The sequence below is a fragment of the Micromonospora sp. DT201 genome, from assembly GCF_049841575.1.
Lineage (GTDB): Bacteria > Actinomycetota > Actinomycetes > Mycobacteriales > Micromonosporaceae > Micromonospora.
The window spans coordinates 1-56,507 of sequence record NZ_JBNCKP010000010.1; the positions used below are offsets into that span (position 1 = coordinate 1).

Annotated in this window: 56 protein-coding genes, 1 tRNA gene and 4 pseudogenes; 25 read left to right on the top strand and 36 right to left on the bottom strand. The window is 68.5% G+C overall.

What is annotated here, in order from left to right; all coding sequences use genetic code 11:
* The 5 genes and pseudogenes from ACLQ28_RS17925 to ACLQ28_RS17945 form a co-directional block, all read right to left on the bottom strand.
* The coding region (locus ACLQ28_RS17925; protein ID WP_425687416.1) for a type I polyketide synthase at positions 1-1,836 on the bottom strand (1,836 nt) is incomplete at its 3' end.
* Between the two features lie 250 nt (positions 1,837-2,086).
* Positions 2,087-2,782, bottom strand: coding sequence for a demethylmenaquinone methyltransferase (locus tag ACLQ28_RS17930; protein WP_425687417.1), 696 nt, complete (start codon positions 2,780-2,782; stop codon positions 2,087-2,089).
* Between the two features lie 483 nt (positions 2,783-3,265).
* Positions 3,266-3,436: pseudogene (locus tag ACLQ28_RS17935) on the bottom strand (transposase); the annotation flags it as partial.
* 5 nt (positions 3,437-3,441) lie between these two features.
* Entirely contained in the window at positions 3,442-3,576 is a 135-nt protein-coding gene (locus ACLQ28_RS17940; RefSeq protein ID WP_425687418.1) for a hypothetical protein, read from the bottom strand.
* A complete protein-coding gene (locus tag ACLQ28_RS17945) occupies positions 3,549-3,758 on the bottom strand; it encodes a hypothetical protein (protein WP_425687419.1) in 210 nt (69 codons plus the stop codon). The genes ACLQ28_RS17940 and ACLQ28_RS17945 overlap by 28 nt, the downstream gene beginning before the upstream one ends.
* 202 nt (positions 3,759-3,960) lie before the next feature.
* Between ACLQ28_RS17945 and ACLQ28_RS17950 the strand changes: the two genes are divergently transcribed.
* Both ACLQ28_RS17950 and ACLQ28_RS17955 read left to right on the top strand, forming a co-directional pair.
* Complete coding sequence (locus tag ACLQ28_RS17950; protein ID WP_425687420.1) at positions 3,961-5,202, top strand: sensor histidine kinase; 1,242 nt, start codon at positions 3,961-3,963, stop codon at positions 5,200-5,202.
* Positions 5,203-5,381: 179 nt separating this feature from the next.
* A complete protein-coding gene (locus ACLQ28_RS17955; RefSeq protein ID WP_425687421.1) occupies positions 5,382-5,570 on the top strand; it encodes a hypothetical protein in 189 nt (62 codons plus the stop codon).
* A gap of 61 nt (positions 5,571-5,631) precedes the next feature.
* On the opposite strand, the gene ACLQ28_RS17960 is transcribed toward ACLQ28_RS17955, so the two are convergent.
* A complete protein-coding gene (locus ACLQ28_RS17960; protein WP_425687422.1) occupies positions 5,632-6,699 on the bottom strand; it encodes a hypothetical protein in 1,068 nt (355 codons plus the stop codon).
* Between the two features lie 190 nt (positions 6,700-6,889).
* On the opposite strand from ACLQ28_RS17960, the gene ACLQ28_RS17965 reads away from it, so the two are divergent.
* Together ACLQ28_RS17965 and ACLQ28_RS17970 are read left to right on the top strand one after the other, a co-directional pair.
* Positions 6,890-7,024, top strand: coding sequence for a hypothetical protein (locus ACLQ28_RS17965; protein WP_425687423.1), 135 nt, complete (start codon positions 6,890-6,892; stop codon positions 7,022-7,024).
* Positions 7,025-7,416: 392 nt separating this feature from the next.
* Positions 7,417-8,067 (top strand): response regulator, encoded by a 651-nt coding sequence (locus tag ACLQ28_RS17970; protein WP_425687424.1) that lies wholly within the window; start codon positions 7,417-7,419, stop codon positions 8,065-8,067.
* A gap of 383 nt (positions 8,068-8,450) precedes the next feature.
* Here ACLQ28_RS17970 and ACLQ28_RS17975 read toward each other — a convergent pair whose 3' ends face one another.
* The 4 genes from ACLQ28_RS17975 to ACLQ28_RS17990 form a co-directional block, all read right to left on the bottom strand.
* Positions 8,451-9,491: a hypothetical protein gene (locus ACLQ28_RS17975; protein ID WP_425687425.1), complete on the bottom strand. Its 1,041-nt coding sequence runs from the start codon at positions 9,489-9,491 to the stop codon at positions 8,451-8,453.
* On the bottom strand, positions 9,488-9,826 hold the full coding sequence (locus tag ACLQ28_RS17980) for a PadR family transcriptional regulator (RefSeq protein WP_425687426.1): 339 nt from the start codon (positions 9,824-9,826) through the stop codon (positions 9,488-9,490). The genes ACLQ28_RS17975 and ACLQ28_RS17980 overlap by 4 nt, the downstream gene beginning before the upstream one ends.
* Positions 9,827-9,964: 138 nt before the next feature.
* On the bottom strand, positions 9,965-10,528 hold the full coding sequence (locus tag ACLQ28_RS17985) for a hypothetical protein (RefSeq protein ID WP_425687427.1): 564 nt from the start codon (positions 10,526-10,528) through the stop codon (positions 9,965-9,967).
* A 257-nt stretch (positions 10,529-10,785) separates the two neighbouring features.
* Positions 10,786-11,217: a hypothetical protein gene (locus tag ACLQ28_RS17990; protein WP_425687428.1), complete on the bottom strand. Its 432-nt coding sequence runs from the start codon at positions 11,215-11,217 to the stop codon at positions 10,786-10,788.
* A 136-nt stretch (positions 11,218-11,353) separates the two neighbouring features.
* On the opposite strand from ACLQ28_RS17990, the gene ACLQ28_RS17995 reads away from it, so the two are divergent.
* Positions 11,354-12,511 carry a histidine kinase gene (locus tag ACLQ28_RS17995; protein ID WP_425687429.1) on the top strand — a complete coding sequence of 386 codons (1,158 nt, stop codon included), beginning with the start codon at positions 11,354-11,356 and terminating at the stop codon, positions 12,509-12,511.
* Positions 12,508-13,149: a response regulator gene (locus ACLQ28_RS18000; protein WP_425687430.1), complete on the top strand. Its 642-nt coding sequence runs from the start codon at positions 12,508-12,510 to the stop codon at positions 13,147-13,149. Before ACLQ28_RS17995 ends, ACLQ28_RS18000 begins: the two co-directional genes overlap by 4 nt.
* Before the next feature lie 400 nt (positions 13,150-13,549).
* On the opposite strand, the pseudogene ACLQ28_RS18005 reads toward ACLQ28_RS18000, so the two are convergent.
* A pseudogene (locus ACLQ28_RS18005) lies at positions 13,550-14,266 on the bottom strand (SDR family NAD(P)-dependent oxidoreductase).
* A 2-nt stretch (positions 14,267-14,268) separates the two neighbouring features.
* Here ACLQ28_RS18005 and ACLQ28_RS18010 point away from each other — a divergent pair.
* From ACLQ28_RS18010 to ACLQ28_RS18025, 4 genes and pseudogenes are all read left to right on the top strand, one after another.
* Positions 14,269-14,793, top strand: a pseudogene (locus ACLQ28_RS18010) (serine hydrolase); the annotation flags it as partial.
* A gap of 159 nt (positions 14,794-14,952) precedes the next feature.
* Complete coding sequence (locus ACLQ28_RS18015) at positions 14,953-17,055, top strand: right-handed parallel beta-helix repeat-containing protein (RefSeq protein ID WP_425687431.1); 2,103 nt, start codon at positions 14,953-14,955, stop codon at positions 17,053-17,055.
* Positions 17,056-17,113: 58 nt separating this feature from the next.
* Positions 17,114-18,607 carry a right-handed parallel beta-helix repeat-containing protein gene (locus ACLQ28_RS18020; protein WP_425687432.1) on the top strand — a complete coding sequence of 498 codons (1,494 nt, stop codon included), beginning with the start codon at positions 17,114-17,116 and terminating at the stop codon, positions 18,605-18,607.
* A gap of 122 nt (positions 18,608-18,729) precedes the next feature.
* On the top strand, positions 18,730-19,476 hold the full coding sequence (locus tag ACLQ28_RS18025; protein ID WP_425687433.1) for a hypothetical protein: 747 nt from the start codon (positions 18,730-18,732) through the stop codon (positions 19,474-19,476).
* On the opposite strand, the gene ACLQ28_RS18030 is transcribed toward ACLQ28_RS18025, so the two are convergent.
* Entirely contained in the window at positions 19,427-19,816 is a 390-nt protein-coding gene (locus ACLQ28_RS18030) for a hypothetical protein (protein WP_425687434.1), read from the bottom strand. The genes ACLQ28_RS18025 and ACLQ28_RS18030 overlap by 50 nt on opposite strands.
* 268 nt (positions 19,817-20,084) lie before the next feature.
* Between ACLQ28_RS18030 and ACLQ28_RS18035 the strand changes: the two genes are divergently transcribed.
* Together ACLQ28_RS18035 and ACLQ28_RS18040 are read left to right on the top strand one after the other, a co-directional pair.
* The gene (locus tag ACLQ28_RS18035) at positions 20,085-20,249 is read left to right on the top strand and encodes a hypothetical protein (protein ID WP_425687435.1); all 165 of its coding nucleotides are present in this window, start codon (positions 20,085-20,087) and stop codon (positions 20,247-20,249) included.
* Positions 20,192-20,434: a hypothetical protein gene (locus ACLQ28_RS18040; RefSeq protein WP_425687594.1), complete on the top strand. Its 243-nt coding sequence runs from the start codon at positions 20,192-20,194 to the stop codon at positions 20,432-20,434. The genes ACLQ28_RS18035 and ACLQ28_RS18040 overlap by 58 nt, the downstream gene beginning before the upstream one ends.
* Positions 20,435-20,494: 60 nt before the next feature.
* On the opposite strand, the gene ACLQ28_RS18045 is transcribed toward ACLQ28_RS18040, so the two are convergent.
* Positions 20,495-20,971, bottom strand: a complete 477-nt coding sequence (locus ACLQ28_RS18045) for a YfbM family protein (RefSeq protein WP_425687436.1) — start codon at positions 20,969-20,971, stop codon at positions 20,495-20,497.
* 165 nt (positions 20,972-21,136) lie between these two features.
* Here ACLQ28_RS18045 and ACLQ28_RS18050 point away from each other — a divergent pair, with 165 nt between their 5' ends.
* The 6 genes from ACLQ28_RS18050 (at position 21,137) to ACLQ28_RS18075 (ending at position 25,541) form a co-directional block, all read left to right on the top strand.
* Positions 21,137-22,075, top strand: a complete 939-nt coding sequence (locus tag ACLQ28_RS18050) for an NAD-dependent epimerase/dehydratase family protein (RefSeq protein ID WP_425687437.1) — start codon at positions 21,137-21,139, stop codon at positions 22,073-22,075.
* A 413-nt stretch (positions 22,076-22,488) separates the two neighbouring features.
* Positions 22,489-22,722 carry a hypothetical protein gene (locus tag ACLQ28_RS18055; RefSeq protein ID WP_425687438.1) on the top strand — a complete coding sequence of 78 codons (234 nt, stop codon included), beginning with the start codon at positions 22,489-22,491 and terminating at the stop codon, positions 22,720-22,722.
* The gene (locus ACLQ28_RS18060; protein WP_425687595.1) at positions 22,722-23,066 is read left to right on the top strand and encodes an ArsR/SmtB family transcription factor; all 345 of its coding nucleotides are present in this window, start codon (positions 22,722-22,724) and stop codon (positions 23,064-23,066) included. The genes ACLQ28_RS18055 and ACLQ28_RS18060 overlap by 1 nt, the downstream gene beginning before the upstream one ends.
* Entirely contained in the window at positions 23,066-23,782 is a 717-nt protein-coding gene (locus ACLQ28_RS18065) for a cation transporter (protein ID WP_425687439.1), read from the top strand. The genes ACLQ28_RS18060 and ACLQ28_RS18065 overlap by 1 nt, the downstream gene beginning before the upstream one ends.
* A 37-nt stretch (positions 23,783-23,819) precedes the next feature.
* Positions 23,820-24,362: a hypothetical protein gene (locus ACLQ28_RS18070; RefSeq protein ID WP_425687440.1), complete on the top strand. Its 543-nt coding sequence runs from the start codon at positions 23,820-23,822 to the stop codon at positions 24,360-24,362.
* Positions 24,363-24,926: 564 nt separating this feature from the next.
* Entirely contained in the window at positions 24,927-25,541 is a 615-nt protein-coding gene (locus tag ACLQ28_RS18075; RefSeq protein WP_425687441.1) for a hypothetical protein, read from the top strand.
* Between the two features lie 20 nt (positions 25,542-25,561).
* On the opposite strand, the gene ACLQ28_RS18080 is transcribed toward ACLQ28_RS18075, so the two are convergent.
* Positions 25,562-25,834 (bottom strand): hypothetical protein, encoded by a 273-nt coding sequence (locus ACLQ28_RS18080; protein WP_425687442.1) that lies wholly within the window; start codon positions 25,832-25,834, stop codon positions 25,562-25,564.
* 166 nt (positions 25,835-26,000) lie between these two features.
* Here ACLQ28_RS18080 and ACLQ28_RS18085 point away from each other — a divergent pair, with 166 nt between their 5' ends.
* The gene (locus ACLQ28_RS18085) at positions 26,001-26,813 is read left to right on the top strand and encodes an NAD(+)/NADH kinase (RefSeq protein WP_425687443.1); all 813 of its coding nucleotides are present in this window, start codon (positions 26,001-26,003) and stop codon (positions 26,811-26,813) included.
* A gap of 80 nt (positions 26,814-26,893) precedes the next feature.
* On the opposite strand, the gene ACLQ28_RS18090 is transcribed toward ACLQ28_RS18085, so the two are convergent.
* The 4 genes from ACLQ28_RS18090 to ACLQ28_RS18105 form a co-directional block, all read right to left on the bottom strand.
* Complete coding sequence (locus ACLQ28_RS18090; RefSeq protein ID WP_425687444.1) at positions 26,894-27,922, bottom strand: NAD-dependent epimerase/dehydratase family protein; 1,029 nt, start codon at positions 27,920-27,922, stop codon at positions 26,894-26,896.
* Complete coding sequence (locus ACLQ28_RS18095) at positions 27,919-30,495, bottom strand: alpha/beta fold hydrolase (protein ID WP_425687445.1); 2,577 nt, start codon at positions 30,493-30,495, stop codon at positions 27,919-27,921. Before ACLQ28_RS18095 ends, ACLQ28_RS18090 begins: the two co-directional genes overlap by 4 nt.
* Positions 30,492-31,460: a 3-oxoacyl-ACP synthase III gene (locus ACLQ28_RS18100; RefSeq protein ID WP_425687446.1), complete on the bottom strand. Its 969-nt coding sequence runs from the start codon at positions 31,458-31,460 to the stop codon at positions 30,492-30,494. Before ACLQ28_RS18100 ends, ACLQ28_RS18095 begins: the two co-directional genes overlap by 4 nt.
* 685 nt (positions 31,461-32,145) lie before the next feature.
* Positions 32,146-32,325 carry a hypothetical protein gene (locus ACLQ28_RS18105; protein ID WP_425687447.1) on the bottom strand — a complete coding sequence of 60 codons (180 nt, stop codon included), beginning with the start codon at positions 32,323-32,325 and terminating at the stop codon, positions 32,146-32,148.
* A gap of 544 nt (positions 32,326-32,869) precedes the next feature.
* On the opposite strand from ACLQ28_RS18105, the gene ACLQ28_RS18110 reads away from it, so the two are divergent.
* Both ACLQ28_RS18110 and ACLQ28_RS18115 read left to right on the top strand, forming a co-directional pair.
* Positions 32,870-34,801, top strand: a complete 1,932-nt coding sequence (locus ACLQ28_RS18110) for a potassium transporter Kup (RefSeq protein ID WP_425687448.1) — start codon at positions 32,870-32,872, stop codon at positions 34,799-34,801.
* Between the two features lie 238 nt (positions 34,802-35,039).
* Positions 35,040-35,231: a hypothetical protein gene (locus ACLQ28_RS18115; RefSeq protein ID WP_425687449.1), complete on the top strand. Its 192-nt coding sequence runs from the start codon at positions 35,040-35,042 to the stop codon at positions 35,229-35,231.
* Here ACLQ28_RS18115 and ACLQ28_RS18120 read toward each other — a convergent pair.
* Entirely contained in the window at positions 35,168-35,521 is a 354-nt protein-coding gene (locus tag ACLQ28_RS18120) for an STAS domain-containing protein (RefSeq protein ID WP_425687450.1), read from the bottom strand. The genes ACLQ28_RS18115 and ACLQ28_RS18120 overlap by 64 nt on opposite strands.
* An 80-nt stretch (positions 35,522-35,601) precedes the next feature.
* On the bottom strand, positions 35,602-35,856 hold the full coding sequence (locus ACLQ28_RS18125; protein WP_425687451.1) for a hypothetical protein: 255 nt from the start codon (positions 35,854-35,856) through the stop codon (positions 35,602-35,604).
* Positions 35,857-35,932: 76 nt separating this feature from the next.
* Here ACLQ28_RS18125 and ACLQ28_RS18130 point away from each other — a divergent pair, with 76 nt between their 5' ends.
* The gene (locus ACLQ28_RS18130; RefSeq protein ID WP_425687452.1) at positions 35,933-36,187 is read left to right on the top strand and encodes a three-helix bundle dimerization domain-containing protein; all 255 of its coding nucleotides are present in this window, start codon (positions 35,933-35,935) and stop codon (positions 36,185-36,187) included.
* Between the two features lie 10 nt (positions 36,188-36,197).
* Here the strand turns inward: ACLQ28_RS18130 and ACLQ28_RS18135 are convergent, their stop codons facing one another.
* From ACLQ28_RS18135 to ACLQ28_RS18205, 15 genes are all read right to left on the bottom strand, one after another.
* Positions 36,198-36,377, bottom strand: coding sequence for a hypothetical protein (locus ACLQ28_RS18135; RefSeq protein WP_425687453.1), 180 nt, complete (start codon positions 36,375-36,377; stop codon positions 36,198-36,200).
* Positions 36,378-36,380: 3 nt separating this feature from the next.
* On the bottom strand, positions 36,381-36,629 hold the full coding sequence (locus ACLQ28_RS18140; protein WP_425687454.1) for an NAD-binding protein: 249 nt from the start codon (positions 36,627-36,629) through the stop codon (positions 36,381-36,383).
* Positions 36,626-37,381, bottom strand: coding sequence for a hypothetical protein (locus ACLQ28_RS18145; RefSeq protein WP_425687455.1), 756 nt, complete (start codon positions 37,379-37,381; stop codon positions 36,626-36,628). Before ACLQ28_RS18145 ends, ACLQ28_RS18140 begins: the two co-directional genes overlap by 4 nt.
* A 346-nt stretch (positions 37,382-37,727) precedes the next feature.
* The gene (locus ACLQ28_RS18150) at positions 37,728-38,183 is read right to left on the bottom strand and encodes an NUDIX domain-containing protein (protein WP_425687456.1); all 456 of its coding nucleotides are present in this window, start codon (positions 38,181-38,183) and stop codon (positions 37,728-37,730) included.
* A 104-nt stretch (positions 38,184-38,287) separates the two neighbouring features.
* Positions 38,288-38,731: a YunG family protein gene (locus ACLQ28_RS18155; protein WP_425687457.1), complete on the bottom strand. Its 444-nt coding sequence runs from the start codon at positions 38,729-38,731 to the stop codon at positions 38,288-38,290.
* 492 nt (positions 38,732-39,223) lie between these two features.
* A complete protein-coding gene (locus tag ACLQ28_RS18160) occupies positions 39,224-40,756 on the bottom strand; it encodes a metallophosphoesterase (protein ID WP_425687458.1) in 1,533 nt (510 codons plus the stop codon).
* Positions 40,757-41,079: 323 nt separating this feature from the next.
* Entirely contained in the window at positions 41,080-41,718 is a 639-nt protein-coding gene (locus ACLQ28_RS18165; protein ID WP_425687459.1) for a hypothetical protein, read from the bottom strand.
* On the bottom strand, positions 41,711-42,124 hold the full coding sequence (locus ACLQ28_RS18170) for a hypothetical protein (RefSeq protein ID WP_425687460.1): 414 nt from the start codon (positions 42,122-42,124) through the stop codon (positions 41,711-41,713). Before ACLQ28_RS18170 ends, ACLQ28_RS18165 begins: the two co-directional genes overlap by 8 nt.
* A gap of 479 nt (positions 42,125-42,603) precedes the next feature.
* Positions 42,604-43,599, bottom strand: coding sequence for a DUF2399 domain-containing protein (locus tag ACLQ28_RS18175; protein ID WP_425687461.1), 996 nt, complete (start codon positions 43,597-43,599; stop codon positions 42,604-42,606).
* A 293-nt stretch (positions 43,600-43,892) separates the two neighbouring features.
* Positions 43,893-46,982: a hypothetical protein gene (locus tag ACLQ28_RS18180; protein WP_425687462.1), complete on the bottom strand. Its 3,090-nt coding sequence runs from the start codon at positions 46,980-46,982 to the stop codon at positions 43,893-43,895.
* The gene (locus tag ACLQ28_RS18185) at positions 46,979-47,632 is read right to left on the bottom strand and encodes a hypothetical protein (RefSeq protein WP_425687463.1); all 654 of its coding nucleotides are present in this window, start codon (positions 47,630-47,632) and stop codon (positions 46,979-46,981) included. The genes ACLQ28_RS18180 and ACLQ28_RS18185 overlap by 4 nt, the downstream gene beginning before the upstream one ends.
* On the bottom strand, positions 47,629-48,168 hold the full coding sequence (locus ACLQ28_RS18190) for a hypothetical protein (RefSeq protein WP_425687464.1): 540 nt from the start codon (positions 48,166-48,168) through the stop codon (positions 47,629-47,631). The genes ACLQ28_RS18185 and ACLQ28_RS18190 overlap by 4 nt, the downstream gene beginning before the upstream one ends.
* Positions 48,165-49,382 (bottom strand): hypothetical protein, encoded by a 1,218-nt coding sequence (locus ACLQ28_RS18195; protein ID WP_425687465.1) that lies wholly within the window; start codon positions 49,380-49,382, stop codon positions 48,165-48,167. Before ACLQ28_RS18195 ends, ACLQ28_RS18190 begins: the two co-directional genes overlap by 4 nt.
* A gap of 103 nt (positions 49,383-49,485) precedes the next feature.
* Positions 49,486-49,686 (bottom strand): hypothetical protein, encoded by a 201-nt coding sequence (locus tag ACLQ28_RS18200; protein ID WP_026273626.1) that lies wholly within the window; start codon positions 49,684-49,686, stop codon positions 49,486-49,488.
* On the bottom strand, positions 49,683-51,887 hold the full coding sequence (locus tag ACLQ28_RS18205) for an N-6 DNA methylase (protein WP_425687466.1): 2,205 nt from the start codon (positions 51,885-51,887) through the stop codon (positions 49,683-49,685). The genes ACLQ28_RS18200 and ACLQ28_RS18205 overlap by 4 nt, the downstream gene beginning before the upstream one ends.
* 406 nt (positions 51,888-52,293) lie before the next feature.
* On the opposite strand from ACLQ28_RS18205, the gene ACLQ28_RS18210 reads away from it, so the two are divergent.
* The 3 genes and pseudogenes from ACLQ28_RS18210 (at position 52,294) to ACLQ28_RS18220 (ending at position 56,386) form a co-directional block, all read left to right on the top strand.
* The gene (locus ACLQ28_RS18210) at positions 52,294-54,090 is read left to right on the top strand and encodes a helicase-associated domain-containing protein (protein WP_425687467.1); all 1,797 of its coding nucleotides are present in this window, start codon (positions 52,294-52,296) and stop codon (positions 54,088-54,090) included.
* A 16-nt stretch (positions 54,091-54,106) separates the two neighbouring features.
* Positions 54,107-54,373, top strand: a pseudogene (locus tag ACLQ28_RS18215) (DUF6933 domain-containing protein); the annotation flags it as partial.
* A gap of 612 nt (positions 54,374-54,985) precedes the next feature.
* On the top strand, positions 54,986-56,386 hold the full coding sequence (locus ACLQ28_RS18220; RefSeq protein ID WP_425687468.1) for a recombinase family protein: 1,401 nt from the start codon (positions 54,986-54,988) through the stop codon (positions 56,384-56,386).
* Between the two features lie 19 nt (positions 56,387-56,405).
* On the opposite strand, the gene ACLQ28_RS18225 is transcribed toward ACLQ28_RS18220, so the two are convergent.
* Positions 56,406-56,489 (bottom strand) — tRNA-Leu (locus ACLQ28_RS18225).
* Between the last annotated feature and the right edge of the window lie 18 nt (positions 56,490-56,507).

The window sequence follows — 56,507 nt, forward strand, 5'->3', positions numbered from 1 at the left end:
ACTGTGACCAATCACCGCAGCGGGGAGCACCCCGTGTTCCTGCCACAACTTCGCGAGGCTGACCATGACCGCGAACAAGGCCGGCTGCACCACATCCACCCGGTCCAGGTCGTGTAACACCTCGGTCAACCGCCACCCGGTGAACGGCAGCAGCGCCGCTTCACACTCACCCATGAAACTGCGGAACCGAGGCGAGCAGGCCATCAAGTCCTCGGCCATACCGGCCCACTGCGACCCTTGGCCGGGGAACACGAACACCACACGACCATCAGCCGAAACCCTGCTGCCCTGCACCACCAGATCCGGGGCCAACCGCACCGCACGATGATCAAACCGGGTCCGGGCAGTGGCCAACGACCACGCCACCTGACCGGCGTCAGCCTCCACATTGTCTAGCGCGGCCAGCCCAGCCTGCACCGCAGCCGGCGACTTCCCCGACACCACCCACGGCACCAAACCCGACTCCACCAACGGCCCCGAAACCCCAACCGGCTCCTCGACCGGCACCTCCGGCGCCTGCTCCACGACGACGTGACAATTGGTGCCGCCCATACCGAACGAGCTCACCCCGGCCAGCAGCGGCATCTCGGGCCGCAGCCACGGACCTGACTCCTGCTGGACGCGCAGGCGCAACTCGTCGAACGCGATCGCTGGATTCGGCGTGACGAAGTTGAGGCTGGCGGGCACCGCACGGTGCCGGACGGCGAGGACGGTCTTGAGCAGGCCGACGATACCGGCGGCCCCCTCCAAGTGGCCCACGTTGGTCTTCGCCGAGCCGACCACGAGCGGCATGCCGGGGTCGCGTCCCGCGCCGAGCACCGCGCCCAGCGCCGCGGCCTCGATCGGGTCGCCGAGCCGGGTTCCGGTGCCGTGCAGCTCGACGTACTGCACGGCCGCCGGGTCGACCCCTGCGGCGGCGTACGCCAGCAGGAGCACCTCCTCCTGCGCCGCCTGGTGCGGCGCGGTGAGGCCGGTGCCGCCGCCGTCGTTGTTCAGAGCGCTGCCGCGTATCACGCAGTACACCGGGTCGCCGTCCGCCATGGCGGCGGCAAGCGGTTTGAGCAGGACGAACCCGCCACCCTCGCCACGCACGTAGCCATTCGCGCGGGCGTCGAACGTGTAACAGCGGCCGTCCGGGGAGAGCGCGCCGAACTGCGCGGCCGCGACGGTGCTGTGCGGGGCGAGGTTGAGGTTGACGCCGCCGGCGAGGGCCAGGCTGGATTCGCCGTGGCGCAGGCTCTCACAGGCCAGATGCACGGCGGCGAGAGCGGACGACTGGGCGGTGTCGACTGTCAGGCTCGGGCCGCGCAAGCCGAGGACGTACGAAAGGCGGTTGGCGAGCAGCCCTCGGTTCAGGCCGGTCATCGTGTGGCGGGCGTACGCTTGCGCGCCCTGCTGGTCGATCAGCCCGGCATAGTCGCCGGCGGTGGCGCCGACGAATACACCGGTACGTGTGCCGCGCAGGGTGGCGGGCAGCGTGCCGGCGTTCTCGAGTGCCTCCCAGCCAAGTTCCAGAACCAGCCGCTGCTGCGGATCGAGGGTGGCCGCCTCACGCGGAGAGATTCCGAAGAAGCCGGCATCGAAACCGTCGATGCTGTCCAGGAAACCACCCGATCGAGAATTAACCCGACCCGGTCCCGGCTTTCCGGATTCGAAGTATTCGTCGACGTTCCAACGCTCTAGGGGAACTTCACGGATAGCGCTGCCACCGCTGCGCAGCAACTGCCAGAACGCGTCCGGACCGTTTGCCCGGGGAAGCCGGCAGGAAATGCCGATAATTGCGATAGGGGTGGAGCTCCGAACGTTTTCCGCATCTGTTTCCGTCGGCGTCCGCACAGGCCTTCATTACCTCGCGTCTCAGCCATACCAGCATCGCAGCCGAACACCAGTGACCGGCCTGACTCATTGCAGTATTGTCTGCTCATCGTGTTGCATCAATGCTGATTTGAAGTCGCTGATATGATCTTCCAGGCGTCCGGATCGCGTGCTAGTTCGCGACACTCGACGCGCCTTCGACCGGCGCGGCACCGCAACGCCCCGGCGGGACACGCCGGGGCGGAGGGCAGGACGGTGGCGCGTACCGCGATCAGACGGGCTTGATCGCCCGGTGCAGCGCGACGATGCCGTTGGTGAGGTTTCGCCAGCCCACCTGCGTCCACCCGGCGGCGGCGACAGTGGCAGCGAGCTGCTGCTGACCGGGCCAGTCGCGGATGGACTGCGCAAGATACTCGTACGCCTCAGGGTTGGAGGAGACGATCTTGGCTAGGCCGGGCAGCGCGCGCGGGATGTAATTCTGGTAGACCGCACGGAAAGGCGCAAACAACGGCGTCGAGAATTCACAGACGACGAGTCGACCGCCGGGTCGGGTGACCCGCGCCATCTCAGTGAGCGCCGCCCGCGTGTCATTCATGTTACGCAGCCCGAACGAAACGGTTACAGCATCAAAAGTATCGTCCCTAAACGGCAAACGCAGCCCGTCCCCGGCCACCATCGGAACGTCACGGCCCAGTTCGCGTCCGCGCCTGAGCATCTCCTTGGAAAAGTCCGCGCAGACGCAGAAAGCGCCCGACCGGCCCAGCTCGACGGTCGACGCACCGGTGCCACCAGCCAGATCGAGAACCCGGTCGCCGGCTTCCAGACCGAGCGCCTTACGCGTCTCCCGGCGCCAATACCGATCGAGCCCGAAACACATCACCGTGTTGGCCAGGTCATAGTGTCGCGCCACCCCGTCGAACATGGTGGCGACCTCACGTGGATTCTTGTCCAGATCGGCGCGGGGCATGGCTAGCACAATAGCGTAAGCCCGTCTTCACCACTCCACCGCCGGTGTCGCCCGACATGGGCGCCACGTCGTCGCCCTGCAGCGTCTCGCCGGTGCCGGCCAAGGTTTTCCGGGACAACTGGGCCGCACCTGGTGGGTCAGGATCTCTTCAGCATGGCATCGTCGGAAAGGACCTTGTCCAGGCCGGCCGCCCGGGCACTGTGCGGCAACCGCGACTCTGCCTCGATGGCGGGCTGCGAAAGCCGCCGCCGCGAGTTCCTCAAGGCCCGCGACCAAGCGGGCTTCGTCCCACCATCCGCCGGATCCGCCCGCCGCCACAGCCATCGTCAGCGCACTGCACCACGCCGTCGAGCAGACCCAACCAGGCGAGCCGGCACCATCGACGTGATGCGTCCCGGCGTCGACTCGCTCAACGGGGCCGCCGCAATGGCCTGTTGGGAGCCGACCCACGACCCGCGCTGAGGGCGGACGCCCGCGCCATGGGGTCAGGGCATCGGTCCAGGGCCAGTTCGCGGCGATAGCGAGGCGGGTCCGTCGGGCGGTGCGGGTGATTCGGGCAGCGACGTGCAGCAGCCGGTAGCGCAGCTTCTTCGGTTCGGCGGTGGCCAGATCGCCGTCCAGTAGCAGAGCCTGGGTCCAGGCGAGCAGGTCGATGCCGGTCACGATGTCCACGACGCTGCCGTCGGGGCGGGGGTGTCGCCCGTGCCCTGCACTGCGGCGAGCAGGAACTCCTCGTCCCCGGTGGGCAGCACCTCGCCCATGCCGCTCAGGAAGTCGGCGACGATGTGCCCCACGCCGAGACGTCCGCTCCGGTGATCGCGACCAGGGCCCGGGCGAGTGGAGCCTCGGACCACGTCGTCGCGTGCGCGGCCGCCATGACCTCGGCGGTGGTGCCGGGAACCGGGAGACTGTGGGTTTCCCTGAAATGCCATTCCGGCACCAGCCGCTCCAGTTCGGACTCGCGCTCACCGGACACGTCGTCCCCCTGCGTGCACCGACACCGACATTGTTCACACCGCACCCGCGAAACAATTCCACAGCGGATCGATAGCTGACTTTTCGATGCACCCGGAGGACCGTAGAGAGGCCCGGTAACGCGTTCCCGCGCCCGGTCCCGGCTCCCGACTTCAGCGAGCTGACAGGTAAGGCGAATCTGACGGACGCGTAGAGTCCCGGGAATGGTGACGAACACCGGGAACGGCATCCAGAGCCGCCTCCGGGAGCGTGCGGTCGGTCCGGTCTGCGCGGTTTTGGCGTTCTGCGTGGTGTCGGCCGGTCTGCTGGCGGGTCCCGCGGCGGGCTGGCGGGCGGTCCTGCCCATGATGGCCGCGGTGCTGGGCGCTCTCGCCGTCGCCTCCTTGCACGCCCGGGACCGGGTCGTCCTCGCGGCTGCCGTCGGGGTAGCCGTGAGCTCCACCCTCGGCACCCTGTTCGGCGACCCTCCGGCACCGGAGAATGCGACCGGGGTGGCCACGCTGGTGGAGATCACCGGGCTGCTGCTGCTGAGCTGTCTGGTTGCCCGGTACGCCGAGATCCGGCAGGCGGTCGTGCTCTGCACCGTGCTCGGGGTTCTGGCGTCGACGGCACTCCTGCGGCTCCAGATCCCCCCGACCGCGATGGAGATCGCCGCGCAGAGCGCGTTCTTCGCGCTCGGCGCCATCGCTGCGGCCGCCACGGGTGGCGGCCTGCGCGCCCTGGAGTCCCGCAGGATCCGAGCGGTGTACGAGGCCCGTCGCAGCCAGCGCCTCCAACTGGCGGGCGACCTGCACGACCTCGTGGCCCACGACGTGTCGGGCATCGTCGTGCTGGCCCAGGCGGCACAGGTGATCGGCGCGGATCAGCCGGAGAAGGTGCTACCCCTCCTGCAGCAGATCGAGGCCTCCGGTCGCCAGGCCCTCGGCTCCATGGACCGCACCGTCCATATGCTCAGGTCCACCGACGCAACGGCCTCGGGCAGCCGGGGTGCCGCAGACGAGTCACAGCCGGGAACCTACGGCCTGGAGGACATCGTGGACGTCGTCGACCGGTTCCGGGCGGGCGGCCGGGCCGAAGTGCGCCTGCACATCGACCGGTCGCCCGAGCAGATCGGCCGGGTTCCCCGCGAGGTGGCGAGCACCGCGCACCGGGTGGTGGTGGAGGCGCTGACCAACGTACGCCGGCACGCCGCCACGACGCCGTGGGTGACAGTGTCCGTGGCGTCCGGCCCGGAGCGCCCGGAGCCGGTGCTCACCGTGTCCGTCACCAACGGCTCCCCCTCCGTCAGCGAGGCCGGCGGCGGGCACTTCGGTGACCGAGGGCGACACGGGTCCACCGGCCTGGAAGGGCTCGCCGAACGCGCCCGGGCGCTTGGGGGCACCCTGGAGTTCGGCGTCCACGGGGAGCACGGCTGGCGGGTCACCGCGCTCCTGCCACTGGGCTGAGCACTCCGCTTCTCCCGGCGTCCGACAACGCCACTTTCAGAGTTCTGATCGACCCCTCTTCCGATGCCGGCCGCACCGCTACGTCTGCAGGCGACGTCCCCCGCAGTTCCTTTCCGTCTTCGCCGAATATGTCCGGCGGCCCGTGGTGGGCATATCCGGTACCGAGGGAGGGGCACTCCATGGACACGATGATGATCGGCCTCTCCGACGTGACGAAGTCGTTCGGAGCCACACGAGCTCTCGACGGCGTCAGCCTGGCGCTCGGCGGCCCCGACCTCGGCACGATCCTGGCGACGCTCGCCTGCTGCGTGGTGCTCGTCCTCGTCACCGCGCCGCTGGCGATCCGCACCTTCCGCCGGGCGACCTGACCCTTCCCGCTGACGACGAGGGCCCGGAACCAGTCACCTGGTTCCGGGCCCTTGTTGTTTCTCAGCCGCGGGTGCAGCTCTTGCACACGCCGCGCCGCCGAAAGTAATAGGCGAGTGTGGCGGCCGCCAGGGCGATGCCCCACACCGGCCAGACCATCTCCGGGACCGTGGCGCCCCAGTCGTCCTTCTGGTTGTCGAAGGCGCCCTGGAAGTGCAGCCGGATGTACATGACCCCGGCGATCGTCACCATGATGGAGACCAGTGTGGCCGGGACGACCGCCAGCGAAATGGGCACCCGCCGGCCCCTGAGGCCGACCATCCAGCGGGGGAAGACCTCGCCCCAGCGCTGCACCAGGCCCAGGGTGAGCAGCGAGCCGAGCGCCCCCATGGTGGCGAGCGCGGCACCGGCGATCCAGAGGTGGTCCTTCTTGCCCTCCTCCCACAGCTCGTCGGAGATGCCGAGCGGGAAGCCCAGGACCCAGGCCCACCGGGTGCTGGCGTACAGCAGGGGGACGACGACCGCCGTGTACGCGGCCCTCTTGCCCCAGCGGACGGCGACCTCGGGCGAGGTCCAGCCGGCGCCGGCATCGGTACGCCCGCAGCGGGTGCAGGCACCGGACGTGCGGCGCTGGTAGACGACCGCCGACGCGACCATGAGGCTCACCGAGACCACCGCGAACAGCTGGTTGATCACGGTCCAGTTGATCGCGCTGAACTTCAGCATGAAGACATAGGCGAGATTGCCGAGGAGCCGGAAGTCTGCGAGCGTGCAGAGCACTGCGGCCGCCGAGAACACGGAGGCACCGATCAGCACGGAGGTGGGGATCCGCCGCCGGCCCGGCAGCGCCAGGAGGAGCGCGACCGCGGCGCTGCCCAGGAACCCGCCCGCGATCCACGGTGCCAGCCGGTCGCGGCCGACGTGCTGGAAGGCCGAGTATTCAGGGTTGGCGTCGTCGGTGCCGAACGGGAAGCCGTCCCCGCCGAGAGCCCAGTAGGTGTGGGCCAGCCCGTACAGCAGAAGTGCGAGAAAGGCCGCGTAGCCGATCAGGGCCGTCCGGTTGAAATGCCCCCGCACCGGACGTGCACCGTCCGTCGTCCGTGATGACACGTGCTCGGCCGCCTGACTCATGACGCTTCCTCCTTGTATCAACCTCACAGGTCAGCATTCCGGGCCCGGCCGTCCGGCACATCTGCCGATCGGCAGAGCTGGCACGGCCGGGCCGGACAGCGGGACGGCCCGCTCAGTCCCGAAGGCCGATGAGCCTCTGCTGAAGGGCGCTGCCGACCTCGGCGACCGGCCCGGCCTGCAGGAGCTGGCGGTGCTCGAAGTCGATCCCCTCGACCTCGACCCGCCCGGTGGCACAGCGCTGAAGCTTCGCGACGGACCGCTCGGTCTTCCCCGCCGGGTCGCCCTCGTCGCGGGTGGCGACGAACAGCAGGACGTCCCCGTCTAATACCTCCGGTACGTATCCGATGGTGAGGTGAGGGAACAGTTGTTGTTGAGCTCACCGATCCGCAGGATCCGCTCAGTCCGGTGCGCGGCACCGTGGCGAGCACACCCGCGGTGATCTGCAGGTGGTTGACGCCGTGACCGGCGACCAGCGCGGCCAGTTTCTCGCCCGCCGGTGCGTGGTGGGTGTCCGGGAGCACCAGTGTCGCCCCGGTGAGCAGGGTTCATCGCCAGGTCGGCCATCGAGACGTCGGAGCTGGGCGAGACGGCCTGGAGGATCCGGCTCTCGGTGTCGATGGCGAAGCGACCACCAGTGCGGGGCGCGTCCTGGACGACGAAAAATTCGCATGCGGTCCCGGTGGCTGAACGGCGCGAATTCGCACTACGGTACCGATCGTGACCATCCACATACTCCTCGCCGACGACCAGGAGTCCGTACGGATTGGGTTCCGCCTCATCCTGGATTCCCAGCCCGACATGGAGGTGATCGGTGAGGCTTCCGACGGCCTGCAGGCCGTCGAGCTCGCCGCGGCATTGAGCCCGGATGTCGTGCTCGCTGACATCCGCATGCCGCGCCTGGACGGCCTGGAGGTCACCCGGCGGCTCGCTGGGCCCGGCGTCGAGCCTCCGATGAGGGTGGTGGTGGTGACGACCTTCGGACTCGACGAGTACGTCCACACCGCACTGCGCAACGGCGCCTGCGGCTTCCTGTTGAAGCGCTCGGGGCCGACGTTGCTGGTGGAGGCGGTGCGGGCAGCCATGGCGGGCGAGACGCTGATCAGCCCATCGCTCACCGTCAGTCTGCTGCAGCACTACCGGGACGCGGGCCGGCCCAGGACCGCGCAGCCGGTGGACTCCCTGACCGACCGGGAGACGGAGATCGCCCGGCTGGTCGCCAAGGGGATGACCAACGCGGAGATCGGGGCAGAGCTCTTCATCTCGGCCGGTACGGCCAAGACCCATGTCGCCAACGTCCAGCGCAAGCTGGACGTCCGCAACCGGGTCGGCATCGCCGCATGGGTCTGGGGCAACGGTCTGGAGGAGTGAGCAGGTCCTCGACGACCCGGGTCCGGTCCCCTGGAGCCGGGTCTGGCGAAGGGCTTGCGTGATGCCTTCGAGCCCGACGGACGATTGGTGGAGCCGCTCATTGAGGACTACCGCCATCCGGCCTCCACCTTGGGGCAGGCGTTCATGGCCAACGCCGACGCCTCAGGGGACCGCCGGTAGCTACCCCACGCACCATCGACGGCTAGAAGTGGATGCCGGCAAAATAGACGATCGTTAGGCCATCCAGACCAGGCGACACTCGATCAGCGGCAAAGCCGGATGTGCCCACCGGCAGGGGGCCGCTGCAGATGGTGATCGGCGCGACGCCGCGCCCGGTCGGCGGCTACTTCTGATCTTGGTCGAGGTTGGCCTCGTGGGTCAGATTACTGGCTGAGCCCGGGTCGGTGGCGAGTGCGGGCCGGGGCGGGGCGGGACGGGCAGAGCACGGCCACGGCGATGGCTGCTGTTATCGCCGCCCCGGCGGGGTAGGCCATGCCGCCAAAATCGTCGGTGGGCACCAGGCCATGCCAGAACGGCGAGTCAGGCAGGGCCGTGCCTGACAGTATGCCCAGGTATTGCAGACTACCGAGCAGCCAGGCGGGGATCAGCAAGACGAGACCGCCGATGGCGGTGGTGGCAGCGAGAAAGGCTGCCAACGGACGGTGCTCGAGACGGCGGCTGGCCCAGCCGGCTAGCAGCCATCCAGCCAGCATGCCGAGCAGGCCGACGGCGAGCGTCGAACCGGTGAGCCAGCGTGGTTCCGCCCGGTAGATCGAGACCCTGAGCCCGCCTTCGGCGGACGCTGCGTCGAAGTAGTCCTCGAACGACAGCACGAGTGCGTCGTTGCGTGCGATCAACGCCTGCGAGTTGTTTTGCCGGGCGCCGGTTTCGATGTCGGTCGGGCTGGTCGAGTAGGTGTCGGTGACGCGCCAGCCGGCCGCCTCCAGGCGTTGCTGCAGGCCGGCTAGATAGGCATCGACGTCCTCGGTCGCAGGCGTTCGATCGGTGCTGTAGCTGACCGACGCCGCATCGGTCTCACCACCGTTGTTGCGGAAGAGGGCGTCCGACCTTCCGTACGATTGTGCCGATAAGCCTGGGGTGAGCATCTGGGCGAGCTGAGTCCGCGCCGCGCCGCTTGGTAGCGCCGGCGCCGCCTCCCAACCAATACGGTTCGCCAGCGACGCGCTCAGAAAGCCGGAGATAATTGAGGCGAAGATAGCCAGCACGACCACGCCCCTGTTGAGGGGGCGACCGAGTCGGGCCCGCATGCCGTGCCGAAGCAGGTTGAGCGTCTCAATAGGGCCAGGCCCGACGTGTCCGGCCTCGGCAGCCATGAGCAGCGTGTCTGCCAGTTCTCCGCGACGTGAGCCCTTCGGGTAGACGCGCAGCAGCAGGCGATATGGGGTGGCGAGGCGGCGGCTCATGCGAACGCCGGGCCAGGCCGCGAGGCGTTCAGCAGCCGCGATGCGGTGCTAGCGTTGCGGGCCAGTCGCGCTGTCTCCTCAGCGAGTGCCGCCGCGCCGTCGTCAGTGAGGCGGTAGTAGCGCCGAGGACGCCCTTCAACGATCTCCTCTCTGTCGATCGCGACCAGTCCTTGGGCGGCTAACCGGTCCAGCGCCGCGTAGAGGGTGCCGGCCTGCAACCTGACCTGGCCTTCGGAGAGCGCCTCGGCCGTCTGGATCACGCCGTACCCGTGCCGTGGTTGATCGACCAGCGCGGTCAGGATCCAGAACGTCGGTTCTCGCATGGCCTTCGACATGATCGCCAATATAAAGATTGTCTGACTATGGTGCAACGGCACTGGTGCCGCGCCGGCCGGGGTTGCTGCAGGAGTGGATCGACATGGACCCCGTGGGCAGGTTCGCTGGTGTTTTACCTGGGGCTGGGGGACGCACAGTCAGCCCATGCTTGGGTCGTCGGTGCCTGCGTCGTTCGGCTGGACGCGGGTGTTCATCCAGACGATCAGCGACGCGATCAGCAGGAGGATCGAGCCCACCAGGAAGGCGTGGGTGACTCCTTCGGTGAAGCTCGCCCGCAACAGCGCCCGCCCCACGGCCTCGGGGTCGCCAGGAAGCGCTGTGGTGATCGGGCCGATCACCTGCTCGGTGCGCTGCCCGGCGAAGTGCAGGGACACGCTGCTGAGTACGGCGAGGCCGACTGATCCACCGAGTTGCTGGGCGGCGTTGAACAGGCCGGAGCCGACGCCGGTGTCCTGCGGTGCCAACCGGTAGAGCGAGGCCGGGGTGAGGCCGGCCAGCACCATTCCCATGCCCACGGCCATGGTGATCAGGTACGGGAACACCTGGCCCAGTAGCTGACATTCCCGCCGACCGTGGTGCCGCCGGTGGCGGCCAGCGCCGCGGCGGCCGGGCTGTCGTCCACCGAAAGCCGTGAGGACATCGCCATCGAAAAGGCGGCCGGTACGCGTCATCGCCCTGCCCGCCACGGTCGCCGTCACCACGATCCCGAGCGCGAACGGCAAAAAGGCAATGCCGGTCCGCAGCGGCGAGTAGCCGAGGATCTGCTGAACGAACAGGGTGATTTCGCGCGGATCACGCCTGCGTCCCGCCCGTCCGTTTGCGCACGGTTGGTGCCCCGAACGCCGTTTAGTGCACTGGAGTGCCTGCTGTCCACCGAGCCGCCCCGATCGTGCGGGCCAGGCTCGTACTCGAAGCCGCCGAGGACGCCCGCTACGTACGACGAGCGTGCGTATCGCGGCTATGGCCCTGACGTGCGCACGACAGCGATGGGCGTTGGTTCCTGTGGGGTGGCCTCCATGGACGACCGGACCGTACGGAGATTCGCGCGAATCACGACGTTGAGCATCAGAGCGCCGCACACAGCCTGCTCGATGCGCAGCCAGGTGGGGAACGCGCCCGGCCAGGCAACGACACCGATGATCGCGGCCAGCACCACCATCGAGATGATGCGCAGCCGGCGGAACGAGGCACGGTGACCGGCGGCTGCGCGGTGGGCAAAGAGAAGAAGCACTGCCGCACTGGCGGCGACCAGTGGCGTACGAACCCAGACGGCTGTGGTGACAAGTGCCGGGTCGTGGCGCATCAGCACCACGGCAAGGAAGGTGGACACGCTGATCACCAGGAAGGCGGTCAGCAGCTTGACGACGGCGTTCAGGTGGTCTTTTTTCATGCCGCCCAGCCTGCGTCTCGGGGCTGGGGTCAGGCATCGGCGCGCGGATCGAAGTCCCGTCTCCACCCGAGGGTGGAGACGCGTCTACAGCCTCTGCGCCGATGCTGTTGCGGCGACATCCCTCTAGATTTGTGGGGTGCAGACCGAGGAGCCCGCGCTGACCCGTCTCCGGGTCGTACGGTGGATGCAACTGCTGACACCGCTGATGCTGGCGTGGTTCGTGTGGGCCGCCGCCACCGCCGAGCCCCGATTCGGGCTGACCGGGACGCGGCTGATCGTCGTACTGGCTACCGTCGTGTTCGTGGCCGGAGTGTTCGGCCGCAACGCGACCGCCGAGGCGCCGATCCGGCCGGCGCACGCCGTCTTCGTCGGGGCGATGCTGGTTGGTTCGGTGACGTTAGTCGCGGTACAGCCGAGCGGTCCGGGCTCGGTGGCGGTGCTGGTGGCGGTGCTGTGCGCGGCGACCGCGTTGATGCCCGTCCGGGTGGCCGTCCCGGCGTTGATCGTGGCGTTCGTGGTACTCGAGATGCTGGCGTCGATCACCGGGCAGGACTTTGGCTTCCTGGCCGTGCTCGCCGGGTTCGCCGTGCTGTTCGGCGCGCTCTACCTGGCGTTCCGGCTGGCCGAGTCGCAGCGCGAGACCAAGCGGCTGCTCGCCGAGCTCGAAGCCGGCCAGGCGGCGCTGGCCGAGGCAGCGGGCTTGGCCGAGCGGCAACGGCTGGCCCGGGAGATGCACGACGTGCTCGCCCACTCGCTGTCGGGACTTCTGCTGCACCTGGAGGGGGCGCGCATGCTGATCACTGAGGATCCGACCGATCCGCGCCTGCCCGTCGCCGTCGACCGCGCCCATCATCTCGCCCGTAGCGGCCTGGAGGAAGCTCGCCGGGCCATCGGGATGCTGCGGGACGACGACCTGCCCGGACCGGACCGGCTGGCTGCGCTGGCCGAGCAATTCAGCCAAGATCAGTCCGTCCCGTGCGACTTCGCGGTGTCCGGCGAGCCACGCTCGCTGAGACCGGAGGCTCGTCTGGCCCTCTACCGGGTGGCGCAAGAGGCACTTACCAACGTGCGCCGGCATGCGTCGCCGACCCGGGTCTCACTGCGTCTTGCCTACGAATCGACCGGTACCCGCCTGACCGTAGAGGACTTCACCGACCGGGGTCTCGTGATCCCTGCCGAGACGGGCGGCTACGGGCTGACCGGGATGCGTGAGCGGGCCGAGCTGCTCGGCGGCACGCTCAGCGCGGGCACGACCGATCATGGGTTTCGGGTCGATCTGGTAGTGCCGACATGATCCGGGTGCTCATCGCCGACGACCAGCGCGTGGTCCGTGAGGGCCTGACCATGGTGCTCGCTCTGATGAAGGGCTTCGAGGTGGTCGGAACGGCCGCCGACGGCGACGAGGCGGTCACGCTCGCCGAGGCCCTCCGACCGGATGTCGTGCTCATGGACCTGCGCATGCCACGGTGTGACGGGATCGAGGCCACCCGTCGCCTGCGCAGCGAGGTGCCCGAGACCAAGGTGGTCGTGCTGACCACGTATTCGGACGATCGATCGGTGCTGGACGCGTTTCGCGCCGGCGCCCGCGGCTACCTCACCAAGGACGCCAGCGGTGCGCAGATCTCCGAGGCGCTGCGGCAGGTCCTGGACAACCACGCCGTCGTCGACCCGGCCGTGCAGCGCCACCTCATCGACGCGATCGCAACTGAGCCGACGCCACGATCAAGGTTCCCGGACGGTCTCACGCCCCGCGAGGCCGAGGTGCTGTCACTGATGGCCGGTGGCTTGTCCAACGCCGAGATCGCCTCTCACCTGGTCGTCAGCGAAGGAACAGTGAAGAGTCACATCAACCACCTGTTCGCGAAGATCGGCGCCCGCGACCGGGCACAGGCCGTCACGTACGCCTTTCGGCAGGGCTTGATCGAGCCATGATCATCGCGATCCGGTACCCGCGCCCCGAACCCCGCCCAAGGATTCAGGAGGGCATCCAGCAGCGCTGGAAGCGGCCACCGGGGTGTACGCGCCGAAGTTCGCCCTCCTCGACGCGGTGTTCGAGGCGTTTCACCCAAGCGAGCCACACCACTACCTCGCCTATGTCGCCGTCAGCCCCGAGTAGCAGAACCGCGGGGCAGGCACCGCGTTGCTGAGCCATCCCCACCGCCAGCTCGACACGCTCGGCAGGCCAGCCGGGCGGGTCCATGCCGGTCCGAATCCAGAGCCAGCCGCGCTGCTCCGATTGGCTGGACGCCGGCTGGCCTACCCAGGATCTGCGCGACGTACTGACATGAAGGACTCGCGCGAACTCTCCCAGCCGCTTCGCGACCGCGGGCGCTCAGGAGTGTGAAGTTCGTACTTGCTCGAAGTGGAACTCGCGGATGAAGCAGTCTCGTGGTTGACCAACCGCGAAGACCACGCAGTCGATGACCGATTGCGCAGTAAGGTCGCTATCCGCCTGCCGCGGCCCGTTCTGAACGAAGTCCGGTGGAAAAAGGGAAATCACCCGGATTCCTTCTGGCCGGAGCCGGTGCGAGGGGATCTCAGCGAGCCCGGCGTGGGCATGCTTGGCCGCGTAGAACGCGGGATGCGCGCCCGAGCGGCGGTGCCCCACCTCGCCGCATGTGGAGATCATGTTGACGACGTCGGGCCGCGACGATGCCCGCAGCAGCGGCAGCAGATGCTTGGTCAGCAGCACGGTGCCGGTGCCGCCCGCAGCCAACACTTTCTCGATCGTGTCGTCCGAGACGCCTGCCAGGTCGTCACCTTCGATGTATGCGGCACCATTGTTGATCAGCACATCGAGGTAGCTCGTCCGGTCCGCCACGGCCGCGGCGAACCCACGCACCGAATCCGGTGCGGCGAGGTCGCAATGAAACGCGTCAGCCCGGCCTGCCCCCGCCGGCTGATCGCATCCGCAACCCGCTGGGCCGCCACCACGTCGAGGGCCGATAGGAAGATCTGTGCGCCGCGTTCGGCGAACGCCTCGGCCAGAAGTCGACCCGTGCCACGTGCCGCGCCGATGATGGCGAACGCGCAAACCATCAAGATCCATGGCCGGCCGAGCGACTGGGCCCGATGGAGGCCAATCTCGTGCACTCCCTCACCATCGCGGTGGCGACCCCTGGCCACGGTCACCCGGTGCCGCAGCTCGACGTCAGCCGCGCCAAACGTTGGGTCGGTCAGGGCCTTCGTGGATCTGTTCCAGGGCCTGTGGCGACCCTCGACCGTGCATCCCTCGACCGCCGAACGGGTTCGTGGGTTGATAGCCGACAACGTGCACCGGCAACGGCTCGCGCCCGACTTCGCCTCGGACGCGTCGCGCTGGTCGTCGAAGACCGGCACCCTACTCAATCTCCGCAACGAGGTCGGGGCATCGAGCACGCGGACGGGCAGCCGTACGCGGTCGCCGCCCTCACCGAATCCCGTGTGCCGGCCGTCGTCCAGCCCGACGCGGAGGCGTTGATGGCGCAGGTCACCCGGACCCCTGCGCGACCACCTCCGGATGTCCTGACCACCGCATCATGTCGACCGCCGGAACTTCGGACCAGCACGGCGGGGCGTGAATCGTCACCGCTGTGACAAAACAACACGGTGCGGGTTCTGAGTCGGGTCGGTTCATGCCCTTGCCTGGTCGCACGACGGATGCGGCCGATGGTGTCACTGGAAGACAGGGCAGTGGGGACGGTAAGTAGCGCTTAGCCTCTACGAAGATCATTTTGCCGTGACGGGAGGACGAGTGTGGGCGGGCAGCAATTGACCAGGCGGGCAATGCTTGCCGGGGCGCCGGTGGTCGCTGGTGCGGCGGTGCTGGCGCAGCCTTCGGCGGCCGGTGCGGTCGTTCCTGGTGCGGGGTTGGTCAGTGTGGTGTCCCCGGCTGACTTCGGCGCGGTCGGCGACGGTGTCGCGGACGACACGGCGGCGCTGAACGCCGCGTTCACGCAGGCCCGTCTGGTCGATCTCGGCGGGCCGGAGAAGGTCTACCTGGTTTCGGGCACCCTGTTGTTGCAGCAGTCGGGACCGCAGGTGCTGACGGCTGAGGGTGCGACGGTACGCGCGGGTGCGGCGGTGGACCTCCTGTATGTACGCGACGCCGCACACACCCTGCGTGGGGTGCGGTTCGATGGCAACGGTCGGCACGCCGGCGTGGGTGTGGTCGTGGAGCCGAGCGCCGGGGGTACGACGATCGAGCGGTGCGAGTTCGTCGACGTGGCGGGTGCCGCGATAGTGGTTAGGGCGGACCGGACGAGGGTCGTGCGCTGTCGTGCCAACCACTGTGGGCGTAGGGTCGAGTCGCCACTCAATTCCACCATTGTCGTCGAGGCGGCCAACCACTGTTCGGTGGTGGACAACGAGTTGCGTGACTGCGATTCCGGTGTCACCTACCAAGCCGACAATGCCAGTACAGGCATCAGTTTCTACGAATGCCGTGGTAACTCCATCGGTTGCGGCAGCCCTCCGCCCGGTGGCTCGGTCGGCATTGGTAGCAGTTTCGGCCGTTCGGCACGGATCGAGGGCAACACGGTACGCGGTTTTTCCAGCGCCAGCATTTCCTGTGCCGGTGGCCGTGACGTGGCGATCGTGGGCAACGGCACCCAGGGGGGCTCGGATGGTGTATATGTCGGTGGTGATGCCAGTGACAGCGTCACCATTACCGGCAACGTCTTCAACGGTCCGGCCCGTGGTGTGCGGGTCGCCAGCGGTGTCGCGTTGATCGCGGGTGTCGTGGTCAGCGGCAACACGGTGTCGCGGCCGACCGACGCCGGGATCCTGGTCGAAGAGTCGGGCACCGCGCAGGTCACCGGGATCACCATCGCGGACAACGACCTGCACATCGCGGACTCCGGTGATTACGGCGTGCGGATGGTGAGCGCCGAGGTGTCCCGGATCAGTGGCAATCGCATTCACCGTCCGAACCATCAGGCAATCCTGCTGCAGGGCGTGGACCTGATCACCGTCAACAACAACATGATGCTGGACGCGGGTCGTTCCGCCGCGAAGACGATCGACGCGATCAGCGTCATCGACTCGAACCGGGTGCTGCTGCGGGACAACCTGGCGTACGGCAGCACACGGTATGCGATCGGCGTCACCGGCGGTGTCGGCATGACGGCCACCGGTACGAGGTGGCGTGGCCTCAAGGGCGGTGTCGACAGCAGCGCACCGAACACCGTGTACGCCGACAACGCCTCCCTCGACACCAGCGCGGTACGCATCATGCCGCTCGGTGACTCGATCACCGTCGGGGTTGGCGACGGTGCCGCTCTCGACGCGGAGCTCGGGGGGTACCGCGTCGGATTGTGGAAGAGCCTGACCGCAGCCGGGTACCCAGTCGACTTTGTGGGCGGCGCGATGTCCGGGCCGCCGCTCGACCTGGGCGACCGCGACCACCAGGGCAAGTCGGGCGACCAGACCGGCAATGTCTCCGCGATCATCGTCCAGGCGATACAGCGCCACCTGCCACACGTGGTGCTGCTGCACATCGGTACCAACGACATCAATGCCGGCCTCTTCGAGGGCGCGGCCGATCGGCTGCGCAACCTGCTCGACCAAATTCTCGCCATAGTGCCCGACGTCCACCTCTTTGTCGCGCAGATTGTGCGCAGGCGAGGCGGCGACGCGACGAAGGCCAGTCAGACCGTCGCCTACAACGCCGACGTAGCGCACATCGCGCAGGAGAAGAAAACGGCGGGCTTCAACGTATACGTGGTCGACATGTTCAACCGGTTGACCGTGGACGACTTCACCGACACCCTTCACCCCAACGGAGATGGTTACATCAAGATGGCCGCCGGATGGTACGAAGCGCTTCTCGCCCACTCCGAAAGCCTCCGGGCGCATTGAGCCGCGACATGAACCCTGACAGATTGCATCGCAGGCAGACCCAGCAGAAGGGGAATCGATGATGAGTGCTCGGAATTTCGGCCGACGGGCGTTGCTTGCAGGGGTGCCGGTGGTAGCCGGCGCGGCGGTGCTGGCACAGCCCTCCCTGGCTGGTGCGGCTCCTGCCGCTGCCGTATTGGCAGGCGCGGTATCGCCAGCGGATTTCGGCGCGATCGGCGACGGTGTCGCGGACGACACGCAGGCGCTGAACGACGCGCTCACCGGGGCCCAGGTGATCGACTTCGGCGGGCCGGAAAAGGTCTACCGCATCACGGCGGAACTGGGCCTGGATAAATCCGCACCGAGGGTGCTGATGGGGCAGGGTGCGACGATACGCGCGGGTGCGCCGGTGAACTTGCTGCGTGCGAAAAACGCGGCGCACACGCTGCGCGGTTTGCGGTTCGACGGCAACGGTCAGCCCGAGGGAGCGGGGGTGATCGTGGAGTCCGCCGTCGGTTTGACCATCGAGCGGTGCGAGTTTATCGACACGGCGCGCTCCGCGATCGTGGTGAGTGCCGACCGGACGCGGATCGTGGGATGCCGTTTCGACCGCTGCGGGGCGCGCGTTGTCGGGGCCGGTACCGCCAACTACCGCAACACCTTGCTTATCCTCGCTGCGGACCACTGCTCCGTGGTGGACAACGAACTCCTCAACTGCCGCTGGGGCGTCTACTTCCGGGGTGAGGCCGCAGCGACGGGTATCAATTTCTACGAGTGCCGGGGCAACAAGATCGTTTGTGTCGGCGAGACGACCGAGACCGATCTCCAGGGGATCTCCAACGCGTACGGACGCGGCGGCAGGATCGAGAACAACACCATCATCGGGTTCGTGGACAACAGCATCGACTGCTTTGGCTGCCGGGACATGGCGATCGTGGGAAACAGCACCCACGGCGGCAAGGATGGCGTGTTCATCGGCGACGAAGCCAGCAGCAACATCACCATTACCGGCAACGTCTTCAGCAGCCCGAAGAAGGGCGTACGGGTCAACAGCCAGCTGGACAACAGGCTGATCGCGGGCGTGGTGATCACGGGCAACACGGTGTCGAACCCGAGCGAGGCCGGGTTCGGTGTCTACGGCGGGCGGATAGATGCCAAGCCGCCATCCCAGGTCACCGGTATCACCATCGCGGACAACAGCGTTCACCTCGCCCCAGGAGCCTACGGTGTGCAGATCGACACCGCCGAGGTGTCCCGGGTCAGTGGGAACCGGATCTACCGGTCGGGCAAGGAGGGCATCCTGCTGACGAACGTTGATCTGATCGAGGTCATTGACAACACCGTGCAGGATGCCTCGAACGACGTGCGGAACACGTTGAACGCGATCAACGTGATCAACTCTGACCGCGTGCTGGTACGCGACAACCTGGTGTACGGCTCCGCCAAGTACGCGGTCGGCATCTCCACCGGTGCGGGCATGACGGTGAGCGGCACCCGTTGGCGCTCGATGGGCACCGGCGGTCTGAACGTCACCGCGCCGAACGCCACGCTCGCCGACAACATCGGGCTCTGACGGTCGCGGAGAGAGCCGCTTCCCGTCCGCCGAGGACGGGGAGCGGCCCACCGGAATCCGCTGCTACGGGTCGCGGGACCTAGACTGTCGTCGCCGGTCTGGCTGAGGCACTTGAGGTTGCGGTGAGTTTTTCCCTATACATCTGGCACGAGGACAAACCGGTCACTGCGGCCGAGGCGCGAGCAAAGCTGGAGCGCTGGGGCCACGGCGGACAGGAATCGTTCGCCGCGCACCCCGCGGTGGGGCGGTTCTATGACGCACTGCTCGATCGCTTCCCGCCGCTGGAGAGTCTCGGCGATGATGACATCGACCGGCTCGGAGTATGGAGCATGACTCCCGAGCGTTCCGACGCGATCGTGGCCGTCTCGTGCGTCTGGTCGCGAGCGGAAGAGGTTGGTAGCGCCGTCCTGACGCTCGCCGCCGAGCACGGCCTCGTCTGCTACGAACCGGGCTACCACGTCGTAAACCCGAACGCGCCGGGCCACGCAGCGCCCTTCACGCTCTCGTCGCAAAGCTTACCGACGATGCCTGACCCCGACGCGCGCCGATTGGAATGGATCATCGGCCAGGTCCGCAAGAACAACGGATACGTACTTCTCGAACGCGCCGACGGATGGTTCGTCCAGGTTGGCTACGGCGACGCTGCCGGAGTACCCGCCGGGACATACGCACTGGAGTATCAGGAAGGTTCCATCGACCGACACTTCCGCTGCCAGACCACCGACCGTGAGGCAGCCCTGCGGCTCTTGCAGGAGTTCCGAGCCGGCGACGAGAGATGGAAGCGCCGTCACCTGTGGAGAGCGGAGCCACGCCGCATCGCTACAACTCGAACCAATCTCCCGCGCGGGCAGGATCACCGGTGCGGATAAACTCCTCGACCACCTGCCAGGCGCGATCGAGATCCAGCACGAAGCCGGCGCTGAACTCAACCAGGTCGTCCATCACCAGGGCTTCCGCACTCGATTCCCCGGGCTCATCCGCGACCAGCAGTGACATGGCGCCCGTACCCGACATGAGATGGATGACCGCCGCAGACCCCAGGAAACCCAGCGCGCATACAGGGAACTTGGCATCGCCCCGGACCTCAAGGTAACCCTGCCCCTGGGCACGCAACTCACTGAACCGCTCTACAAGGTCAGCGACACCCGAGCGCTCAGTCGAAACGAACGTCCCAGACGTCTGGGACGAAGCGCTCCACGAGATGTCCACCCTGCCTCCTCCTCAACGGCCCCCGCGGCTTCGGCTTCGGCGAACCCCCAAGGTTCGCCGCAGACCGAGGGCGCGAGTCCGATTGCGACCGCGGAGGTAGGCCAGGTTGCCACGGGCGCCCTCGCTGACAACCATCGACCCGACAAGCTCCCTGTTCTTACCGCGATGCGATGCGCACGTGCTCCGCCGCCGATGGACGAGGAGGGCGAGATCGTCGCGCCGGATGGCGGCGACTGAACTGGGCAATCGGGCGACGTACGCTCGCGCGATGAGCAACCTGTCCGACGAGTCGGCGTCGGCCATCCCGGTCTATCGGCAGGTCGTCGAGCAGATCCGGTTCTGGTCGGGAGCGGCGGGCTGCGGCCTGGCGAGTGCCTGCCACCGGTCCGGCCACTCGCAGACAATCCCGGCGCCAACCGGAACACCGTGGTGAAGGCGTACGCCACGTTGCGCGAGATGGGAATGATCGAAACCCGCAGTGCGTCCGGGACGCTGATCGCAACGCCGCCGACTGCAGTGCAGCAGGCACCGGCGTTGCGGGACGCGGCGCTGGCGGCGCTGCACGGCGGAATATCTCAGGAGCAGGTGCGCGACGCTGCGTACGCGAACGCTCCTTGACCCGAGCAGCATGCCAGAACGGCTCGCACCTAAGGGGCAGATGAACTGCCTGATCTTGATTCAGGTGGCGGTGAAGATTACTGAGCGATCCGCCGTGGCGGCCCGATCGTAGAACGTCTGAACATCAACGAAGTTGTTCCAGGTGTACTCAAAATCTTCGTCGTCCTGGGCACCGTCGTAGTTGCGGCGATCGATCGCATTGAAGCGGCGGCGTAGCCAGGTTCGGTCGACAGATCGCAGGGCGTCGGCCACATCTCTCACCTCGGCGGCGCTCACGTATACGACGTAACAGTCATCGTGGAGGTGCCGGCCACCGAGCACCGCGTGGGACCACGGATACAAGCCGCCGTCTGGGTCGAGCGTGCCATCGGCCAGGCAGCGGTGGATCGCGTCCCAGGCTTTGTCGGTGTCTACCGTCAAAGCGCCGTCGTCCCGAGACTCCTCTATCGCCTCAAGGAACTCGCCCACCTTGTCGTCGTCTGCCGCTAGCAGCAAGCGCTCCTGCTCGGATGTAATGGCGAAGTGCACCCCTAACATGCCGGCGATCCTACGGGGCGTGCACTGCACGCTGCGGGACGACTATGCCGACGCCTCGGGGGCGGTCACGCTTCGTGGCGCTCGATTCGCGGCAGAAGAGTGTGTTTGTACCTGCCGCACCCCTCTGCTGGTTGGTCGCGGGGTGCAGGGCATCATGGCGGCGAAGTGATCGGACGACGACGGGAGCAGTTGATGGCCATGCCGACCCTGCTGGTGACCGGTGGTGCCGGATTCGTGGGAAGCCACCTGATCCGTCGACTGCTGCAGGATTCTCCGCAGGCACGGGTTGTCTCGGTCGACAACTACTTCACCGGCACCGTCGACAACCACATCGCGGACGAGCGGGTCACGTACGTGCACGCCAGCACGGCCGACATCGCCACGGTGTGGAGCGAGCACGGGTTCGCCGCTCCGCAGACCGTTTACCACCTGGGCGAATACTCCCGCATTGTGCAGTCGTTCGAAGACCACGACCTGACGTGGGAGTTCAACCTGCGCGGCACCAAGGAAATCGTCAAGTTCGCCCACATTCACGGCGCCAAACTCGTCTACGCCGGCTCCAGCTCCAAGTTCGGCAACGATGGGCAGGACGAGCGGCTCAACCCGTACGCGTGGACCAAGGCGAAGAACGTTGAGTACCTGGCCAACTTCGCCGACTGGTTCGGGCTGGACTACGTCGTCACGTACTTCTACAACGTCTATGGCCCCGGCCAGATCAGGAGCGGCAAGTACGCGACCGTCATCGGTATTTTCGAGCGCCGTTACGAGCTGGGCGAGCCACTGCCCGTGGTTGCCCCGGGCACGCAGACGCGGGACTTCACGCACGTCGACGACATCGTGTCCGGGATCGTGCTTTGCGCCGAGCGTGGCTCGGGTGACGGCTACCTGCTGGGCACCGGCCGCGAATGGGAGATCCGCGAGGTTGCCGCGCTGTTCGGCGGCGAGATCGAGATGGTGCCGGCGCTGCCTGGGGAGCGAGTGCGAGGGCGCGCCGACACCGCCAAGGCACGCGGCCTCGGCTGGGCCCCGCGACACACCCTCGACGGGTACGTCGCCACGTTCAAGGCCACGCAGCCGGCGAACGTTCTGAACACATCGAGGTAGCAGTCACGAACGCGACCTGCTCTTGGACCCGGATTGTCAACGCCCGCGCCGGGCTCACCGGCCGCGGTCTCGGTGCCTTGGTCCAGCCGACCAAACACACCCTCATCGACATGTCCGGTCGTCCGTCAGGTCCACTCCTGGTGACCGGTGCAGCGCGTGCATTGGGCCAGATGTGCGTACCGGTGATCGTGGCAGGCGTGGGTGTGATCCGCGGTGCTGGCGGTCCTACCCCAGAACGCGCCGGATCCGGGACGGCCATCACGATGACGCTACGTCAGGCCGGTGTGGCGCGCTCGGCGTCGCCGTGCTCGGCAGCCTCCTCTCGCAGGTCTACCTCGACCGGCTCGATGTCAGCGGACTACCCGCGCAAGCGGCGGACGTCGCACGCGACCCGATCGCCGGCGCCTTTGCGCGTGTCCACTCTCGCCGGCGCCGTCGGCGTGGCCGCCCGCGTCGGTAATCCGGCACCGGCCAGCAGCGCCCAGAGCGCCTATATCGAGGGCATGCAGCTCATCCTGATGGTGTGCGCCGCCATCACCGTGGTCGGGGCCGTCCTGACGGTCATCCTCAGGCCAGGGCGGACCGCGCTGCCGGTGACCAGGATCGACTGGCCAAATAGTTCAGCATCCTGTTTATTCATCGCATGATGTACTGTCGGGTGGTGGAGATTCTGACGCATGGGCAGGTGCTGGCCCGCTTCGGTCACGCCCTGTCCGACCCGGTCCGCGCCCGGCTTCTGCTCGCTCTGCGCGAGGGGCCCGGCTACCCGGCGGACCTCGCCGACCTGCTGGGCACGAGCCGACAGAACCTGTCCAACCACCTGGCGTGCTTGCGGGGCTGCGGCCTCGTCGTCGCGGTGCCAGAGGGTCGCCGTAGCCGCTACGAGCTCGCTGACGCGCGCCTCGCGCACGCCCTCGGGGACCTGCTCGGCCTGGTCCTGGCCGTCGATCCGGCCGCCTGCCCGGCCGCCGAGCCCGAGGGGTGCTGCTGATGAACGCGCCACTTCCGCTGATGTCGGTTGGCCCGTCACCGGCCCGCCGCTCGATCCTGATCCGGCGGGTGCGCCTGTTCGTCGCCGCGACGATCACCTACAACGTGGCCGAGGCGGTCATCGCCATCAGCGCCGGGAGGATGGCCTCCTCGACCGCGCTGATCGGGTTCGGGCTCGACTCCGTCATCGAGGTGGCCTCCGCCGCCGCCGTGGCCTGGCAGTTCTCCGGCCCCGACCACGAACGCCGGGAACGCGCCGCGCTGCGTGTCATCGCGCTGTCGTTCTTCGCTCTGGCCGCGTACGTGTCCGTCGAGTCGGTGCGCGCGCTCGTCGGCGCGGACCGCGCGGAGCACTCCACGATCGGTCTGGTCCTGGCCGCGGTGTCCCTGGCGGTGATGCCGGTCCTGTCGGCCGCGCAACGCCGCGCGGGACGTGAACTCGGGTCGGCCTCGGCCGTCGCGGACTCCAAGCAGACCCTGCTGTGCACGTACCTCTCGGCGGTGCTGTTGGTCGGTTTGGCGGTCAACTCGCTGTTCGGCTGGTGGTGGGCCGATCCCGCCGCCGCGTTGGTCATCGCCGCGGTCGCGGTGAAGGAAGGCCGCGAAGCCTGGCGCGGCGACAGTTGCTGCACTCCCGGCACTGCCCTGCGCTCCCCCGCCGCGGGCGCCGACGCCAACGGGTGCGACGACGGGTGCTGCACCACCGACAACCGCTGAGCGGTGATCCTCGATGCTGACCGGGTATTTTTCCGGCGTGACCGAGTACGCGACTCTGCTGCACGCCTACGGCCTCGCCGTGGACACCCCCGGCCATCTGGCGGCGCTCGCCGGCGACGACCCGGCGGCCCGCGCGAGGGCGCTCGAGCACCTGTGGTCGGCGATCATCCACCAGGGAACGCCGTGGACCGCAACCCCGCCGGCCGCCCTCGAGGTGGCCGCGCTGCTCGCCGACCCACTGGTGACCGATCCCGACCTGCGTGCCGAATTGCTCAACTTCCTCGCCGCGGTGGCCGAGGCGGGCAGCATCACGGACAGGGACCTGTCCGAGCCGGACTTCGACGTGGACGCCGCTCTGGCCCAGGCGCTCGACGATGGCGACGAGGAGGCGATCTGGGAGGACGGGCGGCTGCAGGGCGCCCTCTACGTCCGGGCCGTGCGCGGTTGCCGGCAGATCGTGCCGGCGTTGCTGGCCACGGCCACCGCGGCGTTGTCCGATCCGTCCCCGCAGGTCCAGACCGCGGCCGCGCACACGATCGGCGCCTGCGGTGGGGTAACGCTTCTCGCCCCGAGAAGTTGAACCGGGCGTCCGGGCCGGACGAGCGGACCGCCGTGGTCCTGGCCATCGGCGCGGCGCATCGCCACCGTCTGCACGATCCTCATCCGGCGGTACGCGCCCGCGTCGCTCTCGCTCCCCCGCTGGCCGGCGAGCCCGCCGCGACGGCCGAACTGCCAGCGGTCCTGGACGCACCCGGACGACGTCGGCTGCTGATCAAGGGTGGTGTCAGCGTGGCGCGGCCCATCCACCGACGTACGGCGCCGGCGCTGCAAGCGCGATACCGCGCGTCCCCAGCGGGTCGATGCGGGGCTCGGTGACTCTGGAGTTGACCGTCCCGGAGCTCAAGCGGCGCGATCTGGGTCTGGGAAGCCACCGTGGACACCCCTTCCCCGCAGTCCCCATCGCGGACGTGGGCTCGGCGGCACCCATGCCGGCCACGTCCCCGTGGCGTCGACCGCGAAGGAGCCGAACGGTGGGTGGGAATCTGCCTAAGAGAAGCAAACATCAATAGCATCGGGGAGTCAGCGGTGCGTTGCAAGGCCGCGCCGCCGGAGCCAGGACGACAACCACAACGGAGAAACGGGGATGTCTCAGCAAGCCGTTACGCGCAACCGAAGATCGTCGCTCACCGTCTCGGACAACCGCTGGTTGTTCGCAGCCTTCCTGCTCACGATGGCGTTGAGCGCCGCGCTGCTGTTCCTACCGCTGGCCGAGGGCGCCGAGCGCACCGGCGTCGGCGCGCCCACGGAGGCAGGTCAGCCTGCCGGGACGGTGGAAACCACGGACCGAGAGAGCCTGCTAGAGGTCGCCGGTTGGGGTATGGCCGCCCTGCTCCTGATCCCGGTGGCGGTGGCCGCCGCCCCGCTGGTCACGCCAAGGCGCGCGCGGCGGCCGGTGGCGATCGCCTCGGCCTCGGTGCTCGGCATCAGCGTCATCCTCGGTGCGGCCTCGGTGGGCCTCTTCTATCTGCCCAGCGCGATCTTGATGGTCGTTGGTGCGATTCGGCAGCGCGACCGCGCAGCCGTCCGAGGTGATCACGCCGGGCCCGGTCCCCTGATGTCCCGTTCGCATATTCAGCCCCATTCCCGTCCCACGGGCTGGGCCAGACAGCCGTTCCCCGGCCGACCCGAGAGCGCTCGGCCTGCCGGCCGACGTCGCCGAACCGGGACAGTCCCCGCCCGCACAACGTTGAGCCGGTGACAGGACGGGCAGGAGCCGGTTCACGCGTACTGGGCCACTGGATCGTCCTGTGCCGTGGCCTGGCGGGCGTGGTGCCTGTGGTGGGTGAGCAGGAAGACGAGCAGCCCGAGCAGGGTCATCAAGGCGCCAACCACGGCCAGCACCGGGTAGTGGGGGGTGCGGTCCAGGACGAGGCCGCCGACCGCGGAGCCCAGGGCGACTCCTCCGTTGAACGAGGCGGCAGCGAGGGCGGAGACCAGGGCGGACGCGGTGCCGGCGAGGTACAGGACGTAGGACTGCAGCGGGGGCACCATGCTCTGGGCCCAGTCGGACCGGCCCGAATTGGCCGTGAACCGCGGGTGCCGCCACGTCCACTGAGCCTCGCTTCGGTCGTTGGGCCACGCTGGAGCATGGCACTGATAGGGAACTCTCCTGCGCGGACTGGCCGTAGCCGTCGAAGCCGACGCACCGGTTCTCGGCGTGAAGGCCGGCCGGGTCGGCTTCCTCACCCCGTTCGCCGCGACGGACCTGCCGAGGGTGCTCAGCGCCGCCCTCGCCGGACGCGCACCCACCCAGGAACGCATGCTGCTCACCCTGCGGGCGTCGCGGCCGCTGCAGGTCCCACCGGAGCTGCGGACCTTGCTGCGGTACGGCCGCGGTCCCGATCCCGTCCCGCCCCTTCCCCGGCCGAGCACGCTAGACGAGGTGGGTTGGGGTGTCCCGTTGGGCCTGAACGCCCTCAACGACGTCGTGTTCGAGAAACTCGGCCGAGACCGGCAGACCAGCGTGGCGGTGTACCTGTCCGGGCGGCTGTTCGCCACCTATTCCGCCGACGGCGTCCTGGTCGCCTCACCGACGGGTTCCACCGCGTACTCGTTCGCCGCGGGCGGACCGGTCCTGTCGCCGCGGCTCAACGCCCTCGTGTTCACCCCGGTCGCCCCGCACATGGCGTTCAACCGCAGCATGGTCACCGCCCCGGACGAACCCGTGGGCGTGCAGTTGCTCCCGAAATCGGGTCAGGTCGCCGTCGTCGTCGACGGGCGCGTACATGGAATCCTCGACCCCGGCGACTGGGTCTCCGTCTACCCCGCCCGACGCCGCGCGAAGCTCATCGTCGCCGACGTCGACGACTTCTTCGGCCGGCTTCGGGACCAATTTTCCCTGGCCGACGCTCCCGCCGCCCGCGCCGACACCGGTGGCGAACCGCCGCTGCTGGTCAACCGGCCGGACCTACCGGTCCCCGAGGAACTGCAACACCTGCACCTGCCGGCGGAGCAGTCCGGTCCAGTCTGAGCCTTCGTAGCCCTCGCGTGGCCGGCCGTCCTGTTCTGCGGGCGCGTCTGGCGGTGACCGGTCAACCGCCGTCATCATCCTCACCGGGACGGCGGTGTCGCCCCGGGTCCCTGTCGGCGGCCATGAACGCGTTGTTCTTGCCGGTAGGCCAAGGTCAGCTGGGCAAAGCCCTCGTCAAGGGTCACCTTCGGTGACCAGCACAGCGCCTCTCGGGTCCGGCGTTGGTCAAACCAGTGCGCGGTGGACAACTGCTCGGCCAGGAAACGGGTCATGGGCGGTTCTCCGGTGCGCCGAAGTGCCGGCCAGAGACGCTGCACCGCGGCGCCGCCGGTCTTCGCCACTGTCACTGGTACCCGAAACCTCGGCGGCGTCGTCGCGGCGGCGACACAGATCCGTTCGACGAGTTCGCGCACCGTCCGTGGCTCGCCGTTGGTCACCACGAAGGCCTGCCCGTGTACGCCCACCTCGGCTGCCCGGTCGAGCGCGGCGACCAGCGCGTCGGCGGCGTTACTCACGTACGTCGTGTCGATCAGGGCGGCACCCTGGCCGACCAGTGCCAGCCGGCCGGCCCGGGCCCGCTCGACGATCCGGCTCACCAACTGGGTGTCACCCGGTCCCCAGACCAGGTGCGGCCGGAGGGCCACCACGGCGAAGTCGGCCGAGTCGGCGGCCAACGCGAGCAACTCGGCCGAGGCCTTACTGCGGGCGTAGTTGCCCCGCGCCCGGTCCGGGTCAGCCGTGTCGGCGTCGACGCCGACCAGGCCAGCGCCGTGGTGGGCGACCGACGGAGAGGAGACGTGCACGAATCGCGTCACACCTGCGGCTTGGGCGGCGGCGAGCAGGGTGGCCGTGCCGCGAACGTTGGTGTGCGTGAACTGCTGCCGCGGGCCGGTCATCGACACCTTCGCGGCCAGGTGGATCACGGCGTCGACGCCCTCGGCGGCGGCAGCTACGGATCCCGGGTCGGTGATGTCGCCGCGCCGCTCGTCGACGCCGACCAGGCCGCTCTGCCGACGCTGCAGGACGCGGACCTCGTCGCCGCGCGCCCTTAGCGCGGTGGCGACGGCGCCGCCGAGCATGCCGCTGGCACCGGTTACCAGGACTTTCACGGTTTGCTGAGTCCTCCGCCGGCGAGTACTCGCTCCGCCCAGTGACGCAGTCGGGTACGGTCGATCTTCGAGTTGTGCCGGATGTCCGTGGGCAGGTCGGGGACCACCAGCACGGCCGCGATCGGCGGCGTCGCCACGGTGCGTACCGCGTCGATCAGCTCCCGGCTGGCCAGTCGGGCACGGCGGGCCCCGGGCTTGGTCTCGGCGACGACCACCACCTGCGTCACACCGGGTGGTCCCACCCCGACCACCGCGGCCCGTGCGATCTGCGGCAACGACTCGACCTGCTGCTCGATCCCCACCGGGGTGAGCACGCCGTCGGAGGTGACGATGATGTGGGCCAGTCGGCCCTGCACCCAGAGCCGGCCGTCGGAATCGAGGTAGCCGACGTCGCCGGTGCGGTGCCAGCCCGGATTGCGGGAGCTGTTGCGCTCGGTCAGCCACAGCGCGTCGTAGCGGTCCTTGGTGTGCCCGGCCTTGACCAGGATCTCCCCGGTCAGCCCGGGAACGCATCCGGGCTGTTCGGCGGGCGTGCCGGTCGGGTCCAGAGCGGCGATCGCCACCTGGACACCGGGCAATGGCCGACCGACGCAGACACCGTCGCCCGGCTCGGTGTCGGCGATCTCGTCGAGGGTGATGTCGGTGATCGGCAGGACCTCGGTCATGCCGTACGGGGTGTGCGGCTGCGCCTTGGGCATCAGCGCCCGCGTCTGGGTGAGCAGCGCGGCGGGCACCGGCGCACCCGCGCTGAGCAGCAGTGTCACCCCCTCCAATGCGGCGCGCTGACGATCGTCGAGGGCGTCACCGGTGTCGATGACATTGCGGAGCGCGGCCGGTGAGGCGAAGACCGACGCGGCGTCAACCGCGGCGGTCGCCTCGGCGAGAGCGGTGGCGGTCAACGTCCGTGGCGAGGTCACGCTCATGTCCGGGATCGCCGAGGGGGCACCGAGGGCAGGGCCGAAGAGTGCGAACGGCGCGAACGCCGCCACGATCCCGGCGTCGGCATTCACGCCGATGTCGGAGAGCGCGTCTCGCATCGTGGCGAGTTGGCGATGGGTGTAGACCACACCCTTCGCCGGGCCGGTGGAGCCGGAGGTGAACAACACCGCCGCGTCGTCGTCCGGGCCGGGTGGGGCCGGCAGTTCGTCGACGTCGGCGCCGAGGCGGGCGAGCTTGCCCAGGGTCAGCGCGCCCCACGCGGCGGCGCCGGGGCCGGCCCCGATACGCCGTCCGGGCCAGCGCAGGGCGCGGGCGGCGGCGAGTCCACGACCGACGGCGACCAGGTACGCCGGGTCGGCGCTGCGCATCGCCCGGTTCATCCCGGCCAACCCCAGCCCGGGGTCGGCTACCACGATCACCGCACCGATGCGCAGGCACGCGTAGACGGCGGCGGTCAGGTCGGCGCCGGGCGGTACGAGCAGGGCAACCCGATCGCCGGGTCGCACCCCGCAGGCGGAGAGCCCCGCTGCGATCTCTCGGATCCGTTGCCACAGCAGCGCCCAGCTGACCTGCCGGCCGTTCTGCGCCAACTCGACGAGAGCGACCGAGCGGTCCTCGGCCCGCGCTGCCAGCTCGGCCCACAACGGACGCCACGGCGCTGCCGGCTTCGGCGTCGCGGGCAGGCCCGCGGGAGGCCGGCCCAGATCGACGAGCCACTGTGCGACCGCGTCGGCGACGTCGGCGTCCTCGGTGACCAGGTGACCCGCGCCTTCGAAGCGGTGCAGCTGCGCATGCGGCAGCCGCTCCCGCAGATCCCTCAGATGCGCGGCGCCGAAAACGGGATCGCGCGGACCCCAGAGCAGCAGTGTCGGGGTCTGCGCCAACGTGTGCAGGTTCTGCGCGACCCCTTGCAACGCCGGCCAGCTCGGGTGGTCGGCGCGCAGCGGAATGTCGGCGACGAAGCCACCGATCGCGGTCCGCCGGTCCATCGTCCGGTACGCAGCGAGGTATCCCTGCCGGACAGCCTCCGGCAGCCGCGGGTTGGCCAAGGCGAGGGTGGCCTGGAGGAACGTCGGCGTCCGGACGGTCACCGCCGGCAGCACACCGGGCAGCCGGGCCAGGCGGATCAGCACGGGCGCCGCCGAACCGGCAGGCTGGTGCACGGCGGTGTTGGTCAACACGACACCGCGGAGCTGATCGCGGTGACGCAGTGCCCAGCCCAACGAGATGGAGCCGCCCCAGTCGTGCCCGACCGTCACCACCGGCCCGGTCAGTCCCAGCGCGTCGGTGACCGTGCTGAGATCGTCGATCCGCTGCGCCAGCCCGCGTACCGTCCCGGTGCGCTCCGAGAACCCCATGTCCAGGTGGTCGACGGCGATCACTCGCCACGGCGGTGCGTCGGCCTGCGCGAACCGGGCCAACAGGTGCCGCCACAGGTACGACCAGGTGGGGTTGCCGTGCACGCAGAGCAAGGTTCCGACGGGTCGGACCGAGGCGTCGGAGTCGGCCGCAGCGGTGTCCAGGACGTGCCAGGTGCGCTGGATGCCCTGGCTGTCCCGGGCGGTGACAAACCGGGACCAGGCGGGGTTGAGGCCGGGCAGCCCCAGTGGTGGGGCAGCGTGTCGATCGTTCACCAGAGGACTTCCAAGGCGCAGGTGTTCAGGCCGGAGCCGACCCCCATGCAGAGCACCCGGTCACCGGGGTTGAGCGATTCGGCGTGATGGGCCAGGGTCATCGGCAGCGACGCCGGGCCGACGTTTCCCCACAACGGAAAGGTCTCCGGGACCTTTCCAGGGTCGAGGCCGAGCCGGTCGACGACACCACGCGTGTGGGCCACCGAGACCTGGTGCATCACGTAGAGGTCCATGTTCTGCCAGTCCCACGGCCCGGCGTCCGCCCAGGTCGCGGCCGCGAGGGCCACCCCCGCGTCGAGCAGGCCCTTCGCATCGGTACGCATCAGGGTGCCGTTTCCTTCGCACAGTTTGTGATGCTGGGTCGCCGCCCGACCGACTCCACCAACCAGCCGGTGGCCCTGTTTGTGGGTGTCGGCGGCAGCCAGCACCATCGCTGCCGCACCCGAGCCGAGGGTCAGCGTCGCGAACTGCTCGCGCACGTCGTCGCGGGTCGAGTCGGGCCCGCGCAGCCGGTCGATCGTCGCTTGTTGGGCCTCGCGGGAACTCTCCCCCGCCACGATCAGCGCGTACCGGATCTGCCCGGCGTCGATCATGTTGGCCGCGACCTGCATCCCGTTGACGAACCCCAGGCAGGCGTTGGCGATGTCGAAGTTCAGTGCCGACGGCGGCAGCTCCAGGGTGTGGTGGATCGCCGCCGCCGTCGAGGGCTCCAGAAACGCCCGTGACACGGAGGTGTTGAGCAGCAGGCCGACGTCACGCACGTCGACGCCCGCCTCCGACAGCGCCTTGGCCCCGGCAATCGCCGCCGCGTCGGCGAAGCCGAAGCCCTCCGGCCACCAACGCCGCTCCTGGATGCCGGCGATCCGCTGAAGCATCCCCCGACGCAGCCCCAGCCGCCGGAACGTCTCGTCCAACTGCTCGTCGAACTGATCAGAAGTAACGACAACCGGCGCCTCCTGGGCCACCACCGACAATATCGCTGTGTTCCTGTAGCGATACTCAGCGTTGCCCTGCGTCATTTAGCCTCCGCCCGTCACCCATCCCGAGGGCTCGAAGCTATCCACTCGGCCCCCCATCCACCAACAGTCGAAGGGCATCGCGGTGAACATCACTCACCTGCCCACACTCAACCGGCACCTGCACCCGTGAGTGTTCCGTCTCGTTGCGTTGGATGTGCCGGCCGTGCTGCGCCGCATCATCCCCGATTGCACAACCCCAGGTCGCCCTGCGATACAACGCCAGGTTCGCCTGCCCGTTCAGGACGCTGGTCTTTCCCCCGCGGACCTGACTCGCCACAGCATGAGGCCTCGATCTTGCTCGGTGAGGGCAAGGGTTCCGGTGGCACTGCGCAGGGTGTGACCGCACGCTTCTGAGTCAGTGGCGAAGGCGACCCCGGTAAGGCGGCCCGTGTCGTCCCAGGTGCAGACGCGGCCCATCTTGTCGGCGGTACGCAGTCCTTGGTTGTCGGGCAGCCAGACCGCGGAGATGATGCCGGTGGTGTGTCCGATAAAGAGGCGCCATGTTCGCGGTGTAGCGGTCAGGGCCCATCGCGTCAGCGTCGCTGCCGGCGTGGGTGGCAACTCGCGTAGCGCGGTGTGGGCGAGCGCCACGGGGGGCTTGACCCCGGATCTTGGACACGGTGGTGATTAATTACGCCGCGGCCGTAAGGGCAGCGGCGTGGTGTGCTTCGTAGGCGTTCGGGGAGATGTTGCCGCAGGCGGAGTGGCGCCGGCAGGTGTTGTAGCGGTGGGCCCAGCGGAACACGGTGCGGTGGGTGGTGAGCTCGTCGGCGAACGTCGAGGGCTCGCATCCCGAACCCTCGACGCCCATACCAACCCCGATCCGCTGCCGACCATCGACGAGTTCACGCAGGCGCTACGGCCACGGCCCGCTTTTTGACGCGGTCATAACGGCGACCGCGAAGCCGGGTTCGTCGCAAGGAGCGGTGAGCAAGGCTTCCCGGCAACGGGGGTCAGCCGCCGACGTGGATGCCTGGCCTGCGGGCCAGATCCCGCTCGGCGTTCTCCCGGATCTCTCGTACCAGCGTGAGTTGTCGCCCCGGATAGGGCCAGGTCCCGCATCAGGTGCGCGATGGGGCTGCCCTCGGACCACTCGAAATGGGCGTGCGCTCGCAGCGATGGCCGCCTGCGAGGAGGGCCAGGCGAGGGGCTGAGGAGTGCTCTGCCGGGTGATTCCTGCGGGATCGGTTCGGTGGCCTCCCCGGCGTGGTTAGGGTCCATTCAGTCGGGACCTGTCTCCTGTCACCAGGTCGGCGGGTGTCGTTCTTCCGGGTGCCCCGCGCGTCGCCGTTCAGGGTGCGGTACTGATACCAGGTCGCCGCAGGTGACGTGCAGTACGGGTGGAGGGGGCTCGGGTGCCTGACGTCTCGGCGGCCGGGCCGGGCGCGGGTGGTCGTGAGGTCGTCCGCGCCACGCTCGTCGTCGCGGCTCTCGGCATCGTGTTCGGCGACATCGGCACCAGCCCGATCTACACAATGCAGACCGTCTTCAACCCGGCCGATCCGCACCCGGTTCCGGTCAGCCGGGACAACGTGTTCGGTGTCGTCTCGCTGATCTTCTGGTCGGTCATGACGATCGTCACGCTGACCTATGTCACTCTCGCGATGCGGATGAGCAACGAGGGCGAGGGCGGCATCATGGCGCTGATCACCCTGTTGCGTCGCCGCAGTACAGGCAGCGCCGGGCGCATCGGAGCGGCACTCGCGACGGCCGGAGTCTTCGGCGCCGCGCTGTTCTTCGGCGACAGCGTGATCACACCCGCGATTTCCGTACTGTCCGCGGTGGAAGGGCTCAAGGTCATTGAGCCGTCGGCGGCGAGTCTCGTCGTACCCATCACCGTGGTGATCATCGTGCTGCTGTTCGCGGTGCAACGCCGAGGCACCGCCGCCGTGGGGCGTCTGTTCGGGCCAGTCATGATCGCCTGGTTCGTGGCCATCGGTCTCTGCGGCGCGGTCGGCATCGCCCGACAGCCCGCGATCCTCGCCGCCCTGTCCCCCACGTACGCGGTCGGCTTCCTTGCCGGGCACTTCCACATCGCCTTCTTCGCCCTTGCCGCGATCGTGCTCTCGGTCACCGGCGCCGAGGCCCTGTACGCGGACATGGGGCACTTCGGTCGACGGGTCATCACCCGCGGCTGGCTGTCCCTGGTGCTCCCCGCCTGCACGGTCAGCTACTTCGGCCAGGGCGCTCTGATCATCGCCGAACCGGCGAACGTGAGCAGTCCCTTCTTCCTGCTCACACCCGGCTGGGCGCGGATACCGATGGTCGTGTTGGCCACCGCGGCCACGGTCATCGCCTCCCAGGCAGTGATCACCGGCGCGTTCTCCGTAGCCGCGCAGGCCGCCCGGCTCGGCTACCTGCCACGCCTGCGCATCGCGCACACCTCGGCGTCAACCATCGGCCAGATCTACGTGCCGTCGATCAACTGGCTGCTCATGATCGCTGTCCTCACCCTGGTGCTCGCCTTCGGCAGCGCGACCGCCCTGGCGTACGCCTTCGGGATGGCCGTCATCACCACCATCACAATCACGACCGTGCTGTTCTTCTACCTCGCCCGCGCACGCTGGCACACGCCGCTGTGGTTGATCGCGGCGGGCGCCGGCGTCCTCCTGCCCGTGGACGTGCTGTTCCTGTCGGCGAATCTCACCAAGCTCGCGCACGGGGCGTGGTTGCCGCTGCTCATCGGAGTGGCGGCCTTCACTGTGATGAGCACCTGGCAGCGGGGCCGGGAAATCGTGACTCGCAAGCGCGAGCACCTCGAAGGACCCCTGCGTGCCTTCGTCGACGACCTACACAACGGCCGGCTCCCGCACACCCGCGTGCCCGGCACGTCGATCTTCCTCAGCCGGGCCATGGAGACGACGCCGCTGGCGATGCGGGCGAACGTCCGGCACAACCACGTGCTGCACCGCCACGTCGTCATCATGTCGGTGCAGACCCTGCCCGTCCCGCAGGTCTCCCCCGCGCACCGCATCGAGGTCGACGACCTGGGCTACGCCGGGGACGGCATCATTCACGTCACCGCCCGCTTCGGTTACCTGCAGACCCCGGACGTGCCGGAGGCCCTGCGACTGCTGGGGACAGGCCAGACGGAAGGCCCCGCCCAGGTGGACGTGGCCTCCTATTTCCTCTCGCCGGTTGACGTGGTCGCCGGACCCGCGCCGACGATGGCGCGCTGGCGTAAGCGGCTGTTCGTCGCCACCTCTCACGTCTCCAGCGACGCGACCGGCCACTTCGCGCTACCTCGGGACCGCACCGTCACGATCGGCTCCCAGATCGAGGTCTGAAGACCCAGGACCGCACAGGGGTACGCCGCATCGCCGCATCGCCGCAGCCGTGATTCCGTTCGCACGCCCAGCGCTTCGCCGCGAGCCTCCGGATGGCGCAAGGATGTCGGTCCGTACCTGCTGCACCTTGACCGGACCGGCCGCCTACTACAGGGACCGGCGCCGCTGCCGAGCGTGTTCGCCCCCCAGCCGCAGCGCGACCCCGGCCAACCTCGCCAGCAGCAAGGGTTTCGAGGGCATGGCCCAGTCGCCAGACGGTCGCACGCTCTATCCACTGCTTGAGGGCACGGTCACGGGTGATCCGGCGGGCGACGTGAGCACCGGGTGCAGTTGCGTAAGCCTGGATGCCTATCGGGCCGACGTTGGTCAGTCGTGGCCGCTGCCGACGTGGCGCAGGCGGTGGGCGGGTACCCCCGCCGTCACCAACTGATCCGCTATAGCGATCGAGGGGTAATCCAGGAAGACGGCGACACGTTGGTCGTCGCCAAGGTCGCAGGCAGCGGCGATGGTGCCGATGTTGATGGGGTCGAGTCCGTGGACGTCACTCAGGTCGACGACCAGTCGCAGCGGCCGGTCATGCCGGATGGCCCACACGACGGTGCGGCGCAGGTCGACCGCGTCATCGACGTCGAGCAATCCGCGTGGTCGTATGACAAGGGTGCCGTCTGAGCTGGTGTCGATGTCGACCGTGGCGCCGGCCATCGCGCTACCTTCCGTCACCTGATGTTTCCCGAGTCGTCAGGTTAAGGGCTGTGCGACGGGCGGTCGATCCGCTGATGCGAATGTTCACCCGGTCACGGTCAGATCACGAGCGCGGCCGTGATGAGCGCGGCGACCGCCGTCAGGTTGAGCGCCAGGAGCGCTCCGGTGAGGCGGTGATGCGAGTCGGGGTTACGGGCCAGTGGTTGCTGCAGCGCCGACCAGGTTGTCGCGCCGAACAGCGCCAGCATGAGGACCACCAAGATGATCATAATTGCCAACCCAGACGTCGGGGAACTGGCACTCATCAACGTCCCAGCAGAAGCGGGTGGCGGCAGGTTCAGGAAGGTGAACATTGCGCGAACGACCGAATGTCGCGTCGAGTCTCGGGGCACTACTCGCGGAGACACATGACGACATGCGAGGTGAGCGATGACCGAACCCGCCGCCAGTGGCGGTCTCGTCGACCCGGAGATCGCCCTGCAACGCCAAATCGAGACGCTCGGACAGCGTTTTCCGGACGTGGACCACGCCGAGCTTTCCACTCGCGTCCATGACGCGTACGAACGCCTCAAGGCCGAGTCGACCGTGGACGCGCACTTGGTCGCCATGACCGAAAAGCAGGTTACGGAGGATCTCCGTAGCGACGGCGAAACGGTTCACGTCCGCAGCGACGACGCAGCGTAGGACGGACCGTTCATCCGCCATCTCGTGGTGCCAGCGCAAGCAGCCGCAAGGGCGCGACGTCGGCCAGTGGTTTGGCGTCGCCGACCGGGAGGTCGGCCACCAGCAGTACCCGGCGGCCGACCGAGATAGTGTCGATGACCTGTCGGCCCATCATGGCGGCCGCGAACGCCGGTGCCGCCAAGGACGACACGCTTCATGACTCGTTGATGCCCAGAATGCGCTGCGTGCGCTTCGCGAAGCCGTCGTCGAACAGCCGTAGCACCACCCGCAACGGGGCTCTGGTTGCTGCCGACTGGGCCCGGTCCGTCTCGTGTGCGGACCGCCCGGACAGGGCGGTCTCCAGGTTGGCGACGTCGTCGGCGGTCAGCACCACCAGGGCCCGGCAGGTGTGTACGGAGGCGGCTCGCAGTGTCTCGAGGCGGGTCGCGTCGCCGACGATCACCGGCAGGCCAGCTCACGGGCGACGCCGATGCCGCGCGCAGACTCCGTCCGGTCGACGGCGACCACCGGGATGCCGAAGGCGTGCAGTTCTTCCAGCACCCGGGTGCCGATGTTGCCGAGCCCCCCGAGGACGACGTGGTCGTCGATCGGTTCGATCATGCCGCCAGCGGCGACCGCCAGCCGAGCGCGCACCAGCGAGTCCACCACCAGGGCCGTGACGGTGGGAAGGAGCGCCACCCCGGTGGTTATCAGTACCACCGCGGTCACCTTTTCGCTGAGCGGTGCGGCCGAGTCGGCCTCGGCGGCTCCCATCGTGGTCAGCAGCGTCAGGTAGGCGGCCTCCGCGAGGTTCACCCCGCGGGTGTACGTCAGCAGGACGCTGGCGGCGGTGAGCAACGCAGCCGTGCCGGCCAACGCCAGACGCAGATTGCGGCTGAACACCAGTCCGAGGGCCCGGAACAGGCGCGGCCGACGTCGCGGAGGCTTCACGCGGAGCCGCCCGTAGGCGCGGACCAGCACCAGGTCGGCCGAGCCCTGGTCCGCCTGAAGGACAACCGGCTCAGGGCCGGTCGTGCGAGCCAGGCCGCAGACCACATCCGCCCCGGCCGGGTCGACGTCACTACGCATCGCAGTACGCAGAAGCTCACCCTCGGGCAGCCGCAGGTACGTCGGCGTGGCGTCCCCGAGCGTGGCGGCGACGAACGCCGGTGCCGCGATCTCGGACCCGGAGAGTACGGCGCAGTCTCCGAGCATCGCGGCAACGCCTTCGCGGTGGAACTCTGCCTGGTGTCTTCGGACACAGCCAATGGGTAAACCGGCGTCGCACGTGGCCCGGGTAGCCCAGCCTCACCTTGCGATCACCTCCACCCGACGCTACGTCCGAGACTCGGGTCGGCGCTTCCGTCCCCGTCGTCCCATCAGCACGCCTCACACGATCAGGTGTGTTGCGACAAGTACTGGAAAGCGCCGGCTCGCGGCCGAGCTTGCTCTGCAACGATCAACTACAGCCAGTCATGTCGGTCGACCCGGCGGCGTCCGGATCTAGCCGATGACCGGATGTAGGGATTCAACCGGGCGGAAGTGCCGAGCAGCGATGGATCTACGGGCCGCTCGGCGATGCGGTTGTCCGTGCTTCGTCGCGACGAGGCAGCCGGTCAGGCTCAGGCAGGGAACCAAGCAATGCCGGCAGGGCGCCAAACACGAGGGGAAGGCCGCCCAGCTCGCTGATCCCGACCCATGCGATGTCGTCATGCTCATCAGGTGCGCGGTTGGTGGGGGAGCCGACCCAGTCTCTGATGTGCCAGACGCCCACGTGAACGGCGTCCTCGCCACTGCCAGCATGCCAGTCGCCCAACCGTGAAGCGGACTCCGCCAAAATGTGAACCCCTAGCTCCTCGCGCATCTCACGCGCGAGGGCCTGTAGTTCCGACTCACCCGCATCGACATGCCCCCCGGGCAGATCCCAGAGATCCGGGTATGCCCGGCGGGTCGGACTGCGGTGTACCAGCAGGACCGCACCGTTCTCCACGAGCGCGCCGCAGACGACGACATGCATGACGGGATTAGAGCACAGGGATAGGACAGGCTCGCTCCAGCCAGAGGGCACGCGCGGGCCTCCGGCTCTGCCGCCGTTCGTAGGCCCGGCCTGTTCGCCGGCCGTCACTGTTGCGTGGATTGCTTGGATCGCCCGCCGTAGAGGGCTACGAAGACGCGGTCCCGCAAGATCTCGTACTGCTGGCGGCAACGCCGAGGTGGGCCCGGCGGGCGTTGCTGGACTTGACCACCGACAACGACTTCCGGTGGCTGGAACTGGTCAGCTGTCAGGTCGACCTCGCGGCCGTCGGCCAATCGATTCCAGTAGTGGTAGCCGACCTTGGCCTCTCCCGCGAGGACCTCGCCGAGGATCAGCTCTCCGCCGAGCAGGTCCTGAATGATCAAGGCAGTCACCCCGCATTGACCACGGGCTGGGTTGCCGCTGTGCCAATCCTGCACATCGTGCGGGTCGCAGGTATCCGCTCCCCAGCCGCCGCGCAGTACCGGCCGCAGCATCTCCAGGTCAATCACGAGAGGGACTGATCGTTGGTCGCGCTCTTCAGACGTCACCCAGGAAGGGTCAGCCCTCGACCGGGTCGAGAGTCAAGGGATACCCCGCCTCGGTCCAGGCCGACCGAATGGCGCCACGAGCGGGCGCGCTCATCTGCAGCCAGAAGGGCATCCGCTGGGGCGGACGGCCCCTCGCTGCCGCGGCCTGACGCCCTTCCTCAGCTGAGGATCTCGGCCGCCTTGGTCATCGGCCCTCCTGCGTCACCGGTGTTCATCGTTCCAGCCGGTTCGAGCAACAGGATCGCAGTCTCCGTGCCGGCCCTACGGCGGTGGCCGATCCTGGTACACGGGTCTGTGCCACACCCCGGAGTCCTTAGCCGACCCGGCCATCGCCCGGATGCTGCTCGGTGGCATCCGCTACGCGGCGGGTGTCGACGCGGGCTGACACCCGATGGTCACCGCCCGATGGTGCGGAACCGCGCCCGCCCCGGGTGAGAGGCCGGGGCGGGCTGCCGTACCGAGGCTCGGCCGGCTCGCGGTCAGGGCGTCGTGTCACTTGCCCCCGTGGCCCGGGTGCTCGGGGTGCTCCGGGTGCCCGGGGTGGTTGTTCGGGCGCTTGAGGTGCGACAGGTCGTGCCGGGCCATCATGTTGCGGTCCGCGACGGACGCGCCCAACGCGAACTGTGGCCAGTAGCCCATGATCTCCTGCCGGCTGCGCTCGCTCCACCGACGCGCGAGTTCGCTGCGGGACTTGTAGAAGTTCATCGCGTACCCGCCGGAGTAGAGGCGCAGGAGCGAGTAGCCGCCGGGGTACTCCTTGACCGCGGCCACCTCCATCTGGGTGACGTTCGGCGCGACCGGGCTGACCGTACGCTTGTTGCGGTGGGTGTGCCCCGCGTGGTGCAGGAAGACGCCGGGCGTCTTGGCGTAGTCGTTCAGAATGGTCGTCGCCTGGTCTGCCTGCAGGGAACTGCCGGCGGTAATGGGGAATGCGGAGTCCTGCATGACCAGGGGGTGGTGGCCGAACACCAGCGTGGGCTGCTCGGCGTGCTTGGCCAGGTCGGCGCGGAACCAGGCGAGTTGGTCGGCCGAGAGGGCACCCGCGTCGCCGCCGTTGCCGGGCTTGTCGTACGTGTCAAGGCCGACGACGCGCAGACCGGAGAGGTCCCGGGAGAAGTAGGTCAGCTTGTTCCGCGAGAAGAACCCGTCGTGGAAGCAGTCGTTGCCCTGCCACTGGCCGACCCGGCAGGTGGAGTACGGGTCACCGGTGTGCGCCCGGTCGTGGTTGCCACGGGTCACGAAGTAGTCGGTGCCGTAGTCGCCGAAGCCGTCGAGGAGCGCTCCGGCGCGGCCGAGATCGGCCGGCACCGCCTCGGAGGAGATGTCGCCGGCGGCCAGCAGGTAGGACGGCTTGTGCCGCCGTACGTCCTCGACCAGGGACTGGAGCATGACCTCCGGGTACGGGGGAAGCCCGGGCTCCTGGGTGATGCCGATGTACTGGGGTTGACCCCCGACGAGCCCGGCCTGGGTCTCACCCATGTGCAGGTCGTTGCAGAGCACGATGGAGAAGAGGTACTTCCCCGGCGGCGGCTGCGGGGTGGTAAACGAGTACGGTCCCACCTCCGTGTCCAGCCCGTACGGTGACGTGCCGACCGCGTTGCCGCTGATCAGCGTGAACGGGGTGGCCGACGCTGCTCGGCCACGGGACCGGGCCTGGTAGTAGTAGGTCTGCCCGGGTTCGAGCCCGGTGAGTTCGACGTAGTGGTAGGCGGTGTTGGCGCCGATTCCGTGGGCGACCCGGTTCAGCCGCGAGGGGTGGGTGCCGTAGACGATCTCGCCGTCGGCGGGAGCGGGCTGCATCCGTCCGAGGCCGTCATCGGTGCCCGGTGCGCCGGTGTACCAGGTGATGACGGCGTGGTCCTCGGCCAGGGTCACGAGTTCCAGATTGACGGGCAGAACGTCACCTGGCCGACCCCGGTCGGCCTCGGCGGCACGGGCGGGGCTGGCGAGGGCGAGTGGACCTGCGGCGGCGGCCAGGGCCGACCAACGCAGCAGGTCACGACGGGTGAAATCGCAAGCGGGCATGACCGGGAAACCTAGGTAGGACGGATAACAAGATCCCCGGCGTGACCTGGCCGGATGGTGTCCAGGAGAAGAAGATCGGCACCGTGAGCTGCGGACACACGCAGTAGCGTGCCAGACCCCGTGAGGTGGATAACACTGCCCGCTGCCGCAGTCATGATCGTCGTAGCAGGATCAGATCGCTGCGGTGGTCGAGCCCGATCGGTTCCCAGGCGCCTGGCCGGCGGAACCTCTGCACATCTGGCGTATCTGCCTCTGCACGAAGTTGGCTCCGGCAAGATTTTCGTAGCCGGAGATCGCCATGGCGTCCTGACCCGGTGACGGGCTCAGACTTCCTTATTGTCGACCCAGCAACAAAACGGGTCCGTGGTGTCCTCGTCGCCCATCTCGGCGGGCTCCGCCACGATCTCCAGCCCGGTCGCCGGGGCGGTGACCCCGAAGGTGCGGTGCAGCCAGTCCCGGTAGGGCGCATTGACGATCTCGTGGTCGGCGTCCCACGGCTCGGGTGGCGCGCTGAACTCCTCGTTCCAGCAGATCTCCCGGTAACCGATCGCCAGCAGCCGCAGAAAGTCGACCGCATCATCGGCGAGCACACACGTCATCATCGAACCGCTGCCCGAACCGAGATGAACGATCCTCACCTGTCCCCGACCGTCGCGCCACAGCGCGGCCATCGAACCCTCGCCACCAGTCTGCGCGAACGGCCACAACCGCGCGGCCGCATCCGGGACCGACTCGTCGAACCATGACCGTGCGTACGACAGGGTCTGCTCGGCGGTGTAGCCACGCAACTCGATCGAGGTGCCCACCCAGCCGTTGTCGCTCAACGAGCCGTACAGATCCCCGTCGTGCCCTTTCACCACGAAACCCTGCTCGTCGACCCAGGCGAAGAGCAGGCGCAGCGGCTCCGGAAGGTCGAATCCGTCCGGCACCCGTGCCAGCGTCGTCTTGAGGAAGTCACCCACGCCCGGCAGCGTACGAGATCACCTCGCCCTCCCACAGTCCCAGCCGCACTGCACGGTCGCCGACGTGCAGGGTGCCGCCGACCAGCTGGCCGACCTCGTCGTGCTCCGGGTTCCAACCGCTCAGCACTCCCGCGATCACTGAGGCGAAGGGCTCCTCGCCGGAGGCGTCCCGCCCGACCCAGCGGCCACCGTCGTAGTCGTAGTCGTAGGCCGACCGCCAGCCCTCGTCACCCGGAGCCGTCGGCACGATCGTCATGGACCAGTCGCTGCGCCCGTCGAACAGCAGGCCACGGCCGTCGTCCACGACGAGGTGGACCGGCCCGGCGGTGAGATCGACCGGGTCACCGGGCCAGTGCCAGGCCAGCCGCGTGACCGCGGCCAGGCGGCAACCGATCAGCATGTCCATCAGAATGGTTTCGTCAGTTTCGTGCCTAGTAGTGACCGTTGGTGTCGTAGAACCGGCCTTGGCGCCGCAGCACCGGCGAAACCGCCATTTGAGCCGTACGGGCGGGGGTCGTTGCCCCCCGCATCATAGAGATGTCACTGTTCACACAGCTCTACGAGGAGCCCGCAGCCAATCCGCCCTCGGTCCGCGATGTGTTCGATTCGTCGACCGCCACGACCGCTGGCGCGCCTCAGCACGAGTCAACGCACTGATCTGCCGCGTGCCGGCGTGCCGGGCCTGCTTCGTTCGGGCCTGGCGCAGTGCGGGTCGTGCCGATGTGCGGATGATGTTTCTGGCCCTCGGTGGCTTGCTGCCGCTGCCGGGGCTCAGGGCGGGCGGCGACCGCCGGGCGGCGCTCCGAAACGTCCCGCGGCTCTGCTCCGGTGGAGTTCGCCATCTCCGCTCTGCGGCCGACGCGGAGGCATCTCTGGTCGAAGAGTTTACGCAGGTGGGTGGCTATTCAAGACAGCCTGAAGGGCGGCCCGTGCAGTGGCTTCTTGCTCGATCGTGTAGCCCCGGTGCAGGCAGCGTTGCGCGAAGGCGCCGACCTGATCGGGGCGTTGTGCGAGCTGCTGGAGGCGGCTGCGGCTGTGAGTGTTGAAGGGCCGGCCTTCGTCGTGCGGCACGGTGCCGACGTCTACGACGTGGATGGTGGTGTCCGACGGCAGGTTGTCGTGGATGCGGGCGGTGATGCGGACGCCGCCGAGGTCGGCGTCCGCGCAAATGACAACCCCGGAGGTCTGCTGCGCCGCCTGGACGATCATCGACACGACGGCGTCGGGCGGCTGCCCGTGGCACCAGACGACCGGCAGGTCGGCCCGGGTGTCACAGACCGTTTCGGCCGCCTGCCGGTTCTCCACGACCAGCAGGACATCGCCCGGCTCGGTGACGGTCAGTCGCGGCAGCATGTGGGGGCTCAGCCGGATGTCGTGCGGCCCGGGCATCGCCGACAGGTCGAGGATGGAGCCGTCGGTCGTGTGCAGCAGGATCGGGCCGCCGAGCCCGATGTACGGGTTGCGGGCCACGCCGAGTGCGATGAGTGTCTCGTGGTCGAAGCCCATCGCGGCGAGCAGATGGTTCACGTCGTCGCGGGCTTTCGTGTCCTTGGCGTGACTCTGCACGAAGGCGCGAAGCGAATCGTGGCTGCGGCCCTCGGCCAGGTCGGTGGCGGCGCGCACCGCCCACAGCAACCGGTCGGGATGATCGGTATCACGGAGTGCCCGGCTGGCATCCGGCCAGTCGTCGGCGATTTCCGACGCGATCTGCTCCGCCCTGGCGCGGAGGGTGGTGGTGTCGTCGCGACGGCGGCTTCGGCGCTTTTGCTCGGCTGCGGTGAGGTCGGGGTGCGGGTACACGCGGCGTGGCGGCTGGGCCAGGGCGTTGCCGTTGAGGGTGTAGCCGATCGTGACGCAGCCGGATTCGGCGAGTTCCAGCATGATGCGCAGCGCGTCTGTGCCGAATTTGCTGTTGACACCGGCCCAGCTGTGCTCGCTGCGGATGACCCAGCTCCAGTCGCTGTCGCTGAGCAGGCCCTCCGGTCGGCGGGGTGCCTCGCTCGGTTCTGCGGTGCGGAGCCGTGCAGAGCGTGGCCTCGGTCGGCCTCGGCTGTCGCGGGGGTAGCGGCCGCTGGGAGGCAGTGGTGCGTCGGCGACGAGGCCCGGATAGTCGCGGATCCAGCTCAGGGTGATCTCGGGATCCGGTTCCCTGTTAGTGGTGCCGTCGGTGTCGGTCATGTCTGCGGCTCCGGCCGGAACGAGGTCATCCAGTCGGAGAGCAGTTGCACCCGGGCGGTGTCGGCTTCGCTGCCGATGACGATCGGTGCCTGGTTGTACGGCATGACGTCGGACGGGCGGCGCAGCTTGATGTAGAGGCTGGACGCGCCGATCGCGTACCTCTCCATGTCGTCCTGCAGGGCGCCGACGACGCTGATCGCCCGGTCGCGGCCGATGTTCTCGAACAGGGCGACGGCGTCGCGGCGGTGTGCCGCGCCGAGGTTGCGGCCGAGTTCGTCGAGGACCAGCAACAGCGGCCGGTCCTGGGCGCCAGCGAGTGCTGCCGCGCAGACGAGCTTCACGGCTTTGTCGTCCATCTGGGCGGTGTTGCCGCGCAGCCGGTACGACGACGGCGGTTTACCCTCGCCGCGCCGCCACCGTGGGGTGATCGTCCACTGCCACGGCTTCTCCGGGTCGGCGGGTGCCTCTGGTTCCGGGAAGTCGAGGTTGCCGCCGTAGCCGCCGTAGGTCTGGTCGAGCCGGTCGAACTCGTCGGACACCTGCCGCAGCTTCGCCTTGATCGCTTTGGCGGTAGTCGACCGCAACGCCTCCGACGTTCGCCGAGCCTCGTCGAGCGCGGCCTTCGCTCCAGTCAGGGTGATCGTCTTCGCCTGCCGCTCCCGCTGGATCTGGGAGGCGTTCTCCCGGTCGACACGCTCATGATCGGTCAGGAAGTTCCCAACGATCCGCAACACATCGGGGATCAGCCGCACATATGCACCTCCGGTGCGCCGGTCGGCGCGTTGCTCGTCGACGACGCGCAGTTCCTCCGGCCGGTTCTGCTCCGGGTCACCGGGCGGAAAGCACGCGGCGCGCACCTCGTTGGCCAGCCGCGCGCACACCTCGTCCCACTCCGCCGGCGGCCGCATCGCCTCGCTCTCGTCGAGCGTGAGCAGGTGCTGCTCGGCGGTACCCACCGTTCCGGTCCACTGAGCGTTCAGGCGGGGAAGATCGAGATCTGTACGCTGCTGGAGCAGTGCACTCCACTGTCTGCGGTTCTCTTCGAGTTCCTTCTTCAGGGTGGCCAGAGTGCGGCTCGCCGTGTCGATCTGCTGGGCCCGGGCGGCTTTCTCACCGAGAGCGGCCTCGTAGCCGATCTTCGCCTGCCGCAACGGTCCGTCGAGTTTGCTCAGCTCCACTTCGATGGCGGAGTTGCGATCACGGAGCTTCGTCACCTTGCCTTGAACCGCACCAGCCTCGGCCTCGGCTTTAGCGCCACGCAGGTGCGCGTCAGCGCGGCTCTTGGTCCGATCGGCCTCACGGATCCCCTCGTCAGCCTCGTCGTCCTCGCCGGCGGCTTTCTCCAGTTGATCCTGAGCGGCTCGGATTCGGCCAGCGCGACCGGTCAGGGCCTCCGGGAGACCGGCGATCCCGTGCACACCAGCCACAGGATCGATATGACCGTCAGCACCGGCGCGCTCTGCCAACGCCGCGAGGAATCGACCCACCGGCAGGTCGGGATCCGCGGCGGCCGGCAGGCCTGGCCCGAGCAGGTGGTCGGCCGGGTCTGCTTCGACCAGCAAGCTTCCAGGTAACGCGGCCAGTAGTTGGACGGCTTCCTGAGCTTGGTGGTGAGCGACGGCGACCGCGTGCCGATAGGGCAGCAGCCGAGCTTCCCATACAGGCCGCTGCTGTTCGGTCAAGGAGATCGTGTCGACCAGCGGCGCAGCGGTGATGTCGTTCGCCCGTAGCAACCGGACCTGGGCGACCGCGACATCCTCACCCTTCTCCGCCGCCGACAGCGCCGCCTTGGCAACCCGCAGCGCGTGCTCGGTACGGCCTTTGATCCGCTCCGCTGCCTGAACCATTCTCCCTGCTTCGGCGATCTCTTCCTCGGCCTGTTCAACGGTGCGCCCGTCCGCGACGGCCGCGACGGCTTGAAGGGTCCGCAGCTGTCCACCGAGGGTTTCGATCGAGCCGACGTTCTGATTCTGCTCGACCTTCAGCGCGCTCTCAACGGCCTTCTGATCCTCGTACGTCTTGATCCGGGTTCGGCAGCTCTCGTCGAACGCCTTGTCGTCGGACAGCCGATGGACCTTCTCACCGGCTGTCTCGATCTGCGCGTCCAGTTCCTTGCGCCGACGCTCCTTCGCCTCGACGTCTTGGCCGATCCGCTCCGATTCGTGGAAGCCGTCAACCAGGTACCGGGCGCAACGGCTTCGCCAGCTGTCACGCGCCTCGGCCAGCAACGTCCGGGCACGCTCCCGTGAAGCGATGCCGTCCTCCACCACCTTCATCCGGTCGTCCCACAGCTCGTATTCCTCCTCGGCCCGCGCGGCCCGCCCGGCATGTTCGTACTCCTCGGCCCGGGACTTCTGTTCCTGTTCGATCTCGGCGGTCAGGCCGGTCAGCGCACCGATGGCCTCGAAGATCCGTTCCGGGGTCAGCTCGTTGAGCGGCTGGGCGAGCAGGTTCGCGGTCGGGCTGGCCCGTACCGAGGTAGACAGGAAGGACACACACCTGACCGTCGAGCCGTACAGGGTACGGGCGAGCCGGTTGGCGCGGATGTCGGTGCGGCCGTTGCTGCGCGGCAAAGCGTCCCACAGGCCATCGGCGCCACCGGCCCGCTCGTCCTCCGTGTCACCGAACGGCACGTGCAGCCGATGGGCCCACCGCAACTCCACGTGCGGGCTCTGCCGGTTGATCCGCAGCCACACCGTCAACGCCGACGCATCCAGCTCCTCCGCCGTGGTGGCCTGCGGCGGCACGAACACGCCGATCAGGTAGCCGCGGTCGGCGTTGGCGTGCATCGCCTCCTGGCCGGCGAGCTCGGCGGTGAACAGCAACTCAGCCGCTGCCTGCGCCCCCGACTGCAACCGCCATTGCTCGTCGGCGTGCAGCAGGCTCAGCCCGGCGATGAACGACGACTTGCCGGCACCGTTGGAATCCGAGGGCCCCTGTCCTGCCACGGTGATCAGCCCACGAGCGGTGATCGGCACCGGGTGAGTCGACAGCCGCGAGATGTTGACCATCTGGATGCCGGCGAGGACGCGCGCTCCGACGATGTCCTCGACGACTCCGTCCGACGGCACGGCTACAGACGTCAACGCTGCCCTCCCACGCGGTTGTGCCGGCGTTCCCGGATCGCTGCGGCCAGCGGATGGTCTGGTGCCGCAGCGAGAATCAACTGGTCCTGCAACTGCTCGCGGGCGGCCGGAGTCAGCCGCGACAACTGCGGGCCCGGGACGTATCCGCTGTCGTGGTCGCCGCCGCGAACCGTTCGGAGCAGCCCGCACGCGGTCAACCGGCCCAGGGCCGCTCTGACCTCGCCGACCGGCACCTTGCTGTCACGGCTGACGTCTTGCAACGTGGTTGGGTACGGGCTCTCCCAGGAGTCCGCAGCGATCTGCTCATCGCTGCGCGGGATCGCCACCGAGTAGACCAGCACCAGGACCAGAACGGCCCGGTCGGCGAGCGACAGCGGCTGCCACCCGGTCTCGGTGAGCTCAATCCGTACGGCGTCGTCGAACCCGGACGTGAAATGCAACTGGTCGACCGTCACCAGTGTCCGGCCGGTTCGGCGAAGTAGCTCTTCCAGCCGCTCACGGCTCGTCGCATCGCTCAGCGCGGGCAGGAACTGCCGGTGCACCGGGCCACTGCCATGCTCCAGCAGCGCGTACGCGGCTTCGACCAACTCCCGCTGCCGATCGGGCAACGTCCCGAGCACCTCTTCAAAGATCGAATTCGGGCGGTTCACGACCGCTCCGGCCCGTCCTCAGCGGTGTCGGGGATCAACCGCCACAACTCCCGAACAGTGCTCAGCTCCAGCGACCCGAAGGACGCGATCCGCGGACCGATCCGCACCGTGTCCGCTCCCTCCAGCAAGACCCAACCGGATACCGAAAGGCGCCGGAGCCCCGCGGACAGCAGTTGCTGACGACTCACCTTGTTGCGGCCCGGCACCAGCCGTTGCAACACCTGACCGACATGACCGGCCGAAGCCGGCAACCCGGGCCAAGGATCCGTCGCGGGATCAGGCCAGCAACACCGCAAAGTCGCGGCCAACACCCGCAGAGTTCCCTTGCTGTCCATCATCGAAGAGCCCGGCACCCCGTACTCCATCAGAACAGCCGGTCCCGCGCTGTCGGGCAGGTTCGGGATCAGCCACACCGCCCTGGCGTCAGCCTCCACCAGACGACGCAGCCCGGCCGGTGTCGGCCCACCAGCGGAGACCCGCTGCGGACCGCCGGACCGAATCCGCGCCCACCACAGGGCCGCATCACGCTCGTTCACGCCGCCTCCTGCTGGTCCCGGCGGAACCAGCCGTCGGAGACCCACGTCCGCGTGGACGTCACATCGACACGCCACCCATCACCCCAGGTCACCGTGTACGGCAGCTCCGGGCGTAGATGAATCGCGGTCACCTCCGACAACACACGCCGACCGGTCGGCCAGTCACCCGCGTCGGCGAGAAGCTGCGCCACCGTGACCACATCCCGCCCGGCAAGCAACTCCTCCGCGCGCTGAGCCAACAGCCTCGCCTCCGGGTCGACGTCGACTTCCGTCGGCGGAGGCTCCTCGTCGACACGCGGTCGCGGCGGCGGCACCCGGCCACTATCGGACTGCAGCCCTTCCTCCACCGCGTCCAGCAGATCGTCGGTGGTGAAGAACGGCTCCGGCGCGTCGAACAGCAAACCGTCCAGCGCCTGCGCCAGCCCCTCGGTACTGCTGTCCCGCGCGAACGTGCGCCACCGCTCGGTCGGCAGCAACCCCAGTGCACGGGTCTTACCGGCGTGCGCCAGCAGCCGCCCGGCCGCGGTGTTCAACGCGTCGCGATAGGCCGCCAGCGCCATCCGGAGCTGCGTGCACTCCGGCAACAACTGCGGATGCCGGTCCGCGGCCGCGTTGTGATACACCCGCGCCTTGTCGACCAGGTCGCTGTTACCCAGCAGCGGCTGCGCCTGCGTCCGCAAGGACTCGACCGTCGCCGACTTCGCCAACTGCATGATCGGATTCGCCAGCAGCCGGAAAACCGTCGTCATCTCCAGCAACTGCTCGCGCACCACCTCCGGGGTCGTGTCATCGTCGTCCAGCGCCAGCCGGGCCATCGACAACATCCGGTGCAGCTCCGCCTGGCCCCCGGTCTGCGACAACCGGCGCAGAAAGAGCAACATCACGTACGGCGCGAACGTCGCCTGGTAGAACATCTCGTGCGGCCGCTCGTTGATCCGGGTCACCGCACGGTACGACCGCAGCACCTCGAACCGGCGCCGGACCACATCCGCCGGCACCTCCGGACATGCAAGCACGGCCTGTTCGATCGTCATCCCGGCTGGCCCCGCGTCAGCGAACGCCTGCAAGATCGACTCGTCGACCCCGACCGAGTCCGCGTCGTCCACCATCGCGTTGGCGTTCCGCGCCAACACCGCGAAGACCTGCCGGTAGATCCCGAGAACAGCCGATTCGGCAGCGTAGTCATCGAACGTCAAGGCCGCTGCATCGCTCATAGGAGGTCGACAATATCGCGGCAAGCCAGCAAGCAGGAGAACCTGCGTACGCCAAAGCTACCGGATGCTCCCCCGGCCTTCGACTGCGAGATCATCGGGCAGCTCATAGGCCGCGAAGGTATTTGAGGACCTCCAGGACGAGTGTCATGGTCGCGCCGAAGGCCGCGCCGCCCGCGATCACCGCCGTGGAGGGGTCGGCTCCGCTGTGGTGGAACAGCACGGCTGCGACGACCCCGACACAGCCGGAAATCACTACGGCGACCGCGACAGACCGGTGTTCGCGGGAGAGGTTGCGTCTGGTCATCGGGCACCGCCAAACAGCCGGCGGACTACCACGTCGCGGGTCTCGGCGACCCGGGCGGCCAGGTCGCGCGCCGCCACGACCTCCTCGTCAAGTGCGCGTAGCGCTGCGACCAGCGACTGCTGCCGAGCCTGCGGCGGCAACGGGATCTTCATCGCCGCGACGTCCGCTGCGGTCACGTATGCGGTCACGGTAGCCCGTGCGAACGCCTTCATCCCATCCGTGCCCGCTGCGGAGCGCAGATATGCGTACAGGTAGTAGGGGTTGAGGACGTCGGGGTCTGAGACTCGCAGACGCAGCAAGTTTGTGCTCAGGAGCCAATTCGACTCGGTCGGCCGCACGATGGCGGGTGCCGTAAGTGCCCCGGTCCGCACGCATAGCACATCGTCGGTGCGTAGCCAGTAGTCCTCCAATGCCTTAGCGGTCGCTCGCGGGGCTCGCGGCGGTTTGTCCGCCACGATTCTCCCGTCACGCAGGTGCCGCGGCAGGACGATGGGGACTCCCTGCTCGTCGGATCGCTCTTCAGCTCGCAGCCGCGAGTATGAATAGCCCGCCTTGACGTCGCAGACGTCGCCAAGACGGACGATCTGCGCGCCGAGCGGCTCGGAAGCAACGACCGCTGCATCCTCGGCCGCCCTGCGGCAGTGGAAGGCCCGCGAGTAAGTCGCGCCCAGGCCGGCGCGGGCGGCGTCGGCGTCGGCGTCGGGGGCACGGAGCCCTATCGGGCCTGGTAGGTACTCCGCCGGGTTGAGCGAGTAGGACTCCGGCCGGATGACGGCCTTGGTGACGGCGGCACTCAGACCCTCGATGCCCGGGTGTGGCCGACCGGCCGCACGGTCGGCAAGGAACGATCGCCATGCTCTCAGGATGTTGGCCTGGCCTCCCTCATCGAGCAGCGTGCGGCTACCGCTTGACACACCGAGGTTCACCGCGTCGACGACCAGGATCGGCTGGTCCGTCCCGGGTGCCCGCCGGACGATCCAGACGCTGGTTGCAATGGACGTGCCGGCGTACAGGCCGGGTGGGAGGGCAATGACCGCTTCCACCATGGAATCGTCGACCAGCCGGCGGCGGATTTCCCGCTCGCGGGCATTGGCCGAGACGGCGGCTATCCGTGGCATGATGATTGCAGCCCGGCCATCGTCGCTCAACTGCTCGATGCAGTGCAGGAGCCAGCGAAAGGCGGATCGGGCTGGCGGTGGTGGGAATGGCTGCCAGTCGGTGTTGGGGCGCCGGTCGAGCCACGAATCGCTCCCGAACGGCGGATTGGCAAGGACGTGCGTGACCGTTGCGCGCCGAGCTTGTGCCGCCAAACGCAGGTCGGCTGGTTCGCCTAGGGCCAGCAGGGTGAGTCCAGAGAGGCTCAGAGCCGCAGCATCGGGGCCGAGCCCGTGCAGCCGTAGGGTACCCGGCCGGGCCGCCACGTCGGCCGCAGCGATAAGCAACTCGCCAGCTCGCAAGTACGGGTCGTAAACGGACTCGGCAGAATGGTCGATCACTGCCTTGGCAAGGAGGGCCGCAACCGTGCGCGGGGTGAGGAAGCCGCCCGGGGGCAGGGCGGCCTCGTACGCGTCGACGAGGGTGTGCACGTTCGCAGCGCCGAGTTCCGAGCTGCCGGACATGAGTCCCCGGACCTCAGGGACGCCTTCCGGGGTCAGCCGCCGCAGTGCGGCGAAGACCTCGGGCGAGACGCCGTGACGCCGCGCCGCCTTCCCGGCGGTTGTCGCGATGCGGTCGATGAGCCATCGCGCCCCTTCGGCCCCTGCATTCGGCGCGATTAGATCGTTCAGCCCGGCCCAGCCCTGCGGGTCCCGCTCGCGGAGAAAGATCAACGTGAGGCGCAGAATGAGGTTGTCGATCTCGACGGTCGTGGGATCGCCGGGCAGGTTCATGCCAGGCATGTGGCTGGGCGTCGCCGCGGCGAGGCTCCGCAGGATCCGGTCGGCGTAGCTGCACTCGGTCCCGTCGTCGGCCGCGCGAATCGAGCCGTGTACCTGGCGGGACTCGAGCCACTCCAGCACCTCGGGAAGCGCGAAGCGGTTCTCCCCGACGGGACGTGGGAAGTCGCGGCGCTTGGCCCATGAGGTCACCGCCGCGCGGCTGACCCCGGCCAGCCTGGCAATCTCCGAACGTGTGACTTGCTGCATCTCTCTCCCCGGCCATCGCAAGTGGACTTGATCGAAGGTAGAGGACACCGGGGACACCGGCAACCGTGAGCACCCACAGATGCTCACCCGCCTTTTCGTTGACAGAAAGCCACGACAAGGGTTTTCTAGGGCCTGGACCGCAGAGAACGGGCGCTGAAAAAACTTCGTTAACTCTCCAGGTGTTAACCCACCAAAGGACTGGGTTGCTGAAACGATAGGTGACGCTTCGCCGCGTTCAGCCCGCTTCGTGGCAGTGGGGCCGGCCGGCCCCGCCCATGCGGAGCGGCTGGAGACCGTTCCCGGCCGCTCCGACATTCGACTGTCGGAGGTACGGCCTCGGCTTGGAACCACCGGCGGCGAGCCAGGTCGCCGGGCTCAGGTTGGCGGCTGGCGGGTCGCGTCACGCGGAGACGGTTTCGTGGGGTTGGATTCAGGGCGTCGCCGTGTGTCTGGGAGCGCCGCCGTGAATCCGTATGATCAGCTTGCTGGCCTTGACCTTCCGACCCTTCAGGTGTTGGAGGCGGCTCTGGCGTTGGGTGGCCTGCTCACCGAGGCGGAGGTGTCGGCGTTGGTCGGTGCCGACGCGACGCCATACCTGCAGCGTGCCGCCGATGCGGGGCTTGTCGCGCGGCTGCGGGGCCGGCTCACGGTAAACGGCGTACTGCGGGAGGTCTTCGCCCGTCCGCTGGGTGTCGGCCCGGCCGCTGCACAGCTCGCCGCCGTGTTGAACGTCGATGATCTGAAGGTCGTGGCACGCAACCTGGGGCTGCCCACGAAGGGCCGCAAGGCGGACTTGCTGGAGGCGGTGGCGGAGTTCTTCCTCGACATGGAAAACGTGGACGCTCTGGTCAAGCGGATGCCGGCCGCGACGCGGAGGGTGTTGGAGGAGGCTGATCGCGACGGTGGACGGATCCGTCGCCATGGCGGAAGCGGCATTGCACACCGGAGCCGGTACACGAGCCGCTATCGGCAGGTGCATCCGCTGGATTGGGCCGAGGAGCACGGGCTGGTCTACCGGGTGACCTGGGAGGACTATCAGCTGGCGGGTCAGGTCACGCTCGCTTTGCGAGGGGCGGACTACCGGGTGCCGTTCCAGCCGCAGGAGCCACCGGTTGCCTGGCATGCGCCGGATCCCCCGGCAGTGCGCCGCGACGCCCAGGCGCAGGGCATTGCCGTGGTCGGGCTGCTGTCGGCGCTGCTGGACGGGGCTGGACGTGAGCCGCTAGTCACGGTCAAGGCCGGCGGCGTGGGCGTGCGCGAGCTGACCCGGACGGCGAAGACGCTGGGAGTGACGGTTCCGACCGTGCGGCTGCTGCTAGCGGTCGCCCAGGGGGCCAGGCTGGCCGACCTCGGCGACCGCGTGGTCCCGACGGCCGCGTACGACCGCTGGCTCAAGCTCGGTCTGGACCGGCGGCTCGCGGTGATGCTGAAGGCGTGGCGCGAGCTGGAATATCTGCCGTCGTCGCAGACTGGGCCGTGGGTTCCGGAGGACCGCCAAAGCTGGTCTCCGCAAGCCCGGATGGCCGTGCTGCGCGCGTTGGGTGACAGGGCGACGACGGACCTCGAGCAGGCAGCGCAGTGGATGTGGTGGCGGCAGCCGCTGACCTTCGGCGGCACCACAACCGTGCGCCGCCTGCTGGACGAAGCCGCAACCCTGGGGATCCTCGGCGCGGGCGCTGTCAGCCCTGCCGGGCATGCGCTGCTGGCCGACACGGACATCGCCGAGGCAGTCGGCGACCTGGGTGGGGTCGCCCGTACCGCCCGGCTGCAGGCCGACCTGACCGCGGTCGTGGCGGGAACACCGAGCCCGGATCTAGCTGAGCTCCTCGGTGCGACCGCCGTCGTCGAGTCCCGCGGCACGGCCACGACCTGGCGCTTCAGCCCCGCGGCGGTACGCGGCGCGTACGACGCAGGCTGGACCGAGCAGCGCTTGTCCAAGGCCCTGACGAAGATCGCCGAAGGCGGACTGCCGCAACCACTGGTCTACCTGCTGGCCGACGTCGCCCGCCAACACGGGTCGGTACGGGTCGCGCCCTTGGCAAGCACCCTGGTCAGCGATGACACCGCGCTGCTGGCGCAGATCTGCGCCGACAGGCGGCTGGACAAGCTCAACCTGCGTCTGCTCGCCCCGACCGTGCTGGCCAGCCAAGCCACCACGGCTGACACGATGGCCGCCCTGCGCAAAGCCGGCTACGCGCCACGCCAGCAGAACGCCGACGGCCGCGACGTCATCGAGAAGGCCCGCCGCCACCGCGCCTGACGGGCTGGAGAGCACCATGCTGATCGTACGCGCGACCAAGAAACTCCTCGATCACACCCACCCGCCTCGGGCTGTCGAAGGAGACCACGACACGACCCTGCTGGGCCCGTGGTACGCCACCGCGCTGTTCTGGCGGCCCCGGCTGGCGCTGCTGGTCAACGAGCGAACCCTGCTACCGGTCCTGCTGCCCCTGGCACCAGCGCGCAGCCTTCCCGCCCGCGTCCCCGACGAGATCGCGACGGTCCTCGACGCCCACCAGGTGCCCAGGGCCTTCATCGCCGACGAGCTACGGCAACGCCGAAGTTACCTTCACGAGCCGCGTGCGACTGGAGTGGCACTTCGTCTACCACCCGGGGATGAACTATCTCGACCTGCTGTACGCGGGCGCGTCCGAGCTGATGCCGACCAACCCGCACTACTAGGCACGGGCTAGGTGTGCTGTCCGGGGAGGTCGGTTGAGGTTGTGTGACGACACGCTTTGATGTCGTAGGTAGGTGAAGGCCTCCGGTTGTGGAGTGGAGCTGTCGAGGAACCGCTCCGCCAACCAGGAGGCCTTCATGTCCCACGCTAATGCTGCTTTGACTCCTCGCGCACGACTGCGCCTGGCGCGCCTGATCGTGGATGAGGACTGATCAGTCGCTGCGACGCTGAATCTCAACAAAGCCAGGTACCACCTCGGCGAGATGTTCGGAGAGCTCGCGCACCGCCGGCTGACGTGCACGGATAGGCCGCTAACCGCGCGTCACGCATTGTCCCCGTCGGTCGAGCGGATGCTCGGTATGCCAACACAGTGCACAGACCGACTGCCACCAACTCCGGTCCGACAGTCCTTCGACCAGCGCCGGCGGACTGCTTGTCCGACTCGACCGCGAAGATCCTTCGTAGAAATATCGGCGTGTCGGACAACCAGCGTGACGATCTCGAGGATCCCCTGACTCGATGGCTCAACGGGCAGCCGCAGGCCGACCCGCAGCTGCCTACCGAACGGCGGCGTGGTCTGCGGTTTGCGTTCTACGGTCGGATGTCGACCGTCGAGCACCAGGACCGGGTGACCTCCCGGCACTGGCAACGGGACTGCGCCACTGAACTCGTCGCCGCTCACGGGGTGATCGTCGCCGAGTACTTCGATGTCGGCTGCTCTCGCCGCCGCGGTTGGTGGCAGCGTCCGCAGGCCGGCGCTCTGCTGGCCGCGCTCGACGATCCAGATCGCGGATTCGACGCGATCGTGGTCGGCGAGTACGAGCGGGCGTTCTCCGCCAATCAGCTGCAGCACCTGGCTCCCGTGCTTGAACAGCACGCTGTGCAGCTCTGGCTGCCCGAGACGGACGGGCCTGTTGATCACCACAACCCGACCCACCAGGCGCTGATGATGATGCTGGGCACCCAGTCGAAACGTGAGGTGCAGCGCGCCCGGTTCCGGGTCGTCACGGCGATGCGGGCCCAAGCGCGGGAGCAGGGACGGTATCTGGGAGGCCGGCCGCCCTACGGCTACCGACTCACCGACGCCGGCCCTCATCCAAACGCCGCCCAGGCGCGCTGGGGTCGCCGGCTTCAACGCCTCGAACCGGATCCGGCCACGGCCGGACACGTGCGGTGGATGTTCGCTCAACGCCTGGACGGCCAGAGTCTCGCCAGCATGGCGCGCGCCCTCAACGACGCCGGCATACCGTGCCCGTCGGGCGTCGATCCCGACCGCAATCCACACCGCAGTGGCGACCGGTGGACCCTACGAACGGTCGCGGCGATCCTCACCAATCCGCGCTACACGGGTCGGCAGGTCTGGAACCGGCAACCCGCGCACAACGACACCGCCGCTAGCCGCAGGGAGAGAGAACCGATCCGGCGGAACCCGACCGTGGACTGGGTGGTCTCCACGCAACAGGCTCACACCGCGCTGGTCAGTGAGCAGGACTTCGTCGCCGTCCAGGCCGTCCGCTCCCACCGCAGCGCCCACGACGGCACCACCCGCCGCTACCTGTTCACCGGCCTACTGCGCTGCGGACCATGCGGCCGAAGATTGGAGTCTCACTGGATCAACCAACGCCCCGGCTACCGATGCCGCCACGGCCACACCAGCACCCAACAGCCCACCGACCGCCGACGCAAGATCCTCTACCTCAGGGAAGACCACATCATCGCAAGACTCACCGACCATCCCCGCCTCCCCAGCGGGATCCAGACCCCACATGACCTGGTCGCACTCCTGCACAAGAGGAAGATCACCATCGTCTGCGACCAGGAGCACTGCACACCAACCACAGAAAGATCCGCGCAGGCCAACCTGCGCGGATCTTGATCAATATGTGGTGATGATGTGTCCGAGGGGGGACTTGAACCCCCACGCCCTATACGGGCACTAGCACCTCAAGCTAGCGCGTCTGCCATTCCGCCACCCGGACCTACACGTTCAGCCTACC

Excerpts from the sequence above, each read along its gene's own strand:
- ACLQ28_RS18175 (WP_425687461.1), bottom strand. The coding sequence starts at position 43,599 with ATGCTGGAACTCGCCGAATCCGGCTGCGTCACGATCGGCTACACCCTC.
- ACLQ28_RS18130 (WP_425687452.1), top strand. The coding sequence starts at position 35,933 with ATGACCGAACCCGCCGCCAGTGGCGGTCTCGTCGACCCGGAGATCGCC.
- ACLQ28_RS17955 (WP_425687421.1), top strand. The coding sequence starts at position 5,382 with ATGGACACGATGATGATCGGCCTCTCCGACGTGACGAAGTCGTTCGGA.
- ACLQ28_RS17950 (WP_425687420.1), top strand. The coding sequence starts at position 3,961 with ATGGTGACGAACACCGGGAACGGCATCCAGAGCCGCCTCCGGGAGCGT.
- ACLQ28_RS17990 (WP_425687428.1), bottom strand. The coding sequence starts at position 11,217 with ATGAAAAAAGACCACCTGAACGCCGTCGTCAAGCTGCTGACCGCCTTC.
- ACLQ28_RS17960 (WP_425687422.1), bottom strand. The coding sequence starts at position 6,699 with ATGAGTCAGGCGGCCGAGCACGTGTCATCACGGACGACGGACGGTGCA.
- ACLQ28_RS18075 (WP_425687441.1), top strand. The coding sequence starts at position 24,927 with ATGTCTCAGCAAGCCGTTACGCGCAACCGAAGATCGTCGCTCACCGTC.
- ACLQ28_RS18035 (WP_425687435.1), top strand. The coding sequence starts at position 20,085 with ATGAGCAACCTGTCCGACGAGTCGGCGTCGGCCATCCCGGTCTATCGG.
- ACLQ28_RS18195 (WP_425687465.1), bottom strand. The coding sequence starts at position 49,382 with ATGAGCGATGCAGCGGCCTTGACGTTCGATGACTACGCTGCCGAATCG.
- ACLQ28_RS18105 (WP_425687447.1), bottom strand. The coding sequence starts at position 32,325 with ATGGGCGTCGAGGGTTCGGGATGCGAGCCCTCGACGTTCGCCGACGAG.
- ACLQ28_RS18200 (WP_026273626.1), bottom strand. The coding sequence starts at position 49,686 with ATGACCAGACGCAACCTCTCCCGCGAACACCGGTCTGTCGCGGTCGCC.
- ACLQ28_RS17980 (WP_425687426.1), bottom strand. The coding sequence starts at position 9,826 with ATGTCGAAGGCCATGCGAGAACCGACGTTCTGGATCCTGACCGCGCTG.
- ACLQ28_RS18145 (WP_425687455.1), bottom strand. The coding sequence starts at position 37,381 with ATGCTCGGAGACTGCGCCGTACTCTCCGGGTCCGAGATCGCGGCACCG.
- ACLQ28_RS18160 (WP_425687458.1), bottom strand. The coding sequence starts at position 40,756 with ATGCCCGCTTGCGATTTCACCCGTCGTGACCTGCTGCGTTGGTCGGCC.
- ACLQ28_RS18060 (WP_425687595.1), top strand. The coding sequence starts at position 22,722 with ATGTACTGTCGGGTGGTGGAGATTCTGACGCATGGGCAGGTGCTGGCC.
- ACLQ28_RS18170 (WP_425687460.1), bottom strand. The coding sequence starts at position 42,124 with ATGGACATGCTGATCGGTTGCCGCCTGGCCGCGGTCACGCGGCTGGCC.
- ACLQ28_RS17975 (WP_425687425.1), bottom strand. The coding sequence starts at position 9,491 with ATGAGCCGCCGCCTCGCCACCCCATATCGCCTGCTGCTGCGCGTCTAC.
- ACLQ28_RS18080 (WP_425687442.1), bottom strand. The coding sequence starts at position 25,834 with ATGGTGCCCCCGCTGCAGTCCTACGTCCTGTACCTCGCCGGCACCGCG.
- ACLQ28_RS17930 (WP_425687417.1), bottom strand. The coding sequence starts at position 2,782 with ATGCCCCGCGCCGATCTGGACAAGAATCCACGTGAGGTCGCCACCATG.
- ACLQ28_RS18045 (WP_425687436.1), bottom strand. The coding sequence starts at position 20,971 with ATGTTAGGGGTGCACTTCGCCATTACATCCGAGCAGGAGCGCTTGCTG.
- ACLQ28_RS18115 (WP_425687449.1), top strand. The coding sequence starts at position 35,040 with ATGGCCCAGTCGCCAGACGGTCGCACGCTCTATCCACTGCTTGAGGGC.
- ACLQ28_RS18020 (WP_425687432.1), top strand. The coding sequence starts at position 17,114 with ATGATGAGTGCTCGGAATTTCGGCCGACGGGCGTTGCTTGCAGGGGTG.
- ACLQ28_RS18065 (WP_425687439.1), top strand. The coding sequence starts at position 23,066 with ATGAACGCGCCACTTCCGCTGATGTCGGTTGGCCCGTCACCGGCCCGC.
- ACLQ28_RS18150 (WP_425687456.1), bottom strand. The coding sequence starts at position 38,183 with ATGCATGTCGTCGTCTGCGGCGCGCTCGTGGAGAACGGTGCGGTCCTG.
- ACLQ28_RS18125 (WP_425687451.1), bottom strand. The coding sequence starts at position 35,856 with ATGTTCACCTTCCTGAACCTGCCGCCACCCGCTTCTGCTGGGACGTTG.
- ACLQ28_RS18000 (WP_425687430.1), top strand. The coding sequence starts at position 12,508 with ATGATCCGGGTGCTCATCGCCGACGACCAGCGCGTGGTCCGTGAGGGC.